At 55.3% G+C, this 56509-nt stretch carries 63 protein-coding genes, 1 other RNA gene, 2 pseudogenes and 1 riboswitch (1 of these 67 cut by a window edge); of the genes and pseudogenes, 20 read left to right on the top strand and 46 right to left on the bottom strand.

Annotated features, from left to right (window positions below; translation table 11 throughout):
* A protein-coding gene (locus WD823_RS14100) for a class I SAM-dependent methyltransferase (RefSeq protein ID WP_368430131.1) crosses the window boundary here: on the bottom strand, positions 1 to 205 show its 5' end (the start). 431 nt of this gene lie to the left of the window's left edge; the window shows 205 of its 636 coding nt (coding positions 1-205); the start codon lies at positions 203 to 205; its stop codon lies off the left edge, out of view.
* A 226-nt stretch (positions 206 to 431) separates the two neighbouring features.
* On the opposite strand from WD823_RS14100, the gene WD823_RS14095 reads away from it, so the two are divergent.
* Positions 432 to 1133, top strand: a complete 702-nt coding sequence (locus tag WD823_RS14095) for a DUF169 domain-containing protein (RefSeq protein WP_368430130.1) — start codon at positions 432 to 434, stop codon at positions 1131 to 1133.
* Between the two features lie 14 nt (positions 1134 to 1147).
* On the opposite strand, the gene fur is transcribed toward WD823_RS14095, so the two are convergent.
* A complete protein-coding gene (gene fur / locus WD823_RS14090; RefSeq protein WP_368430129.1) occupies positions 1148 to 1594 on the bottom strand; it encodes a ferric iron uptake transcriptional regulator in 447 nt (148 codons plus the stop codon).
* A gap of 13 nt (positions 1595 to 1607) precedes the next feature.
* Between fur and WD823_RS14085 the strand changes: the two genes are divergently transcribed.
* A complete protein-coding gene (locus tag WD823_RS14085; RefSeq protein ID WP_368430128.1) occupies positions 1608 to 2123 on the top strand; it encodes an outer membrane protein assembly factor BamE in 516 nt (171 codons plus the stop codon).
* On the opposite strand, the gene WD823_RS14080 is transcribed toward WD823_RS14085, so the two are convergent.
* From WD823_RS14080 to WD823_RS14070, 3 genes are read right to left on the bottom strand one after another with little or no spacing between them, the layout of a single operon-like run.
* Positions 2118 to 2435 (bottom strand): RnfH family protein, encoded by a 318-nt coding sequence (locus tag WD823_RS14080; RefSeq protein ID WP_368430127.1) that lies wholly within the window; start codon positions 2433 to 2435, stop codon positions 2118 to 2120. The genes WD823_RS14085 and WD823_RS14080 overlap by 6 nt on opposite strands.
* Entirely contained in the window at positions 2432 to 2872 is a 441-nt protein-coding gene (locus tag WD823_RS14075; protein WP_368430126.1) for a type II toxin-antitoxin system RatA family toxin, read from the bottom strand. Before WD823_RS14075 ends, WD823_RS14080 begins: the two co-directional genes overlap by 4 nt.
* Positions 2869 to 4287, bottom strand: coding sequence for a sodium-dependent transporter (locus WD823_RS14070; protein WP_368430125.1), 1419 nt, complete (start codon positions 4285 to 4287; stop codon positions 2869 to 2871). The genes WD823_RS14075 and WD823_RS14070 overlap by 4 nt, the downstream gene beginning before the upstream one ends.
* Positions 4288 to 4507: 220 nt before the next feature.
* On the opposite strand from WD823_RS14070, the gene smpB reads away from it, so the two are divergent.
* The 16 genes from smpB to folE2 all read left to right on the top strand — a co-directional run bounded on the left by smpB (position 4508) and on the right by folE2 (position 19064).
* On the top strand, positions 4508 to 4981 hold the full coding sequence (gene smpB / locus WD823_RS14065) for an SsrA-binding protein SmpB (protein WP_368430124.1): 474 nt from the start codon (positions 4508 to 4510) through the stop codon (positions 4979 to 4981).
* A gap of 41 nt (positions 4982 to 5022) precedes the next feature.
* Positions 5023 to 5366, top strand: a transfer-messenger RNA (tmRNA) gene (gene ssrA, locus WD823_RS14060).
* 409 nt (positions 5367 to 5775) lie between these two features.
* Positions 5776 to 6243 (top strand): LAGLIDADG family homing endonuclease, encoded by a 468-nt coding sequence (locus tag WD823_RS14055; protein ID WP_368430123.1) that lies wholly within the window; start codon positions 5776 to 5778, stop codon positions 6241 to 6243.
* Positions 6244 to 6779: 536 nt separating this feature from the next.
* Positions 6780 to 6953 (top strand): hypothetical protein, encoded by a 174-nt coding sequence (locus WD823_RS14050; RefSeq protein ID WP_368430122.1) that lies wholly within the window; start codon positions 6780 to 6782, stop codon positions 6951 to 6953.
* Positions 6954 to 7114: 161 nt separating this feature from the next.
* Positions 7115 to 7726 carry a hypothetical protein gene (locus WD823_RS14045; RefSeq protein WP_368430121.1) on the top strand — a complete coding sequence of 204 codons (612 nt, stop codon included), beginning with the start codon at positions 7115 to 7117 and terminating at the stop codon, positions 7724 to 7726.
* Between the two features lie 16 nt (positions 7727 to 7742).
* The gene (locus tag WD823_RS14040) at positions 7743 to 8579 is read left to right on the top strand and encodes a hypothetical protein (RefSeq protein WP_368430120.1); all 837 of its coding nucleotides are present in this window, start codon (positions 7743 to 7745) and stop codon (positions 8577 to 8579) included.
* Between the two features lie 18 nt (positions 8580 to 8597).
* The gene (locus WD823_RS14035; RefSeq protein ID WP_368430119.1) at positions 8598 to 9896 is read left to right on the top strand and encodes a site-specific DNA-methyltransferase; all 1299 of its coding nucleotides are present in this window, start codon (positions 8598 to 8600) and stop codon (positions 9894 to 9896) included.
* 6 nt (positions 9897 to 9902) lie between these two features.
* A complete protein-coding gene (locus tag WD823_RS14030; RefSeq protein WP_368430118.1) occupies positions 9903 to 10565 on the top strand; it encodes a site-specific DNA-methyltransferase in 663 nt (220 codons plus the stop codon).
* A complete protein-coding gene (locus WD823_RS14025) occupies positions 10565 to 10825 on the top strand; it encodes a DUF4258 domain-containing protein (RefSeq protein ID WP_368430117.1) in 261 nt (86 codons plus the stop codon). Before WD823_RS14030 ends, WD823_RS14025 begins: the two co-directional genes overlap by 1 nt.
* Entirely contained in the window at positions 10822 to 11031 is a 210-nt protein-coding gene (locus WD823_RS14020; RefSeq protein WP_368430116.1) for a DUF2283 domain-containing protein, read from the top strand. Before WD823_RS14025 ends, WD823_RS14020 begins: the two co-directional genes overlap by 4 nt.
* Before the next feature lie 173 nt (positions 11032 to 11204).
* Positions 11205 to 11420 carry a hypothetical protein gene (locus WD823_RS14015; protein ID WP_368430115.1) on the top strand — a complete coding sequence of 72 codons (216 nt, stop codon included), beginning with the start codon at positions 11205 to 11207 and terminating at the stop codon, positions 11418 to 11420.
* Between the two features lie 5 nt (positions 11421 to 11425).
* Positions 11426 to 14350, top strand: a complete 2925-nt coding sequence (locus WD823_RS14010) for a DEAD/DEAH box helicase family protein (protein ID WP_368430114.1) — start codon at positions 11426 to 11428, stop codon at positions 14348 to 14350.
* 801 nt (positions 14351 to 15151) lie between these two features.
* Positions 15152 to 15394: an exodeoxyribonuclease VII small subunit gene (locus tag WD823_RS14005; protein ID WP_368430113.1), complete on the top strand. Its 243-nt coding sequence runs from the start codon at positions 15152 to 15154 to the stop codon at positions 15392 to 15394.
* A 7-nt stretch (positions 15395 to 15401) separates the two neighbouring features.
* Positions 15402 to 16295 carry a polyprenyl synthetase family protein gene (locus WD823_RS14000; RefSeq protein WP_368430112.1) on the top strand — a complete coding sequence of 298 codons (894 nt, stop codon included), beginning with the start codon at positions 15402 to 15404 and terminating at the stop codon, positions 16293 to 16295.
* Complete coding sequence (dxs, locus tag WD823_RS13995; RefSeq protein WP_368430111.1) at positions 16292 to 18184, top strand: 1-deoxy-D-xylulose-5-phosphate synthase; 1893 nt, start codon at positions 16292 to 16294, stop codon at positions 18182 to 18184. The genes WD823_RS14000 and dxs overlap by 4 nt, the downstream gene beginning before the upstream one ends.
* A 61-nt stretch (positions 18185 to 18245) precedes the next feature.
* Positions 18246 to 19064, top strand: coding sequence for a GTP cyclohydrolase FolE2 (gene folE2, locus WD823_RS13990; protein WP_368430110.1), 819 nt, complete (start codon positions 18246 to 18248; stop codon positions 19062 to 19064).
* A 116-nt stretch (positions 19065 to 19180) separates the two neighbouring features.
* On the opposite strand, the gene WD823_RS13985 is transcribed toward folE2, so the two are convergent.
* The 16 genes and pseudogenes from WD823_RS13985 to petA all read right to left on the bottom strand — a co-directional run bounded on the left by WD823_RS13985 (position 19181) and on the right by petA (position 34281).
* Positions 19181 to 21361 (bottom strand): putative bifunctional diguanylate cyclase/phosphodiesterase, encoded by a 2181-nt coding sequence (locus WD823_RS13985; protein ID WP_368430109.1) that lies wholly within the window; start codon positions 21359 to 21361, stop codon positions 19181 to 19183.
* Positions 21362 to 21386: 25 nt separating this feature from the next.
* Positions 21387 to 22403 (bottom strand): ABC transporter substrate-binding protein, encoded by a 1017-nt coding sequence (locus WD823_RS13980; protein ID WP_368430108.1) that lies wholly within the window; start codon positions 22401 to 22403, stop codon positions 21387 to 21389.
* A 383-nt stretch (positions 22404 to 22786) separates the two neighbouring features.
* Complete coding sequence (locus WD823_RS13975; RefSeq protein WP_368430107.1) at positions 22787 to 23275, bottom strand: hypothetical protein; 489 nt, start codon at positions 23273 to 23275, stop codon at positions 22787 to 22789.
* Positions 23268 to 23861 (bottom strand): DNA-3-methyladenine glycosylase I, encoded by a 594-nt coding sequence (locus WD823_RS13970; protein ID WP_368430106.1) that lies wholly within the window; start codon positions 23859 to 23861, stop codon positions 23268 to 23270. Before WD823_RS13970 ends, WD823_RS13975 begins: the two co-directional genes overlap by 8 nt.
* Positions 23862 to 23928: 67 nt before the next feature.
* Positions 23929 to 24316: pseudogene (locus WD823_RS13965) on the bottom strand (DUF423 domain-containing protein).
* Positions 24317 to 24542: 226 nt separating this feature from the next.
* The gene (locus WD823_RS13960; protein WP_368430105.1) at positions 24543 to 25097 is read right to left on the bottom strand and encodes a hypothetical protein; all 555 of its coding nucleotides are present in this window, start codon (positions 25095 to 25097) and stop codon (positions 24543 to 24545) included.
* Positions 25098 to 25236: 139 nt separating this feature from the next.
* Positions 25237 to 25325, bottom strand: a riboswitch (cyclic di-GMP riboswitch).
* Positions 25326 to 25438: 113 nt separating this feature from the next.
* Positions 25439 to 25787: pseudogene (locus WD823_RS13955) on the bottom strand (DUF423 domain-containing protein).
* 443 nt (positions 25788 to 26230) lie between these two features.
* Positions 26231 to 27124 (bottom strand): diguanylate cyclase, encoded by an 894-nt coding sequence (locus WD823_RS13950; RefSeq protein ID WP_368430104.1) that lies wholly within the window; start codon positions 27122 to 27124, stop codon positions 26231 to 26233.
* 1015 nt (positions 27125 to 28139) lie between these two features.
* Positions 28140 to 28523, bottom strand: coding sequence for a DUF423 domain-containing protein (locus tag WD823_RS13945; RefSeq protein WP_368430103.1), 384 nt, complete (start codon positions 28521 to 28523; stop codon positions 28140 to 28142).
* A 46-nt stretch (positions 28524 to 28569) separates the two neighbouring features.
* A complete protein-coding gene (locus WD823_RS13940; protein WP_368430102.1) occupies positions 28570 to 29115 on the bottom strand; it encodes a hypothetical protein in 546 nt (181 codons plus the stop codon).
* A 917-nt stretch (positions 29116 to 30032) separates the two neighbouring features.
* A complete protein-coding gene (locus WD823_RS13935) occupies positions 30033 to 30527 on the bottom strand; it encodes an O-acetyl-ADP-ribose deacetylase (RefSeq protein WP_368430101.1) in 495 nt (164 codons plus the stop codon).
* Between the two features lie 3 nt (positions 30528 to 30530).
* A complete protein-coding gene (locus WD823_RS13930; protein WP_368430100.1) occupies positions 30531 to 30929 on the bottom strand; it encodes a stringent starvation protein B in 399 nt (132 codons plus the stop codon).
* Positions 30930 to 30972: 43 nt separating this feature from the next.
* Positions 30973 to 31581, bottom strand: coding sequence for a glutathione S-transferase N-terminal domain-containing protein (locus WD823_RS13925; RefSeq protein ID WP_368430139.1), 609 nt, complete (start codon positions 31579 to 31581; stop codon positions 30973 to 30975).
* 92 nt (positions 31582 to 31673) lie between these two features.
* A complete protein-coding gene (locus tag WD823_RS13920) occupies positions 31674 to 32450 on the bottom strand; it encodes a cytochrome c1 (protein WP_368430099.1) in 777 nt (258 codons plus the stop codon).
* The gene (locus WD823_RS13915) at positions 32447 to 33682 is read right to left on the bottom strand and encodes a cytochrome bc complex cytochrome b subunit (RefSeq protein ID WP_368430098.1); all 1236 of its coding nucleotides are present in this window, start codon (positions 33680 to 33682) and stop codon (positions 32447 to 32449) included. The genes WD823_RS13920 and WD823_RS13915 overlap by 4 nt, the downstream gene beginning before the upstream one ends.
* Positions 33682 to 34281, bottom strand: coding sequence for a ubiquinol-cytochrome c reductase iron-sulfur subunit (gene petA, locus WD823_RS13910; protein WP_368430097.1), 600 nt, complete (start codon positions 34279 to 34281; stop codon positions 33682 to 33684). The genes WD823_RS13915 and petA overlap by 1 nt, the downstream gene beginning before the upstream one ends.
* A 279-nt stretch (positions 34282 to 34560) precedes the next feature.
* Here petA and WD823_RS13905 point away from each other — a divergent pair, with 279 nt between their 5' ends.
* A complete protein-coding gene (locus tag WD823_RS13905) occupies positions 34561 to 35736 on the top strand; it encodes a Do family serine endopeptidase (RefSeq protein WP_368430096.1) in 1176 nt (391 codons plus the stop codon).
* 51 nt (positions 35737 to 35787) lie between these two features.
* Here the strand turns inward: WD823_RS13905 and tatC are convergent, their stop codons facing one another.
* The 23 genes from tatC to acs form a co-directional block, all read right to left on the bottom strand.
* Entirely contained in the window at positions 35788 to 36639 is an 852-nt protein-coding gene (gene tatC / locus WD823_RS13900; RefSeq protein WP_368430095.1) for a twin-arginine translocase subunit TatC, read from the bottom strand.
* Positions 36608 to 37042: a Sec-independent protein translocase protein TatB gene (tatB, locus tag WD823_RS13895; RefSeq protein WP_368430094.1), complete on the bottom strand. Its 435-nt coding sequence runs from the start codon at positions 37040 to 37042 to the stop codon at positions 36608 to 36610. The genes tatC and tatB overlap by 32 nt, the downstream gene beginning before the upstream one ends.
* A 30-nt stretch (positions 37043 to 37072) precedes the next feature.
* The gene (gene tatA / locus WD823_RS13890; protein WP_368430093.1) at positions 37073 to 37324 is read right to left on the bottom strand and encodes a Sec-independent protein translocase subunit TatA; all 252 of its coding nucleotides are present in this window, start codon (positions 37322 to 37324) and stop codon (positions 37073 to 37075) included.
* A gap of 77 nt (positions 37325 to 37401) precedes the next feature.
* The gene (locus WD823_RS13885) at positions 37402 to 37725 is read right to left on the bottom strand and encodes a phosphoribosyl-ATP diphosphatase (RefSeq protein WP_368430092.1); all 324 of its coding nucleotides are present in this window, start codon (positions 37723 to 37725) and stop codon (positions 37402 to 37404) included.
* 1 nt (position 37726) lies between these two features.
* Positions 37727 to 38119, bottom strand: a complete 393-nt coding sequence (gene hisI, locus WD823_RS13880) for a phosphoribosyl-AMP cyclohydrolase (protein ID WP_368430091.1) — start codon at positions 38117 to 38119, stop codon at positions 37727 to 37729.
* A 111-nt stretch (positions 38120 to 38230) separates the two neighbouring features.
* Positions 38231 to 38992, bottom strand: a complete 762-nt coding sequence (gene hisF, locus WD823_RS13875; protein WP_368430090.1) for an imidazole glycerol phosphate synthase subunit HisF — start codon at positions 38990 to 38992, stop codon at positions 38231 to 38233.
* Between the two features lie 99 nt (positions 38993 to 39091).
* Positions 39092 to 39835, bottom strand: coding sequence for a 1-(5-phosphoribosyl)-5-[(5-phosphoribosylamino)methylideneamino]imidazole-4-carboxamide isomerase (gene hisA / locus WD823_RS13870; protein WP_368430089.1), 744 nt, complete (start codon positions 39833 to 39835; stop codon positions 39092 to 39094).
* 67 nt (positions 39836 to 39902) lie between these two features.
* Entirely contained in the window at positions 39903 to 40628 is a 726-nt protein-coding gene (gene hisH / locus WD823_RS13865; protein WP_368430088.1) for an imidazole glycerol phosphate synthase subunit HisH, read from the bottom strand.
* 88 nt (positions 40629 to 40716) lie between these two features.
* A complete protein-coding gene (hisB, locus tag WD823_RS13860; RefSeq protein WP_368430138.1) occupies positions 40717 to 41322 on the bottom strand; it encodes an imidazoleglycerol-phosphate dehydratase HisB in 606 nt (201 codons plus the stop codon).
* Positions 41323 to 41370: 48 nt separating this feature from the next.
* Positions 41371 to 42453, bottom strand: coding sequence for a histidinol-phosphate transaminase (gene hisC, locus WD823_RS13855; protein WP_368430087.1), 1083 nt, complete (start codon positions 42451 to 42453; stop codon positions 41371 to 41373).
* A gap of 85 nt (positions 42454 to 42538) precedes the next feature.
* Positions 42539 to 43846: a histidinol dehydrogenase gene (gene hisD, locus WD823_RS13850; protein ID WP_368430086.1), complete on the bottom strand. Its 1308-nt coding sequence runs from the start codon at positions 43844 to 43846 to the stop codon at positions 42539 to 42541.
* 7 nt (positions 43847 to 43853) lie between these two features.
* Positions 43854 to 44498 carry an ATP phosphoribosyltransferase gene (gene hisG, locus WD823_RS13845; RefSeq protein ID WP_368430085.1) on the bottom strand — a complete coding sequence of 215 codons (645 nt, stop codon included), beginning with the start codon at positions 44496 to 44498 and terminating at the stop codon, positions 43854 to 43856.
* A 3-nt stretch (positions 44499 to 44501) separates the two neighbouring features.
* Positions 44502 to 45797, bottom strand: a complete 1296-nt coding sequence (murA, locus tag WD823_RS13840) for a UDP-N-acetylglucosamine 1-carboxyvinyltransferase (protein WP_368430084.1) — start codon at positions 45795 to 45797, stop codon at positions 44502 to 44504.
* 150 nt (positions 45798 to 45947) lie between these two features.
* Complete coding sequence (grxD, locus tag WD823_RS13835) at positions 45948 to 46262, bottom strand: Grx4 family monothiol glutaredoxin (protein WP_368430083.1); 315 nt, start codon at positions 46260 to 46262, stop codon at positions 45948 to 45950.
* Positions 46263 to 46314: 52 nt separating this feature from the next.
* Positions 46315 to 46536 (bottom strand): BolA family protein, encoded by a 222-nt coding sequence (locus WD823_RS13830; protein ID WP_368430137.1) that lies wholly within the window; start codon positions 46534 to 46536, stop codon positions 46315 to 46317.
* A 171-nt stretch (positions 46537 to 46707) separates the two neighbouring features.
* Complete coding sequence (locus WD823_RS13825) at positions 46708 to 47463, bottom strand: ABC transporter permease (protein WP_368430136.1); 756 nt, start codon at positions 47461 to 47463, stop codon at positions 46708 to 46710.
* 2 nt (positions 47464 to 47465) lie between these two features.
* Complete coding sequence (locus WD823_RS13820) at positions 47466 to 48386, bottom strand: ABC transporter ATP-binding protein (protein WP_368430082.1); 921 nt, start codon at positions 48384 to 48386, stop codon at positions 47466 to 47468.
* A gap of 14 nt (positions 48387 to 48400) precedes the next feature.
* Positions 48401 to 48703: a lipid asymmetry maintenance protein MlaB gene (locus tag WD823_RS13815; RefSeq protein ID WP_368430081.1), complete on the bottom strand. Its 303-nt coding sequence runs from the start codon at positions 48701 to 48703 to the stop codon at positions 48401 to 48403.
* A complete protein-coding gene (locus WD823_RS13810; protein WP_368430080.1) occupies positions 48700 to 49350 on the bottom strand; it encodes a phospholipid-binding protein MlaC in 651 nt (216 codons plus the stop codon). Before WD823_RS13810 ends, WD823_RS13815 begins: the two co-directional genes overlap by 4 nt.
* A 20-nt stretch (positions 49351 to 49370) precedes the next feature.
* Positions 49371 to 49847, bottom strand: coding sequence for an outer membrane lipid asymmetry maintenance protein MlaD (mlaD, locus tag WD823_RS13805; protein ID WP_368430079.1), 477 nt, complete (start codon positions 49845 to 49847; stop codon positions 49371 to 49373).
* A gap of 2 nt (positions 49848 to 49849) precedes the next feature.
* Positions 49850 to 50629, bottom strand: a complete 780-nt coding sequence (gene mlaE, locus WD823_RS13800) for a lipid asymmetry maintenance ABC transporter permease subunit MlaE (RefSeq protein ID WP_368430078.1) — start codon at positions 50627 to 50629, stop codon at positions 49850 to 49852.
* Complete coding sequence (locus tag WD823_RS13795; protein WP_368430135.1) at positions 50626 to 51426, bottom strand: ATP-binding cassette domain-containing protein; 801 nt, start codon at positions 51424 to 51426, stop codon at positions 50626 to 50628. Before WD823_RS13795 ends, mlaE begins: the two co-directional genes overlap by 4 nt.
* Positions 51427 to 51552: 126 nt before the next feature.
* Positions 51553 to 53496, bottom strand: a complete 1944-nt coding sequence (gene acs, locus WD823_RS13790; protein ID WP_368430077.1) for an acetate--CoA ligase — start codon at positions 53494 to 53496, stop codon at positions 51553 to 51555.
* Between the two features lie 373 nt (positions 53497 to 53869).
* On the opposite strand from acs, the gene WD823_RS13785 reads away from it, so the two are divergent.
* Positions 53870 to 54541, top strand: coding sequence for an esterase (locus WD823_RS13785; RefSeq protein ID WP_368430076.1), 672 nt, complete (start codon positions 53870 to 53872; stop codon positions 54539 to 54541).
* 81 nt (positions 54542 to 54622) lie between these two features.
* Here the strand turns inward: WD823_RS13785 and WD823_RS13780 are convergent, their stop codons facing one another.
* Together WD823_RS13780 and WD823_RS13775 are read right to left on the bottom strand one after the other, a co-directional pair.
* The gene (locus WD823_RS13780) at positions 54623 to 54979 is read right to left on the bottom strand and encodes a hypothetical protein (protein ID WP_368430075.1); all 357 of its coding nucleotides are present in this window, start codon (positions 54977 to 54979) and stop codon (positions 54623 to 54625) included.
* 91 nt (positions 54980 to 55070) lie between these two features.
* The coding region (locus WD823_RS13775; protein WP_368430074.1) for a VC_2705 family sodium/solute symporter at positions 55071 to 56509 on the bottom strand (1439 nt) is incomplete at its 5' end.

The raw sequence follows: 56509 nt of genomic DNA, 5'->3' as shown, positions 1-56509 counted from the left end.
CAAACGCCTTGAGGTCGCGTCCCGGCCCGCAGCCGAAATCGAGGATCGTGAACGGCGGTTCGCCCTCGATGTATTGCAACAGCGCCGCGACGTTCTGGCTGACATCGTGATCGTGCGTGCCTTCCCAGAAGTCCTCGGCGCTCTGGTCGTAGTGCCGCAGCGTAAGGTCGGTGATTTTCTCCAGGTCTTGCGGATTTAGTTTCATGTTGGATGTAGTCATCTTCCCGCCACCATAACGCATCTCACCCGTGTGGCTGGTCAACAATATAAACCGTCAAAGCGCAGTAATAAAAATCGAATGGCCCGTCGTTTGTAAGGTATTTCATTTTTGCCATGACCAGGTCACAGGCGCCGCCCTTTGCACAACTTAATCTTCGGGCTGTAATATCGTCCACGAACGAGATGCGATCGTCCCACACAAGGAACTGACCATGACCCCGGCGGAACAACACCACCGACTCAAAGAATTATTGCAGCTCGCTTACGACCCCGTGGGCGTCTCGGGCGCGAGCGATTCCGCGCCGGTCACCGTCGGCCTCGCGCCCGCGCCATCGGCGTGCAGCTTCTGGCGGCGCGCCGAAACGGTGCGCTTCACCGCGGATGCCCGGTCTCATGCGAATTGCAAGGTAGGCGCGCACGTCATGGGATTTTCTCTGGCGGACGAGGACATGCAGGCGCTGGGCGAGCTGGTGCAGACCATGACCGGCGTGTCCTACATCATGCCCGAGGAGGTGCCGGCGCTCCCGCGCCTGCCGGAGCACAAGTCCTGGCACTATACGCCGCTCGCCACGGCGCCTGCGTCACCGGAACTGGTATTAATGTGGGTCGACGGCCGGCAGGTGATGCTGATTCAGGAAGCCATGGGCAGCGCGCACTGGAAGTCCGGCAAAGGCCTGCGCACCACCGGGCGACCGGCCTGTGGCGCGCTCGCGCTCGCCTACCAGCACGCCGAGGCGGTGTTGTCGTTTGGCTGTGCCGGCATGCGCACATTCACGGCGATCCCCGATCATTACATGCTGCTCGTGGTGCCGGGCGAAGCGGTGGAAGGGTTGTGCCGCGGTCTTGAACAGACCGCCCGAGCCAATGCGGCCGTGCAGTGCCTATACGATAAACAAAAAACCTTGTTTGGCTGAGTTGCCGGGGAGAATTACTTCTTCGAGCACTTTCCGTGCTGCTTCATCCCCTCGCACATGCCATAGAGATACAGCGTGTGATCGTCAATATGAAATCCGGCTTTATCGGCGATTTTACGTTGGCGCTCCTCGATCGCCGTGTCGAAGAATTCGAACACCTTGCCGCACTCCAGGCACACCATGTGGTCATGATGGCTTCCCTGGTTGATCTCGAACACGGACCGCCCGCCTTCGAAATTATGCCGGATCACGAGACCCGCGGCCTCGAACTGGGTCAGCACGCGGTAGACCGTCGCCAATCCGACCTCTTCCCCCAGACTGAGCAGTTCCTTGTAAACTTCCTCCGCGGTCATGTGCGGATGGCCGGCCGCCTCCAGTATGTTCAAAATCTTCAGCCTGGGAAGGGTCGCCTTCAGCCCGGCTTTTTTAAGGTCGGCGCCGCCTGTTTGGGAATTTCGCATCGCTCTCTCACACTTGATCGGCTTTGAAGCCGAAAACGGATATACCGATCGATCCGTTTCAGGTTATGATTCCGCCAGTGTAAATCACCTACCGATGAATACCAAAACCATGCGCCGTGTACTCCTGTCTGCGGTTGTAGCCGCATTACTCTCCGGCTGCCTTAGCGTATACAAGGCAGAAATCCAGCAGGGTAATTCCGTCTCGCAAGAGATGATCGACAAATTGAGACCCGGCATGACACGCAGCCAGGTGCGTTTTATTTTGGGAACACCGCTCATTACCGATCCCTTTCACCAGGACCGTTGGGACTATTACTATTATATTCGGCGTCAAGGTGAAGATATCGCCGAAGTGCGGCGATTGACCGTGATTTTCAAAAATGATGTCCTCGTGGCCGTGGAGGGCGATGCACGGATAAAGTCCGACGATACGGCCGCAGGCGATGCCGGTGCGCCCTCCTCCAGTCAGCCCAGGCCGGCAGCGGAAGCCGCTACCACAACCGATACGAATCTCTGGCAGAAATTATAGTTTTTTTCTTCCCCCGGCCCTGTGCTTGGCACGCTCCGCCCGCTTCAGGCGCGCGGATTTCGGGTCAGCGATCAATGGACGATAGATCTCCACACGATCGTGCTCCTTCACCAAATCATGTGGATGCGCAATTTCTCCGTATACGCCGACTTGGACCCGCGACAGGTCTATCTCCGGAAACAGCTCGAGAATTCCTGAAAGGCGTATGGCCTCGTCAATGGTGGTGCCGGGAACTACCTCGACGCCAACGACTTGCCGGCGCAAGGGTGTGGCATACGCCACTTCAACACGCCATTTTTTCGGCGCGGTCATGCCGGCTGGCTGTACAGATCGGCGGCGCGTTGGTGAAACCGATCAACCAGCTGGTTCGCAATGTTGGAAAATACCGGCGTCAGCGCCAGGCCGACAATCCTGTTCGCGACCTCAAATTCAAGATCAAGCGTAATCTTGCTCGCGTTTTCCGCCAGCACCATGAACTGCCAAAAACCCTGGAGGTGACTGAAGGGGCCTTCGAGCAGTCGCATTTCCAGCATCTTGTCGCGCTGCATCAGATTGCGCGTGGAAAAAGTCTTGTGGATACCGCCGTAGGCGATATCGATGGCGGCGACCAGTTCATCGCCCTGGGCCGACACGACGCGCGCGCCGCCGCACCAGGGAAGAAATTTCGGATAGGAAGGAATGTCCGCCACCAGCTCGAACATCTGGCGCGCACTGTAAGGCACGATTGCCGAACGGTGAATCTTGGTCATGCAAGAAAATCGGAAAGATTGAACAGCATTATCAGCAGCATCAGCGGGACAGCAAGGCGCATCCACCACAGCCACGCGGGAAAGAGCCAGGACGGGCGGAGATGGAGCGCATCGCGAGTGATATCGGGCCTCATGATCCAGCCGGCGAAAATGGTGGCCATAATGCCGAAGAGCGGCAACAGCAACTGCGCGGTCATTACCTGCAGCACATCGAAAAAACCGAGTTTCTTCACGACGCCGAGATAGCTGAAGGAAAACGCCCAGTTGTTGAACGAAAGAATGGTAATTACGCCCAGCGCCCAGGCGCTGACACCGCACAGAATCGCCGATCTTTGAAGGCTCAGGCTGAAGCGTTCGCTGAGCCAGACCATCACGGGTTCGGCCAGCCAGATCGACGAGGTCCAGGCGGCCAGCGCCAGCAACGCCAGGAATGTCGTCAAAAATACGCGGCCATGGGGAACATGATCGAAAGCGAGCGGGAGAGACTGGAAAACGAGGTTTGGACCGGTGGACAACGCCACGTTTCCGGCGGTCAACACGGTAACGATGACGAGCGCAAGGACCACCGCGAAGAACGTATCAATTCCGATAACAATCAGCGACAACCGCGGAAGTTTCGATTCGACCGTAAGATACGCTCCGTACATCAACATCGCGCCGGTACCCAAGCCCAGACTGAAAAACGCCTGACTCATGGCCGCCAGGATGCCCGTCCCCGAGAGTTTGCTGAAATCCGGCTGGAACAACTCGTTGATGGCGGATGTGAAGACATCCATCGTTGCCGCATAAATCGTCAACGCCGCCAACAGCAACAGCATCATGGGCATGACATACCGCACCAGCGATTCAAGGCCATGACGCACGCCGCGGCTGGCGACGTACATCGTCATGACCATGAAAAGCGTATGCCAGAAAAGCTGCTTCTCGGGATCCTTCACCATTTGGGCAAACTGCGCATTCAATCCATCGGCCGTCAGGCCGGAAAACACGCCAAATCCCGCACGCAGGGTATAGGCGATGACCCAGCCGGCAATGACGCTCAAGTAGGAAAGAATCAGAAAAACTCCGACGATGCCCATTCCCCCCACGAATCGCCACAGCGGATGGGCGCGCGCGCGGCGCGCCAAAAACCGGAAAGTTTTGACGGGCGAGGCGCGTCCGCTGCGCCCCAAGGCGACTTCCGCCATCAACAGCGGGAGGCCGATGGCCAGCACGCACAGCAGGTAAACGATCAGAAACGCGCCGCCGCCGTGCTGGAGCATCAACTCGGGAAATTGCCAGAAATTGTTAAACCCGATGGTCGCGCCGCCGGCCGCCAGCACAAACATCAAGGGTGACGACCAGCGCTCGTGCAAGATCTGGCGGCTGCCAGAAAGGGAACTTCGGTGAACGGGATGTCTATGGGTTGAAATCATTGTTGGGTAATAGCCATGGTGGCACCGCGATCGTCTCGTATGGGACCGGAATGTGGCATACTCGATGCGAAGCGTCTACCGACCACAACATTCGGAAACTCCGATTGAAGCTTATCCCCTATTATTCCAAGCATAGGACACCGACGGAACGGAATGGGTTCGTGCTACCAGCCACGACGCCGAACCGCTCCCGCGCGCGGGATGAATTCCCACGTAATCCATGAGCAGCAAAAAAAGCGACTCGCACAGTCCCGCCATCGCCCAGAACCGCAAGGCCTGGCATGATTATTTTATCGAGGAAAAATTCGAGGCCGGCCTGGCGCTTACGGGATGGGAGGTAAAAAGCCTGCGCGCCGGACGCGCGCAGCTCAAGGAAGGTTATGTCGTGATCGAGCACAACGAGGCGTTTCTGGTGGGCACGCACTTCTCGCCACTCCCCTCGACCTCCACGCACGTGCAAGCGAATCCCGCGCGCACCCGCAAGCTGTTGCTGCACCGCGCGGAATTGAACAAACTGATTGGCGCCACCGAACGCAAGGGTTACACGCTGGTGCCGCTGCAACTTTACTGGAAACACGGCCGCGCCAAGCTGGAAATCGGACTCGCCAAGGGCAAACGGGCGCACGACAAACGTGCCGACATCAAGAAACGCGAGTCCGACCGCGAGATGCGGCGGGTGTTGAAATCGCGATAAGGCCGCCCCATAGAATTTGCGTTATAATCCGTTCTGTATCCGGGGGTGACCTGGTTTCGACGTGGGTCACGAAACCTCTGGAGCATGCCGAGGTGCCGAACTCCTCGTAAATCCAGCGGCAAACCTATAGTTGCCAACAACGACAACTACGCCCTAGCGGCTTAATCCCCGCTAGTCTTTCACCTACGTTTCGCCTGTGGGCCGGGATGAAAGATCGATGACACAGGATCGCGCCGGCTCGTGCCTGTTGAGCCAGCGTTAAATCCAAGCAGGCTCAGCTCTGCAGTGATCCTGTCTGCCGGAACACGTGGAGTCAAATCGTAGACAGACTACGCATGTAGAACCAGAGCTGTAGGGCTTGCGGACGCGGGTTCGATTAACACCATGGTCGCCTCTGCTCGCAAGAGCAGAGTGAAAACGGGGCTCATTCGGTGAACCCTGCGCTGTTTCGAAAGAAGCAGCATGGCAACGCCGAGGGGTAGAGAAGGGCCAACCTTCCCTGCCCTGTAGAGACTCATAGGTTTGCTGAAGGGCTAAAGCTTTAGGCTCGGAGCAGACACTAGGATTCGCGCAAGCGAATAACACGCCCCGCACCCCGCACCGAAGCGAATGTTCGCTGCTCATTTTATTGAACAGCGGTCGCACGCTTCGGTGCGGGGTGAAGGCATAGTCCAGGCCGCATCGAAAGATGTGGATCAACTGTCCCGCCACCTCCACCAGCAAGAAACCCCTGACCGGTTCCGGTCAGGGGTTTTATTTTGTATAGTGGATGAAATTACACTTCATCCGCAGGAATGGCGATATACAAAAAGGTCAAGAAACTCTCACCTGAAGAAGCCGCTTACATCGCCGGGCTGATTGACGGCGAAGGCACCATCGCGCTCACCCGAAAACACCGTGGCGAATATCGTCAACTCATGGTCAGCATCAGCAGCACCGAACCGCCGTTACTGAAATACGTAAAGAAAGCGATAGGTGCCGGACGCATTACCAATAAATGCACCCACCAAGCCAACCATACGCCCAGCGTCACCTACGCCATCAGCAACCGGCAAGCCCTCGCCTTACTCGAACAGGTCAGGCCTTATCTCAAGACATACAAAGCCAAGCGCGCGCATCTGATCCTGCGCAGCTATATCCGGCTGACTCCCCGAAATGGGAAGTACACGCTAGCGCTACTGAAAGAGCGCGATATTTTCATCGAGAAATTCCTACGTCTGAATCCACGACGGCAAATACTCGCTACAGAAAGCCCCGATTGAACGTCGGGGCCTGACCCCGCTACGCCCTGAAGCGTTTGTTTTCTTCTCTCGGGCGCGCAAGTCTTTTCGTGGGGGTGGTGGTGGCTTCGGTGATTGGATCGAACCGAGGACCGCGCGCCAAGGATGGCGCGTTTGCGGATTCAGGACCTCGCGGTGTGCGACGGCTTCGCCACCGGGAGCCGGGGTAAGAGGCCCCGCCCGCCCCGGCTGTCTCAGTCGGGCGGCTTCAAACCCATTCGGGGTTTTCCGCTGCGCCCTTGGGTAGAGCCAGCCGTTCCCCTCAAGGTGGTCGCGGTGCTCCCGATCCAAAGGACACACCGGGAGACTGCCTGCGCTGCGCTTCGCTTCGGTAGACTCCCTCACAGGTCTAACGCATCGTGGCTCGTGGCCTCGCCACCATGCAAATAGAATAAACTCTTGTTTGGCGAGACTTTCCAGAACAGAATGCTACGAAATCTGCGAAGTGTGAGGCACGGGCGGGCAATAAAAACTCCGGGATCGTCACCGGCACGGGGCCGAAAAAGGATTGATCCGGGGTGACGTTTATCAACATGAACTCGGAAACAACAAAGATCAAGAAGATCGCTGGCATGCCGAAGGATGAACGACGGCGTCTTCTGGATGCAGCGGCGGAGCGAGCCGCTTCCAATTACGATTCCGACAAAGAACTGACCACCTTCACCGAACTCGACGGCGTTGCACATGGTTAGCCCCAGGTGAACCGGTGGGGATTGCGATATATATCGAGTACAGATGAAACATTGTGTTTTAATGGCACGCTAAGGTTGTGCGGTTTAAGCAAAATCCTAGTGGGTTATTTTTTAACTAACCTGGGTTTTGCTGTTAAGGGTTGATTACGCAGGAGAAGAACATGACAGGTTCTGAAAGTGACAGCGAACTTCAGGCCATTCAGGCTGTTATTGCAGCCTTAACGCCTTTGAATAATGATGCCCGTAGCCGAGTAATCGACTACGTATTTAAACGACTTAACCTTTCTACCACACCGGCAAATGCAGTTATATCGCCGACCCAAATCGTGACACCCGTGCCCGGAGACTCTCAGAGCAGGCCAGCACTGCCACGGTATCACGATATACATTCTTTCACGCAAGCAAAACAACCTAAGTCTGCAAACGAGATGGCAGCAATTGTCGCATTTTATTTGTCTGAGCTAGCGCCGACTGAAGAAAGAAAAAATACGATCAACGCAACAGATATCCAGAAATACTTTAAGCAAGCCAGGTTCCGTCCGTTTCCAAGGGTGCACGGCCAGACTCTCGGAAATGCGGCCACAGCGGGATACCTGGATTCAGCATCTCGCGGCGAATACAAACTTAATCCTGTCGGCTATAACCTTGTGGCGTACACTCTTCCAGGCAAACCCGACGTAACCGCTGGAAGAAACAAACGAGGAGACGGAAAGAAAAAGCAAAAGAAGCCGGCGCGTACAGGTGCAGCCACAAAAAAAGACTCAAAACGTTAGCCCGGGGGTTATCGCGATGGCTGACCAGTCTCAGGATGAGTGGGACTCGCTAACCTCTTTGATCGAGGAATTCCGTGCAGCCCTACAACGATCCACAGCAATTCATGTAAGTGCTATGCCATTGCGAGATGGCGCCAAAAAAATAGTTCAGCAATATTTCCGGCATACGCGACCTCATCTGATTGCACTTAAGTGTCAGCCCGACAAAGTTTCTGTCTTAGATGATGAAATGCAATCACTGTTAAAACTTGCCAATGGGAAAAATCGGAAACAATCCTACAAAAAGGTATTAAAGACCATACGGGCTCTCCAACATGACGTTGGAGCCGAACGCGAAATTAATCTAGGCCAACGTGACGCAAGCTCGTCTATAAACGCATCCAGCATTTACTCTGTCATAGAACAACGGATTCTCGACACATTACAGCGCTTGGTACCTAGCGCTGCTTTGTCATACCAGCAAGCATTGGATGATTTGCAATCGACTAGCCGTGTCTCATTTCGCGGCGTGGCAAATGAGTTACGGGAATCTTTGAGGGAGGTTCTTGACCATCTTGCGCCTGATGCCGAGGTAATGAAGGCTGCCGGGTTCAAACTCGAAAAGGATAAAACGACGCCTACTCACAAGCAGAAGGTCAGACACATTCTTCGCTCTCGCGGTATATCGAAGACGGTTTCTAAGACTCCTGAAGATTCTGTCTCGCTTATTGAGGAGTCAATGGCGTCCCTTGCACGCTCTGCGTATGAGCGGAGTTCCATTTCTACCCATATTGCATCAGCACGCCGCGAAGTTCAGCAGGTAAAAATGTATATTGATAGTGTTTTGGCTGAATTGCTGGAAATTCACAAATAAATGTATCTTGGTGCTTGAATGAAAAAAAGCCTTCTTGAACAGTTGCCGCAGATTGTCGCGGAAGGAAAACGCCGGGCCGAGCAGATTCTGGAGGGGTTGGACGGGCGGTATCGGGTTCGGCTTCAGACGAACGAGATGGTGATTCCGTCGCGGGAGTCGAACTGGCAGGACTGTTTCAAGTCGGTCGAACAGCGCGAGCGGCAGGCACAGTTTCACCAGGGCAATCCCGGCGAGGTCGGCTGGCTGAACCGGCTGATTTACGGCGATAACCTTCTGACCATGCAAGCACTGCTGGCCGGGGACGAGGAAAACGGTGTTCCATCGCTGCGCGGGAAGGTTGACCTGATTTACATTGATCCGCCGTTTGACTCCAAGGCCGATTACCGGACGAAGGTCGTTCTGCCCGGCGCGGAGGTGGAGCAGAAGCCGACGGTGATCGAGCAGTTCGCGTATTCCGACACCTGGGCCGACGGCACGGCGTCGTATCTCGCCATGATTACCCCGCGTTTGATTCTCATACGTGAGCTTTTAGCAGACACGGGTTCGATCTACGTGCATCTGGACTGGCATGTCGGGCATTACATCAAGATCATTCTTGATGAGATATTCGGGAAGGAGAATTTTATAAATGAGATTATTTGGCATTATCCAGACAAACTGCCATCAGGCACAATCAGTCTGCCCAAGAACCACGATGTTATCTTCTTTTATGCCAAACTGAAGAACATAAAAAAATACAAATTACTGCGTGTTGATAGAGATAAGCCGCTGTCGTTAGCAAAAAAGGTCTGGAACAAAGAGCTTGGGAAATGGAAGGGGTATGAGAAGGATTCAAGCGGAAATCTTATCTACGAAGAAACAACCGTCAAGATAGAGGATGACGTTTGGCGCATCCCGGCTGCCCCAGCTGTTAGAGGCCCTGAAACTCTTAATTTCGGTACTCAAAAACCAACTGAGATAGTCCGGCGAATATTAGAAATGTCCTCTGATGAGGGCGATATGGTGGCAGATTTTTTTGGAGGTTCTGGCACTACAGCAGCAGTAGCAGAACAACTAAACCGCCGCTGGATTAGTTCCGACCTCGGCAAACCCGCCTGCATGGTGATGCGCAAGCGGCTGATCGACCAGAACGCCAAGCCGTTCCTGTATCAGTCCATCGGCGACTATCAAACTGAGCAGATGCGCAGCACCTTAGGCCGAACCTACCGCATCGGCGATCTGGCGCAGGTGGTGCTCGGGCTTTACGGCGCGCTGCCGTTACCGCCGGAACACAACCCGAACCGCAATCTCGGGCGGTTGTCGCAGGGCAAGACATAGGTATTCGTGGATTCGCCCAACAAGATGACGGGGCTGCCGACACTCAAGAAGGCGCAGGCGCTGCGCGACAGCCTCATGGGCGGTTGGGAGAAGGTCGTGGTGCTCGGCTGGAACTTCACGCCGAGTATCGGTATGGACATCACCGGCCTGAACGACGAGCGGCTGGAGGTGCTGGTAATCCCGCCCGATCTGCTCGACAAGCTCGCCAAGAAATCTGGCAAGAAGCTGCGGCCGGATGAGGTGCGGTTTTCCTCGCTGCAATATCTCACCATCAAGCCGATTGAGCGCAAGCGCGCGGGCGAGACCGAATCCTTGGCGGTGAAGCTCGACAACTACATCCTGCTTTCGCCGGATGCGTTGAACCTGGACGACGCCAACCGCGAAAAGTTGCAGGCGATCATCGCCCGCGATCCCATGAGTCTCATCGAATACTGGAGCGTGGACCCGGACTTCGACGGTGTGACCTTCCGCTCCGTATGGCAGGACTACCGCAGCAACACCGAGAATGACGATGATCCCTTGCGCGTGGTGCGCGAGGCGCGGCTCGATAACCTTCCCGCCAAGCCCGGGCCGCGGCAGGTGGCCGTGCGGGTGGTGGATGTGTTCGGGTTCGAGTCGGAGGTGGTGGAGACGGTTTCCGATAGTAACGGCAAGCCGGAGGGGGGATAATGAAATTCAGGCTGTCCAGGCATGCGCTGGAGGAATTAGGGCGGCGCGGTATTCCCCGTGATTTACTGGAAAAGGTGCTGCAAAACCCACAACAAGTTTTGCCCGAACGCGATGGAAAGAAGATTTACCAGTCGCAAGTGGAGTTCGACGGAGGCAAGCTATTCTTGTTGCGTGCTATTGTAAATGATGAAGCCGAGCCGGCCGTGGTCGTCACGGTTTATCGTACCAGCAAGATCGAGAAATATTGGAGGTCGCCATGAAGGTTGTTTACGATCCGGAAGTGGACGTGCTGCGCATCCTTTTTAGCAGCGCGCCGATTGAAGAAAGCGATGAAGACAAGCCCGGCGTGATCCTCGATTACGACAAGGGCGGCAATATCGTGGGCATGGAAATATTGGATGCCTCGAAGCGGATGGAAAATCCGCGCGCGATGGACTATGCCATTTCGAGTAATGCCGCACGGTAACGCGGGCCGGTTCATCGAAATCGCTCATTGTGTCCCTTGATGAGGAGGAAACAGACACGCGGAGAGCGTCTCGTCAAAACAGGTGCCAAGTGCGATCCCTCCCCCGGCCCTCTCTCGAACGGAGAGGGAATTCCGTGTTACTCCATTATTTCAAATGCCGGTAAGATATTGCCGTGAATAAGAACACGCGAAACGCGAAACAACCATCACGCAATGCGCCAGCCGGAAACTTTTGGCGTGCGATGAGCTTCGAAGAATTGGCAGTGGCGCAGGGCGTTACGCCTTTGACCGACGTTGATGCGCTTATCGGAATCTGGCCGAGCGAAGTGGGTGATGGTTTTGAGGCGGCGGTGCGCAGGCTCAGGCATCCTCGGGAACGAGCCGATTAGAAAGCATGAGCGTTAACGATCTGACCCTGGCCAAAAATCTGACCGTGCGGGTCAATGACCTGTGCGTCGGCTTGGAAACCGGGGAAGCGCCGATTCTGGAGATGGTCACGGGCGTAACCCGCGACCTGCTCGTGTGGTGGTTCAGTCTGAGTCACATAGATGCGCGGGAGTTCAATTACCATCCCGGCCAGCGGCAGGCGATCCTGAACGCCATCTATGCGCACGAAGTGCTGAAAGCACCCCTCCCCAAAGACCTCTATGCCGAGCTTGCCGCCGATGAATTGCTTGCGTCCGCTGGGTTGATCAAGGAACTGTCACTACCCAAGAACGCGCATCCGAAATACTGCATGAAGATGGCGACTGGCACCGGCAAGACGTGGGTGCTGCAAGCCCTGCTCATCTGGCAATACCTGAACGCCAAGCACCATGACGGACAAGACACGGGGACGACGTTCAGCACGAATTTTCTCATCGTCGCGCCGGGGCTCATCGTTTACGACCGGCTGCTGGTTGCGTTTCTCGGCAAGGAGCATGAAGGCAAGCGGAATTTCGAGACCTCCGATCTGGCGAAGTTTCAGAGTCTGTTCGTACCCGACACCTATCGGCAGGAAATCTTCAGCTTTGTGCAGGGCGCCGTTGCCACCAAGGAAGATATTGGCCGCAAGGTGACGGGCGGCGGACTGATCGCGATCACTAACTGGCATCTGCTCGCCGGTCTGGAAGAAGTGCTGAACGAAGAAACCATCGTGGACCCCGGCCAAGCCATCGAGCCGGATCAGGTTGTTGAGTCGGTGTTTCCTCTCCGTCCTGGCAGATCGGCCGGTAACGACCTCAATCAACTGGACCAGAAATATCTGAGCGGAAGCGAACTGCAATATCTGGCCGATCTGGAGAGCCTCGTCGTGTTCAACGACGAGGCGCATCGCATCCACGCGGTAAAAAAAGCCGGCGAGACTACCGAAGTCGAATGGCAGAAAAGCCTGACCTATATAGCTGAGGGTAAGGGCAAGCATTTCGTGCAGGTGGATTTCTCCGCCACGCCGTACAACCAGATCGGTTCCGGCATGAGCCTCACCAAGGCGATGTTCCCGCACATCGTGGTGGACTTCGACCTCAAGACCGCGATGAGAGCCGGGCTCGTTAAATCGCTGGTACTCGACAAGCGCAAGGAAATCGCCAGCCTGGAACTCGACTTCAAGGCGGAACGCGATGAGAAAGGCAAGGTCATCGGCTTATCCGACGGACAGCGCGTGATGCTGCGGGCGGGCCTAACCAAGTTGAAAAAGCTGGAAGAAGACTTTGCCCGGCTCGATCCGCTCCGACGCCCAAAGATGATGGTGATGTGCGAGGACACAGATGTTTCTCCACACGTGGAAGGATTCTTCCGTTCCGAAGGCTTGAGCAATGAGGAATTCCTGCGGGTGGATTCCGGCAAGAAAGACGAACTGAAGAAAGACGATTGGAACCGCGTGCGCGAGCGCTTGTTCGACGTGGACCGGCATCCGGAACCCCGTGTCATTATCTCTGTGCTAATGCTGCGCGAGGGATTCGACGTGAACAACATCTGCGTCATTGTACCGCTGCGCTCCACGCAGGCGCAGATTCTGCTGGAGCAAACCATCGGCCGCGGGCTGCGCTTGATGTGGCGCGAGGCCGAATACACCGATACAAAAATCGAAAACCGGCAACTTATCCGGCAAAGCAAGGAGCCGAATAGCCTGATAGATGTCCTGAGCATCATCGAGCATCCGGCCTTCATGGAGTTCTACGCCGAGCTGATGAAAGAAGGTCTCGTCGGCGAAACTACTGATGAGACGCCAGGTGGTGGTGCGACTGGAGATCTGATTTCCGTGGGGCTGCGGGAGGGGTACGAAGAATACGATATTGGCATTCCCTTCATTCTCGAAGAGGAAGAAGAGACGGTTTCGCGCAAGGACATTGCGCTGGAAAAACTGGCGTCATTCGAGGGGTTCACGCTCGCCCAACTAAAGAACCTCGTCGGGAAGGGTGACAAGTTCACGTCGCACGACGTGGAAACCGGAAAGATGTTCGGCGACTACCGCGTGGACGGCGGGATCATGACCGCGACCGGCTACAACGATTACATCGCGCGACTGGTCAACCGCGTGAGCCTGATGCTGACCGAGCCATTAACCGAGAGCAAACGCAGCTACGCCAACATGGCGAAGTTTCCCTATATGCAGATCGAGAAACCGAAACTCGCCGGGCTAGCGGATCGTTACATCCGGCAGCGTCTTTTCAGCGGTGAGTTTGCACCACTTGAGGATGAAAACTGGCGTATGTTGCTGCTCGACCCGGTAGCGACGCATGTCATCACCCAGCTTGCCCGGGCGATCATGGCGGCGGAAGAAACCCGCATCGAGGGCGAAACGGTAGTAAACCACCGTTACCTTTCAGAAGTGGCGAAACTTTCGATGCGTGAGTCGTTCTCGGTGGAAGTTGTCAAGTGCATCTACCCGAGACTGCCCTATCCTTCGCAGAGCGGGAACCTGGAGAAGAACTTCATCCTGTGGGCGGATGCGGACAGTACCGTTGACGCCTTCTGCAAGATCAACGAGCAGCGCCATCATTTCACACGGCTGCGTTACCTCAAGGACGACGGACTGCCCGCCTTTTACTCGCCTGACTTTGTCGTGCGTTCCAAGGACTGCATCTATCTCGTGGAGACCAAGGCCAAGGGTCAGATCAGTCACCCGAATGTGCAACGCAAAAAGATGGCGGCTGTGAACTGGTGCGCGAACATCAACCGCTTGCCTGCGGAAAAGCGTGGGAACCGGGAATGGCACTACGTGCTGTTGTCGGAAGCCACGTTCTACGAATGGCGGGACAAGAACGCGCGCATGGCGGAGATGTTGGATTTCGCGCGGTTGCGGGAGCAGACGGGTGCGGTTCAGACGAGCTTGTTGTAGACAAGACCCGTCGGCGTGCTCGGGGCTCAACGTGTGGTTTCGCCTGCCTGTGCGTGCCGACGGTAACACCCTGAAGCCACCACCACCTCAACGAAAAGACTTGCGCGCCCGAGAGAAGAAAACAACGCTTCAGGGGTCGCTCCCGGCGTCCCGCTGTTGCCCGCGCTGTACAGGGATGTACAAGTGTCGCGAGAAGCAGGAAGCTGGGGGCGACCGACATTAGTGGGTTGCTGCGCTGCGCAATCCTGCTCCGCTTGAACCGCCGGGGCTATCCTTCCGTGGCCAGCCCGCTCGTTAGGTCGGCCGTTCGGTGAACGGCCCATCGTCCTGCCTCGCCCCTGCACAGCACAGCCGCGCTTTACGGCTGGCGGGCGGGTTGCGAGGTTGGTCGGAGGCAGCGTCTACGTCCGGATCACGGCTCGCGCTGCTCACAAAATCGCCGGGAGCGACTTTGCAAAGCCCATCCTTGGGCTTTGCCCTTCGGGCCGCACTTTTCGGTGCGTCCAAAATCGTTCCCGACGATTTTGTGAACTGCCGCAGGCAGGCCCCGAGCGCGGAAGCGCTAGGGGTGAGGCCCAGGGACGGGCCGAGCAAAAAAGGTTCGAGCCTCGGTTAAGATGGTCCACCAACAAACCACAATGCCACCGCGAGGGTGGCATTGTTATTGATGGGGCTGACGTGAAAAACAACTCGCGTCGCGATTTTCTTGATTTTCCTGCCATGGTGATATCAACGATCATTTGACGCTTTCGATACCCTGCGATAGCTTAGCTTTTCGCTACCGTTCCAAATGGAGGATCCGTGGTAAAGAAATCCATCGCCACACCCAATTTCGAAGCGGCGCTGGCTGAGCTGGAAAAGATCGTGGAGAAAATGGAATCCGGCGAACAGACGCTGGAGGAATCCCTGAAATCATTTCAACGCGGGATCGAATTGACGCGCACCTGTCAACAGGGCTTGCGTGAGGCCGAGCAAAGGGTGGAGAAACTGATCCAGAAGAACAAGGAATTCGTGGCCGAACCGCTCCAGAGCGAAGACGAGTAACACCGAATTGCCCCCATTCATCGACCGGCTTCAGCGCTATCAGAAACGCGTAGAACTTGCGCTCGACGCGCGTTTGCCTCCGGCCCGACGAACACCCGCACGCCTGCATGAGGCCATGCGTTACGTCACGCTGGATGGCGGCAAGCGAGTGCGTGCCAGCCTTGTGTATGCCTCCGGTGAAGCCGTAGGGGCCGAGGACTCGGCGCTCGATACGCCTGCTTGCGCGGTGGAGCTGATTCACGCCTACTCACTCGTGCACGACGACTTGCCCAGCATGGACGACGACGCCTTGAGGCGTGGCAAGCCAACCTGCCATTTCGCTTTCGATGAAGCCACGGCATTATTGGCCGGAGATGCGCTTCAGTCACTGGCTTTCGAAATTCTGGCCGAAGATCGCGCGTTGACCGCGAGCGCAGAACGACGCGCGCAGATGATTACGCTGCTGGCGCAAGCTGCCGGATCGATCGGGATGGCCGGTGGGCAAGCCATTGATCTCGCCTCGGCCGGAAAGGTCGTGACGATTGAACAACTCGATGAAATGTATGCGCGCAAAACCGGAGCCTTGATTCGCGCGTCGGTTCTCTTGGGTGCGTATGCCCAGGCCGGGTTTGGGGCAGACATTCAACAAGCACTTGAAGAATACAGCCGCGCCGTGGGACTGGCGTTTCAGATTACCGATGATATTTTGGACGTGGAAGGCAATGCAGAAACACTCGGGAAAAATCCCGGTGTTGACATGGCACGCAGCAAACCCACTTATCCGCAATTGTTGGGTCTTTCCGAGGCCAAGGTGCAGGCCAAAAGACTGCACACACAGGCACTCGAAAGCCTTGCGCCTTTGGGCGATAATGGCCGCACCCTGGCAGAGTTGGCCGGATTTATCATCGAACGCCGCCTATGACCAAAGAACCGCCGCACGACCGCCGTTTCCTCGAGACGATCAACTGTCCCGACGATTTGCGACAGCTTGAGGAAAGTGATCTTCCGGTGCTGGCCCGGGAGATGCGGGCGTTTCTGATTGACAGCGTGTCCCGCACCGGCGGCCATCTGGCCGCGGGACTGGGCGCGGTGGAACTCACCATCGCGCTGCATTACGTTTTCAACACCCCGGAAGACAGATTGGTGTGGGATGTCGGCCACCAAACCTATCCGCACAAGATTCTGACCGGACGCCGCGATCAGATGCACACTTTGCGGCAGACGGGCGGTATTTCCGGATTTCCACGCCGAGAGGAGAGCGAGTTCGACACTTTCGGCGTGGGTCATTCCAGCACGTCCGTCAGTGCCGCCCTCGGCATGGCCGTGGCCGCGGCCCGCACCGGTTCCGAGCGCCAGGTCATCGCCGTGATCGGCGACGGGGCGTTGTCCGGTGGACAGGCGTTCGAAGCGCTGAACAATGCCGGCAACATCGACGCCAACCTGCTGGTTATCCTCAACGACAACGATATGTCCATCTCGCCGAACGTGGGGGCAATGTCGAGCTACCTCGCGCGCATTCTCTCAGGCAAGGTTTATACCCACATGCGCGAGGGTTCGAAAACCGTGCTTTCCACCATTCCCCCAATGTGGGAGTTCGCCAAGCGGGTGGAAGAACACATGAAAGGGATGGTGATGCCCAGCACATTGTTCGAGGAACTGGGCTTCAATTATTTCGGACCGGTGGACGGGCATAACCTGCATGCCCTCATCCGCATGCTCACAAACCTCCGTCAACTCACGGGCCCGCGCTTTTTGCACATAGCCACGCGCAAGGGCAAGGGATACGAACCGGCCGAGGGCGATCCCTGCGTGTATCACGGTGTCACCCCGTTCGATCCGGCCACCGGAAAAATGGAAAAAAAACCTGCCGGCGTTACTTACACGCAGGTCTTCGGCGAGTGGTTATGCGACATGGCCGAGCGCGATGTGCGGCTGATCGGCATTACCCCGGCGATGCGCGAGGGGTCGGGGCTGGTCAAATTTTCTCAGCGTTTTCCGAACCGGTATTTCGACGTCGGTATCGCCGAACAGCACGCGCTCACCTTCGCGGCGGGATTGGCGTGTGACGGGATGAAACCGGTGGTAGCCATTTACTCGACATTCCTGCAGCGCGGTTACGATCAACTCATCCATGACATCTGCATTCAAAACCTTCCGGTGCTTTTTGCCATCGATCGCGCGGGCCTTGTCGGCGCGGACGGTGCCACACACGCCGGCAGTTTCGATTTTTCCTATCTGCGCTGTCTGCCGAACATGAAAATCATGGCGCCGGCGGATGAGAACGAATGCCGGCAGATGCTGTATACGGGTTTTATGCAAGACGGTCCTGTCGCGGTACGTTATCCGCGTGGTTCCGGACCGGGCGTCGCGGTCGATCCCGATATGCAGGCGATTCCTCTCGGAAAAGGCGAGATTCGGCGCAAAGGCAAACGCTTGGCCCTATTGGCGTTCGGTAGCATGCTGGCACCATCCCTGGATGCCGGTGAAGCTTTCGATGCGACGGTGGTGAATATGCGCTGGGTGAAACCATTGGACCAGGATTTAGTCAGAGAACTCGTGAACAGTCATGAACTCCTCATTACCATCGAGGAAAATGCAGTCGCCGGAGGCGCCGGAAGCGCTGTGGGCGAATTTGTTCTCGCACAAGGACTCACCACGAATGTGATCAATCTTGGGCTCCCTGATCAGTTCATCGAACACGGTGATCACAAGTCACAACTCGCGAAGTGCGGTTTGGATGCGAGCGGCATTCGCCGTGCCATCCTGCGATACGCACCGACCAGTAGGCAAACGAAGCGGGAGTTCGCTTAAACTTGACTGAAGGTATCAACTACCCCATTATTGCCGCTCTTCTGATTATCGGTAACGTGTGATGGCGATAAAACTCAAAAGCAAATCCGAACCGGTCGAGATTGCCGACGTGCAAAACAGTCCGGATTTGCGTCACCTCCCGATCGAGAAAGTCGGAATCAAGGACATTCGCCACCCGGTGGTGGTCCGGGACCGATCTCAGGGAATACAGCACACGATTGCGACGTTCAACATGTACGTGGAACTGCCGCACAACTTCAAGGGCACACACATGTCCCGGTTCGTGGAGATTCTGAACAGCCACGATATGGAAATATCGGTGGAATCCTTCAAGGACATGCTCGCGGAAATGGCCCGGCGCCTGGACGCGGATACGGGACACATCGAGATGAGTTTCCCGTACTTTATCAATAAATCCGCCCCGGTTTCCGGGGTGCAGAGCCTGATGGATTACCAGGTAACGTTCACCGGCGAGATCCGGGAGGGTCAGGACATCATGACCATCAAGGTGGTGGTTCCGGTGACCAGCTTGTGTCCCTGCTCCAAGGAGATTTCCCGATTCGGCGCGCACAATCAGCGTTCGCACGTAACCCTGACCGTGCGCACCAACACTTTCGTGTGGGTGGAAGATCTTATCGATCTCGTTGAAAAGCAGGCGAGTTGCGAACTCTACGGATTATTGAAGCGTCCGGACGAGAAATATGTAACCGAACGTGCCTACGACAATCCCAAGTTCGTCGAAGACATGGTGCGCGACGTGGCCGCGATATTGAACAAGGATGAACGCATTGACGCCTACGTGGTGGAATCCGAAAACTTCGAGTCCATTCACAACCACTCCGCGTACGCGATGATCAAAAGGGACAAATTCCTCGACTAGAACCTATCTCAAAAACAGTAGGGTGCGCCCTGCGCACCGATCTACGGTTTAAACGAAGCCATTGGTGCGTGGGACGCACCCTACGAAAACCGAAACAGGGTATTTTGAGATAGGTTCTAGTCTGTTTTTCGAGTCTTCTCAGCTGTTTTTCTCTGATCGGACACGACACTCAGGTTGACCGGCAGCCGCTCGGAAGGTACCCCCACGTAAAATCCCTGGATGTAATCGATTCCGGATTTCTTCAGCATGGCGACCGTTTTTTCATCGCCCACGAATTCCGCAATGGTTTTCTTGCCAAGATTTCGCGCGATTTGAATGATGGCCAGCACCATGGTGAGATCGATGGAATTACGCGCCATGTTCTTCACAAAAGTCCCGTCGATCTTGATGAAATCCACCGGCAAATTCTTCAGGTAACTGAAAGAGCTGAAGCCGGTCCCGAAATCATCCAATGCAAACCGACAGCCGGTTTCCACCAGCCCTTGGATGAAACGCTTAGCCTTTTCCAGATTGCGCATCGCAGATTGCTCGGTTATCTCGAAAATTACATCCTCAGGCGGTATGCGGTTGTGATCGATCTGGTCACGGATCAGCTGCAGGACGGACAAATCCTCGAGAGACTGACCGGAAAGATTGATAGAAAAAACAATATTGCGCCCGACCGCACGGAATTCGGCCAACGCCTTCAATGCATTGATAACGACCCAACGATCGATGTCCGCCATGAGGCCGAAGCGTTGCGCCACGGGGAGAAAGATCGAGGGCAGAACCAAATCGCCATCTGGCCCGGGCATGCGCAGAAGCACTTCATAACATTCCTTTTCAGGATTGACGACATCGACAATCGGCTGGTAGACCAGCCGGAAATGATCCTTTTCGACAATCTGTTTGATATGCTGGAACCAGCCAATATCCGTGGCCATTACTTTTTTACTCTCGCCGCTCTCTTCATACAACTGAAAACGATTACGTCCGTGCGACTTGGCGGCAAAGCAGGCCATATCGGCGTGGCTCAATATCTCCTCTGCTGTATGCGCCTCGGGTTTGATCATGGCGATTCCAATACTGCAATTGATGCTAAATGTTTTATCACCCTCTACAAGTCGCAGATCGCGTATGATCTGATTGATCGCATCCGCCAAATCGACGGCGCCTTCCCGGGAAACGCTGCGTGCCAATATGGTGAATTCGTCACCGCCGAATCTCGACACCACGTCATTCTCGCGCACGCGGGATTTCAGCATTTCGGCAACACGAACCAGCAGCTTGTCGCCCGCGGCGTGTCCCATCGTGTCATTAACGTATTTGAACTGATCGAGATCGATGAAAAATACCGCGCTCTCGACGGCATCGTGCGAGACATGCTTTATTTCATTTTCCAGTTCACGCATGAAGGAGACTCGGTTAACGAGTCCCGTCAATGGATCGCTTTCCGCCATTTTGCGCAGAATTTCATCGCGTTTTTTGAGTGCCACGATGGTGGAGTTCAAGGCATCGCTGATGACGGCGATTTCCTTGTCTTTGGCGCGTTTTACACTGATTCCGATTTCACCCCGGGCGAGCTGCGCCAGCGGTGCCTGCAGGTCGGTTAGCGGCATCAGCGCCCGTCGAATCAACCGGCTCCCGAAAAATAGCGCGACCAACAGCAATAAAGCGATAACCAGACTGCCGGCGGCGATACTGCGGATGAGTTGTTCCTTGTAATAACCCGAATCAATGCTGAGGTCCAGGTATCCGATGATTTTTACATTCTCAGTATTCTCGTTGGAAAAGCTGAAGGTCAGCAGGCCATCCGAACGTATGGACTTGACGCGAATCGGCGCGACAAATCGCATATAAGCACTGCCAAAAATCGAGCGATCTACCAGATGTTTTCTTTCCGCGATCGAGGGATGTTTCAATTGCTCCAATTTCTCCGGTGTGAGCGGCGGAAACTGACTGCCATCCTTTACCCCAAATTCACCAAGGACTTTAGTGCCGGTAATATCGTAATAACGAACATAAGCGATTTCCGGAAAATTCCTGATCCGTTTTTCGATATTGATGATGTCCTGCTCCCCCTTCGATGCATACAGAGGCGTGCCCAAATCGTCGAGTTCCGCCAGCCATCGGGTTGCCTGCTTTTCGAGGTTGTCATCGATTAGCTTGCTGGACGTCCACCATAAACCGATATTTACAATGAGATACACCAGGACGGCGCCCATCATCTGCAATGCCAACAGCCGGTTGATGAGACTGCTTCCTCTCAACCAGGGGAACAGACGTTGCACTATTAACTCATCGCCCTGAGGAACCATGATTGATTTCCAGAGCTTTCTCAAATCAATGGCCACGCTTGGTTTCCTCGGAAAATCCGGTTAGAGGCAAGTTAAAGCGTCTTGCCATCACAGAATTGAACTTGATTTTGATTTTCGTCAGCGGAGCGATCGGGATGCCGGGGCTAGTGTGAACTTGCTTGACCCGAGTGACCACTTGTTCGGCAATGTCTGCATAATAACTTTCTGCACTGAGCAGTCCGCCCAGACCAAGCAGTTCGTAATTAAAGACAGCGACCTGTTTACCCTCCTTGGCGCTGTAGTTCATCATGTCGCGGATAACGTCGCGACTTAGAACTCGGTTATCCGGAACCAGCCACAGCCCCTGTATTTTCGGTGTGATCCTCTTGAAGGCATAGAGGGTCTCTTTGTCCGAGCGCACTTCAATGTGGATAAGTTCCAGATTTTCATCTTTTGCGGCATTGCGAGCCTCCGTCATCAGGCCGCGCAAGTTCTTTCCCGTAATTACACCAATTTGCTTCAAATCCGGATACATTAACTTCCAGACATGAAACAGCTGCTTAACGGGCGGAGTCGCCGCTACACCTCGCATTGAGTTTGAAACCAAGCCGGCATCCTCGTAGTTAAACACCTGGCAAAAAATCACTTTCTTGTTTGTGAGCTTTTGTGCCAGCTTTGCGGCATCAAATCCTACGGCCACTACCGCTGTAACATCGGAAGATTGGATTTTATTTAGTATGGAACGATTCGCGATACTGACGCTGCTGAGTTCATAGGTTTCAGTTCGTTCTTTGTAGATTTTTTTTATCTCTCGCTCGACTTCAACAAATGCCGGCGCCATGCCACTTAGAATAATAGCTATACTGCCTTGCTGTTTCTTTGTAGATGTTTCCGGCTTCTGGGGCGCCACGGTGCTGCATGCCGAGGTGAAAACAAACAATACGGAAAGCAGCGTCACGATCCGGTTAACTTTCAGTGAGCAGAAAATATCCGGGCAATGGCGAGCCGGAAGACCACCGGTCGCATCAGGGACAGCGGTTACTCGATTTAGGGTATCCTGCATGAACCACCCGTGAGATACTCCATTGCTGTAACAAGAGAAGATCGCTAACGCATTTAGCTATTTTTGCATTATTCATGCCAAAACCACGGAAGAACGGACGGAATCCCCCGGCGTTTAACTCAGCACAGTCCCAATAGCCGGTTGATAATAAAGATATTTTTTAGGACACGATTGAACTACATTTGATAGGTGATTTCTCAAATTCGCGAATGTTTTCTCCCCACTCGCAAATCGCTGAAATCGAGGCTTATATTCTGGATTCGCGTTATTTTACGAATAATTAATTTTTCCGGATGGAGGTGTTATTTGCACAGAGAATCTTGACGCAGGAAGGATGAGCCATTAAAAACAATTTCGAAAAATCCGAAACAGTAATGAACAAATTATAAGAAATCGCTTAAATCCGCGCGGCGCCACTCGGCACGGACGACCCTCCATTTGCCGTCTTCTTGCAAAAAAGTAATTTCAAAACGATGCAAACTGGCGCGAATGTTTTCCAGCTCCTGAGAATTTGCAATAGGAGTACCCGCCATGGCAACAAATACTATTGCCTGCATTTGTTTTGGCTCTGAAGCTGTAATCGATTGAATCCGTGTCAGGAGGTGAATAGACTCGTTACGCAGAAAATAATACCGCAATATGGATTCGACGGCTTTCTTGTCCTGGCCTTGACTGTCGGAATATTTCTCGGAAATAGTGTCTCGAAGCACTTTTGTTTCTTTCTTTTCCGCCGCCGCCTCGCCAAGCGCGATCAAGGCGCGCACTTGCGCTTCCGGTGTTTCGGAATCCCGACTGCAAGAAACGAATAGAGATGCGGCCGTGAGTCCAGCAGCAATACTAAGCGTGTAATTCAAAAGATTGAATTTATTCATGCTTATCATGGTACTTTCTGCCTGCTATCTGGCGATACCGGAAGCAATCTAGGGTGTGATCATTCACCATTCCCACTGCCTGCATGAAGGCATAGCAGATTGTCGAGCCGACAAATTTGAATCCGCGCTTTTTAAGTTCGGCGCTCATGGCATCCGACTGACCTGATTTTGCAGGCACGTCTTTTTGATACCGCCAGCGGTTGCTCACGGGTTGGCCCCCGACAAATTGCCAAATATAACGGTCGAAACTGCCGAATTCTTTCTGTATCTCGAGGAATGCCCTGGCGTTTAATATCGAGGCGCGGATCTTCAACCGGTTGCGAACAATACCCGCATTCTTCAGGAGCAGGCGCGCCTTGCCGGATTTATAGCGCGCGATCCTGGCCGCATCGAAATTGTCGTAGGCCTTGCGGTAATTCTCACGCTTATTGAGAACCGTCGACCAACTCAGGCCCGCTTGAGCCCCCTCCAGGATCAGAAACTCGAATAACCGGCGATCGCTGTGAACCGGTACTCCCCATTCACGGTCATGATATTCCTGGTATGACGGATTCGTGTTTTCGGCCCAAGCGCATCGGCGTATCATGGTATCGTTTCCGGTCAAAAAGATAATTGAGCGCCCACCAAAATCAGAAACATACTGGCCTATGCAATCAGCAAGCCTTGATGATCGCAACCACAAAAAGAATCCACGCGGCAATAAACGCCACTCCACCGAAAGGCGTGATCATTCCCAGCCAGCGCATACCGCCCACGCTCAACATATAAAGACTCCCGGAGAACAGAATAATTCCCGCCAGCATCAGCCACCCAGCCCATTTCAAATAAACCGAGTCAACTATGTGCAGCCCCACGATCCCAACCGTCAGCAGCCCGAGCGCATGAAACAGACAGATGGTATTGCACCCCGGTCTGGTACACCACCAGCATCTCCACCGTCATCCGCGCCTTCAACCCATGCGCCCCGAAGGCACCGAGCAACACCGCGAATGCCGCATTAATGGCGCCCAGTATCAGAATTAATTTCGATGACGGTGGCATTCAGTTATTAAACTGGATAATAAAGATATTCCGTGAATCCAGCCTACTGGATAGGTCAAATGGTGAAAGTCACGAGAATTATCATACTTGCCTGAGCGTGGTGTAAATAGGTTTAAATCCGGCATATTCACCGGTGCTTCCCGCTTTAAGACCAAATTTCGGTTTCGCTCAACAGCAGGAGGCGGGAGAAATAATTTGAAACCAAGAAAATTATTATCAACAGGTGTTAATTTAAGTCTGTCAGTTTGATTTTTAGTTGAAAAAACACCAATGGTACGGACTTCGGGTCCACCTTCGGCACAAACGTCATGTTTACCGAAACGTTCTTGGTTCCCAGGGAAAAAGCGGGCAGAACGCCGATGAATGGCTTTTCATCCCTGAAATCCTTCCTGGTCATGACAAAACCCACTGCGCCAGCTTCAACATGCAGATGATTAAATTGATATCGCCGCATTATACCTCCGCCGGCATAGTACGAAGGATTCCGATTAGAATCCTTGAAACCGGACACTGTTACAAAGGGAATCCAATTTTCGTCGATCGGCGCCAGATCGTATTGAAGTCCTGCACCCCAGTTTTTCTCGTTGAAATTTTTATTGGCTGAATTGAAGTGAATTGCCTTCCCATTCACGAGGAGGCTTAATTGATCGGCGCCGGCGGTACGGCCTGAAAACCCAAGGAAACCCGCGATCAAAATATAAATCAGTATCCCGCTTAGAAATTTACGCTGTCCACGCAGGACGTAGGAACAAGCATTACTCTCTTTGAGTGCGTTTTGCATCGCCGTATCCCTCCAGGGGAATATCGGCGCAAAGCTTTCGGCACAACATACTGCGGATGGGCGGAACGGCGAGCGATGCAATGCATCGTGCAAGCCTAGGGAAGTAACTTATTATCATCGCTTTTCATTACCATTGCGTTCCGGCGATCCCGCTGTCATAGGGCTTGCGCCCCTTAGACCGGTGACTTTGCGCCCCCAACCTTTCAGCCGGAGTTGCCTTTATCAGAACCTCTAACCCATGACAGAATAGCTGACTGTCATGCAAACAATTAAGCTGCAACATACGTGCCAGTGGAGGACATGCGGGGAAAACCCCTATTATTGGGCTAAATATCAATAAATCAGCGAAGCGAAGAAATAATTAAGCAGAAACTTTCAGGATGGCGATGACGAACAGCGCTCAAACCAGGATAAAAAGCTATTCCGCCGATAGGGGTCACCATCCCCAGCCAGCGCAGCCCGCTGACGCTGAGCACCTAGAAACTGCCGGAAAAGAGCACAATCCCCGCCAGCATCAGCCACCCGGTCCATTTCAGATAAACCGAGTCAACTATGTGCACCCCCACGATCCCGACCGCCAGCAGCCCGAGCGCGTGAAACAAGTGATAATGCACCCCTGGACTGATACACCGCCAGCATCTCCGCCGATATTTTCGTCTGCAGCCCAGGCGCCCCGAACGCGCCGAGCATGACCACCAGCGCCGCATTAATGCCACCGAGGATGATTAAGAGTTTCGCGGTGGGAAACACTACAGGATCGAGATTTGGTTTAACGCCCATTTGAAACGCGCGTGGCGCATGCCGCAGCAGGCGTTGCTCTGGAGGTGGTTTTTAGCGTTACTTCGAGGCAGCCACTGGCTGAAGTGTAAACACACGCGCGAATTTTGCCGCAGCCGCGATATCGCCGCGTTTTAGCGCGTCGTGTACATCGTCAAGCTTGTACGCGGCTTCCACCGACAGGTGCGGAGACCATTGGTCTCATCTTCGAGAAGCTCAGCATCCACCTTGGCAACGTACCCGGCTTCGTGCACATATTCAACTCTATGGCGCTTACTCCTATCGGATGACGACCCGCTGCCGCGGAGTTGCCCAACGCGTCCCGACACTGTTTTATCTCCGGTCAACTCGGCATCTCAGCGCTTGGAGACGAGCCCCCGGCCCTGACTCGGCGTTGCCAATCGGGTCCGCGATTCCGCCGACGTGGAATAGAAGCTGACGCCGTTGCGCCCGCCCTGCTTGACCCGGTACATGGCGGCGTCCGCCAGCCGGAGGAGGGCCTGTGGATCGTTACCGTCGTCGGGATAAGTGCTGACGCCGATGCTGGCCCCGATGGGGTGCGTGCCTCGCCGGCTCACGACCGGCTGCGACAACACGTCCAACAGCTTGCACCCTACGGTATAACCGCTCGATATATCCTCAAGATCGGCCAACAGAACGCAGAATTCGTCGCCGCCGATGCGGGCGACCATGTCCGTCTCGCGCACCACCTGTTTCATGCGGGCGCCAATCGTCTTCAGCAACTCGTCGCCGACCACGTGCCCATAGGTGTCGTTGACGGCCTTGAAGTTATCGAGATCGATATACAACACCGCCACTCGCAGCCCACGACGGCGCGCGCGTGCCATCGCCTCCCGGCAAAACCGTTCGAACTCTCCCCGGTTCGGCAGGCCGGTCAACGGGTCATGGGTCGCGAGGAATTTCAGGCGTTCCTCGTTGGCCTTGTGCGGGGAGATGTCGTTGAAAACCCCTACGTAGTGGTCGATCGTACCGCGGCGCTGGTCGTACACGGCGCTCAGGCTCAGGCGCGTCGGATACACTTCATCGTTCTTGCGCACGTTCCAGACCTCGCCCTCCCAGCGGCCCGTGGAGCGCACGTCCTCCCACACGGCGTAAATCGTCGGGCCGGGAATTTTCACCGACTGCGGCCGCGCAAACATCTGGCCGACTACCTCCTCGGGCGTGTAACCCGTGATGGTCGTGAACGCGTGATTGACCGTCACGATGCGCCGCTTGCTGTCCAGAATCATGATGCCGTCGGCGGTGGTGCGCGAACGCGTCGGCCAGCAGGCGGTAGTTGTCCTCGGTCCGGCGCGCCTGGCCCAGGATGCGCGCGGACAGGTAAACGCCGAGCACGATCAGGAGCGAGATGGTTGCGGACACGGCCCACGCCAGCGTGGACCTGATCCGGCGCACCGCCTCGCCCAGCGTGGCGGTAAAGGCGTCCTCCAGCGGCTTTACGCCCGCGTCGACGGCGTGCACCTGAACGAGAATTGCCTCGATCCGTTTTGCAGACGGAGCATTAGAGGAAAGAACGGCGTGCAGATCGCCGCCTAGCTGCTTGAGCTGGGCAATGTACGTGTCGCCCTCCCCCCATATCGACACGGAACGCTTGAAGTAGGAATATTCCGCACAGCAACGGTAGAGGCGGATCATGCCGGGAATATCATCGGGGTGATTGTCGCCTCCCAGCAACCCGGAATAGGCCTTGGTGTAATCGAAGTCGGGCTTGTCCATTTCGAGCCGCGCCCGCTGATCGCTCACCAGAATCGAAAGCGCCCGCTGGTAACGTTCGAAATGCGTCGGCTCACGGGTACGGGCGTAGAGCGTGAGCGAGTACACCGCGTCGCGTTGCGCCTTCGACCACAGACCCTCGCCGGCCACGTAGGCGCGCGCGGCCGACAACACCTCCATCGCGCCCAGCGCCAGCAGCAAGGAGATAATAATGATGCTGAGAAAGAGGCTGAAGACGGGAACGAACCGTCTTGCAAAACCAACTCGCCCGGTAGTGTTTAAAACATCCTGCATGGCGATCCCTCGCACAGCCAACCGAATCAGCGGAACAAATACCGCCTGGTCCATCAGGCGTCGGTGATTATTGAATCTTCAATACAATTTTAGGCCGGAAATCCGTTGGCGGGCAGGAATAAACTGACATATGGTTAGTGTGGAATTATCGGCGGCAGGCAACAAGTATCCATGCAGCAAAATTGCGGTCGGAGGGAACTATTGTTGTTTTTTGCGCTAACGATTTGCCGAAAAGCATCAGACCGATTTCGCAATCGCGATTACAAACACAATCCACGCAGCAATAAACGCCAGCCCGCCGAACGGCGTCACCATCCCCAGCCAGCGCAACCCGCTCACGCTCAGCACATACAGACTGCCGGAAAAAAGAATAATACCGGCCAGCATCAGCCAGCCGGCCCATTTCAGATAAACCGAGTCAACTATGTGCAGCGCCACGATCCCGACCGCCAGCTGCCCGAGCGCGTGAAACAGATGGTAATGCACCCCGGTCTGGTACACCGCCAGCATCTCCGCCGTCATCCGCGCCTTCAACCCATGCGCCCCGAACGCGCCGAGCATGACCACCAGCGCGGCATTGATGCCGCCGAGGATGAGAAATAGTTTTGCGGTAGAAAACATTTTCTTAAAAAATCTGAGATACGTCGTTAATAGAGAATTGCTACAATTATCTCATCCCCTTTAGCTTCACAGTCAGATCTTGTGCTCTGCGCCCAAGGTCATAAGCCTCATCAGCTAATACCCGCAGAATTTCAGGTGTAACAATTTCTGAAGCCGGCTTATTTTGCTGCTGCTTGAGATCAGAGAATCGATAACGCACAAACACTGCTTTACCACTCATATCCTCATTTAAACCGAATACACCATGCGCGAAATCATGCCTGCGGTCTTTCTTATGCTGAATGTCAGCAGCTAGCTGCTTAATGTCTTGACGCAATGCAGCGTCCGGAATCCATTTCTTGCTTTCTGCTAATGTCCGCAATGCACGGCACAAAGGTTGCAGATCGGATCCGAATAACAATGCAAAGCCGGCGTCTCGTTCTATTTTGAAACCGACGCGAATAATGACACCTAGTTGAAATGCAACATAGCTCCACTGTGTTATGAGTTCTCCGATCCCTGTCTTAATTTCATCAGGTACGTTCTCTGCCGAAAATCCGGATTTCCGGATTGGTGCTTTTCTGGCAGGACGAGAAGGCTTGGAAAGATTCATTGCTTGTCCATGATGAATCTAAGTGGTAAGGCTTTGCTACGATCTGATTAAATGATCTGCTATGAATTATTGTTCGCAAACCCACTCTACAATTTCACATATTTTTTGATTTCGGAATTTTCCATGCACACCTGCACAAACTGAATCATTGTGTCCGTAGATTCCTCCTATCGAAAACCTTCCATAATAACCACTATTTTCATCAACGATCACAGGCGGATCACTGGCACTGGTTCCACAAGCGCTTTGATCTTTATAAAGTCCTTTCCCGCCATACTCTAATAAATACCCCTGCAGAATAAATTGTCATCGTAGATACCCGAACACCGCCCAAACTTTCCATTACCGTTAAAAATGGAGTCAGAGGCAGTTTCATCACAGTTTAAGCAGCCAAGATAAACGTCGTGATTCGTGCCACCAAATATCATTATTTTTGATTCTGACGCCACCGCACCGTTGGTGATCAGCATTAAAAAAATTATAAGCGTCCTCAACATCGGTTATCCGGGTCTGGCCTCGTTTTTAATCTTGGTTGTATTGTCATTGTTGTGCTTCTCGCAGTCGGTGTAAAGCCGAACGACAGGTAGGTTTGCTGCCACCCCGTATGGCGCGCCCGAGCCTCGCAGCCGGTCCCGGAGTTCTCGCGCACCCCGTGTCGAGCCCGGAGCGCGTTGTTTGCGCCCGGCGAGTTGGGGTGTGCGCCGGGACCGGCGAGAAGCGCAGGGAAGTTGTCGCGCCATCCGGGGGACGTGCTTTCTTTGGTGACTTTCTTTGCACGAGCAAAGAAAGTCACCCAGGGTGCAGGGGCGGAGCAACCCGCAATTAGCTTTTCACCGTCGGCGAAGCCGACACAACAAATTGTTCGGTGGGTTACGGCAAGAATCTCCTAACCCACCCTACACGTAATAAAAATAAATTCAGGTTTTCGCCAAAATTTCCTCATATAGCTTTTTATCGCCGGAACTGAAACAGCAACAAATAATCTCATCAAATTTATTCTCATACTCCCTCATGACCATGACCGCAATCTCCGCAGCCTTTGCTTTCGGATACCCATACACCCCCGTACTGATCCCCGGAAACGCAATAGACTTCACGCCGTGCCGCAAGGCCAATTCAAGGGAATTCCGGTAACAGTTCGCCAGAAGCGTTGGCTCGTGGGATTTGCCACCGTGCCAGACGGGGCCAACGGTATGAATGATCCACTTTGCGGGGAGCTTGTAGCCGGGTGTGATTTTCGCTTCCCCGGTGGGACAACCGCCAAGTGTACGGCATTTTGCGAGCAGCTCCGGACCGGCAGCACGATGAATCGCACCATCGACGCCCCCGCCGCCCAGCAAGGTTTCATTTGCCGCATTGACGATGGCATCTATCTTCAGCGTCGTGATATCGGACTGGATCGCCCGGACCATAAATTATTTGACGACCCGGAGGTTCGGTCCCTTGCCCGGCGGTTTACCATCAGGAGGCGTGCCATCCGGAGAGGGATCATGATTGCCATCGGGCGGGTTTTCCGGAAACGTAAGGCCTTGGCCGTTTTCCTGTGCATAGATCGCCAGCACGGCGGTGTAGGGAATTTCGATTTTATGGCTCCTTACGCCGAAACGTGCAGAAAACCGCAAGGTATCGATCGAAAACTCAAAATGACTCACCGCCCGTGGATGGACGTTAAGCACAATTTTTCCATCGTCGACATGGGTAAACGGGACCTTGACTCCCGCGGCCTTGGCGTCCGCCACGACGTGGGGGGTGTAACCGCTTTCAACCGCCCAGTCATGAACCGCGCGAAGAAGATAAAGCTTTAGTGGTGTCATGCGCGCAAAGTCACGCCTGAATCGCAAAACAAACCCGATGTGTTCACCGCGTACGGGAACGCATTGCTTTTTCCGCTTCGGTGAGTGATAGCTTGAAGGATTTGCGCGCAAACAGGCGTTCTGCGTATTCGAGAATTGGCCTGGCCTGCCGGGGAAGTTCGACATTCCAATGATCCAGACGCCAGAGTATCGGCGCCAGTGAACAATCAACGAGGGAAAATTCCTCGCCCATGGCGAATTGCTGTTCTTTGAAGATCGGTGAGATGACCGTGAGTCCGTCACGCAGGGCGTGGCGCGCGCGAGTGGCTGATTTTTTGTCGCCTGCGGAGAGGTCGTGAACCAGGCTATACCAATCGCGATCGAAGCGCGCCAGCATAAGGCGGGCGCGGGCGCGCGAAACGGGATCGACCGGCATTAACGGTGGATGCGGGAGACGTTCGTCGAGATATTCATTAATGATATTTGATTCGTACAATACGAGATCGCGGTCCACCATGGTAGGGACCTGGTTATAGGGATTGTGCTCGCCCAATTCACGCGGCTTTTTGTTCACGTCCACTTCGACAATCTGACACTCGATGTCCTTTTCGAAGAGTACGATGCGTGTACGATGACTGTAGGGATCCGTTGTTCCCGAATAAAGCGTCATGATGGGTTTGCGCGCTGCGGGCGTGGTCATCGTGTTTCTCCGTTATGCCATGTCATCCGGGTTGGTTCCTACCGTACACCGGGAACATCTTCGATTCAGTGAATGTCCTTCCAGTATTCCTTCTTGAGCAAATAAGCAAAGACCAGAAATACGACGAGAAATATCAAGACGTAAATGCCAATCCGGTAACGGACCAATTTCGCCGGTTCGCCGAGATAGACCAGAAAATGGGTAAGATTAAGCATGGCTTTGTCGTATTCTTTCGCAGTCATGCTTCCGGGTTTTTCCAGCTCCAATCGGTCGAAAACTTCGGTTTCAATTTCTTTTTCGATTCTATTTCCATCAATTACGACATGACTTTTTCTCTTTACCGTCTTGTAAACCGCGCGCTGATCGCCCTGCCATTCATAGAGGACATGCGGCATGGCCACATTCGGAAAAACGACATTATTCCAACCGGAAGGAGATTTGTTGTCTCGGTAAAAGCTTCGCAGATAAGTATAAACCCATTCCGGACTGCGTGAGCGGGTGATTAATGAAAGATCGGGTGGTACCACGCCAAACCACAACTTGGCATCGTCTTTCGGCATCACGGCCTTCATCAAGTCGCCCACTTTATCAGCGGCAAACAGCAGGTTTTCCTTGATCAGTTCCTCACTGATGCCAAGATCCTGTCCCATGCGGTTGTAACGCATGTAAGACGCGCTGTGGCAGGACAAACAGAAATTTACGAATATTCTGGCGCCACGCTGCAAAGAATCCTTGTCATTCAGATCGATGTTGACGGGGTCGAGTTTGACGCTCTCACCGCCGCTGGCCTGAGCGTATCCCGGAAGACTCAGTAAGAATAAAATCAACGCCAGCGTTTTCATTTCCACGTCACTCTTTCCGGTACCGGCTTCGTCTTGTCATATTTGGTATACCACGGCATCAGCAGGAAAAAGGCGAAATACAATACGGTACCGATTTGCGCGATGACGAGATTTGGACCCGCGGCCGGCCTCGTCCCGAGATAACCCAGGACAAGAAAAACAACGGCAAATAACATGAGCGCGGTCTTATACATCCAGCCACGGTAGCGGATGGATTTGACTGGCGAGCGATCCAGCCATGGCAGAAAGAAAAACACCGCGATTGAAAGCCCCATGAAAACAACGCCCCAGAGCTTTGCTTCAATGCCGAAGAAGGCAAATGTGTTTGCCCGCAGAATCGAATAAAACGGAGTAAAGTACCACAACGGCACGATTTCTGGCGGTGTCTGCAGGATGTTGGCCGGCACGAAATTGTCCCGCTCAAGAAACCATCCACCGAGCTCCGGGGAAAAAAACACCACGGCGGCAAAAATCATTAGAAAAACCGCAACACCGACAATGTCCTTCACCGTGTAATACGGATGAAACGGGATTCCATCGAGCGGGAAGCCGTCCGGACCTTTCTTTATCTTGATTTCAACCCCGTCCGGATTGTTCGATCCGACCTGGTGCAGCGCCACGATATGCATGAACACCAGAGCCACAAGAATAAGGGGAATCGCGATCACGTGAAATGCGAAGAAACGATTCAGCGTCGCATCCGACACCACGAAATCGCCGCGGATCCATTCAGCAAGCGTGGGGCCGATCAGCGGGATCGCGTCGAAGAGCGAGATGATGACCTGGGCACCCCAGTAGGACATATTGCCCCACGGCAGCAGGTAACCCATAAAGGATTCGGCCATAAGCGCGACATAGATCACCATGCCGAGGAGCCAGACCAATTCGCGCGGTTTGCGGTGCGATCCATACAATAAGCCGCGGAACATGTGAAGATAAACCACGATGAAGAAAAACGAGGCACCGACAGAATGCATGTAGCGGATCAGCCAACCCCAGTTCACATCACGCATGATGTACTCAACCGAAGCAAAGGCAAGATTCGTGTCAGGCTTGTAGTGCATGGTGAGAAAAATCCCGGTAACAATCTGCAGCACCAGCATCAGCAATGACAGCGAACCGAAGTAATACCAGAAATTGAAATTCTTTGGGGCGTAGTACTTCGCCAGATGCTCGTTCCATACCTTTGTCAGCGGAAAACGATCATCTATCCACGTAAGGAGCTTTTCCATCAGGCGGCTCCCGTCGCATCGGCACCGATGATAATGCGTGTGTCGCTCAGGAAAGTATACGGGGGCACCTTGAGGTTGGTGGGCGCAGGAACGTTTTTGTAAACCCGGCCGGCAAGGTCAAACTTGGAGCCATGGCAGGGACAGAAGAATCCGCCGGGCCAATCGTCTCCCAGCCCCGAAACGTCGCCCGCCTGTAATCGCTGTGCGGGCGAACACCCCAAGTGGGTACAAATACCGACCAAAACCAAGAACTCGGGTTTGATGGACCGTGTGGCGTTCTGAGCGTAGCTCGGCTGCTGCTCAATCACGGAGGATTCCGGATCGGCAAGTTCATTTATGACTTCGGACAGTGACTTAAGCATTTCGGGTGTGCGCTTCAGGATCCATACCGGATTGCCGCGCCATTCCACGGTGAGCAGCTGACCGGGCTCGATCTTGCTGATGTCCACCTCAACCGGGGCGCCAGCGGCCTTGGCGCGCGCGCTGGGGAGCATGCTCATAACGAAAGGGGATGCCGCGAACGCGGCGCCAACAATACCCAATCCGCTGGTAACCGCCAGTAACCGCCGGCGACGCGGATTGACAACCTCTTCACTCATGTAACCCCCTCGGTAGTGATGGTGCGGTGATAAAAAAAATCACGCACACTGGCGTAATTTTCTGAGGAAAATCAGTCGATTAAATTATAATCAGCCTGCATTGTCCTGAAAAACGGCGCCTAGGATTATATATCGGTTCGCCTGAGTCAAGCGATAGGCCAAGTCGCGGAAAACTATTTTCATGCTATTCATACGCATCGACCAGCCATGATAATCCGATGTAATTCTCGAGTATTCGATAGAATCAGCCGGTGAAATAGGCCAAATATCCTGACGTATATGCCACTGCAAAAAAATTTATCCTATATTGCCCAGGCTGTTGTTCTCGGATTGGCCATTGCGTTCATCGTGACGTATCTCTGGCCGGAAATCGCCAGGCATGAAACACCGGCCGTGGATGTTCGCCAGACTCCGGACCCCTTGCCGGCGATACATCCCGCGTCCGGTCCGTATTCCTATTCCGCCGCCGTGGACAGGGCTTCCCCCGCCGTCGTCAACATCAACACGGCCAAGGTCGTCACCGTACGGACACATCCGTTTTTCGACGATCCGATCTTTCGCCAGTTCTTCGGCAACCCCAAGGATTTGATCACACCTCGCAAACGCATTGAGACCAGTCTTGGCTCTGGCGTCATCATGAGCGACAAAGGTTTCATTCTGACCAATCACCACGTGATCAAAAGCGCGGACGCCATTCAGGTTTCATTGCAGGACGGCCGGATGGCGGAAGCCAAAGTGGTGGGGAGCGATCCGGAGACAGATATTGCGGTATTGAAAATCAACCTGAAAAAACTCCCCGTCATCACGCTGGGCCGTTCTGACGGCCTGCGTGTCGGGGATGTAGTGCTGGCGATTGGCAATCCCTTCGGTGTGGGCCAAACCGTGACAATGGGGATTGTCAGTGCCACAGGCCGGAACAAGCTCGGTATCAGCACGTTTGAGAATTTCATCCAAACCGATGCCGCGATCAATCCCGGAAATTCGGGTGGCGCGCTGATCGATGCGGAAGGCAACCTGGTCGGCATCAATACCGCGATTTTCTCGCGCAGCGGGGGAAACCAGGGAATCGGATTTGCGATCCCGACCAGTATTGCGGAAAGCATCATGCAAGAAATTCTGCAACACGGGCGGCCCCTGCGTGGCTGGCTGGGGGTTGAGGCTCAGGCGATAACTCCGCAAATCGCCAAAGCCCTCGAGCTTGAAAAAAACGAAGGCGTGGTAGTGGTGGGTGTGATGCGCGACGGACCGGCGCATCGCGCCGGAATCCAGCCGGGAGATGTAATCATTTCGATCGATGGTAAAAAAATCACGGAAGCCCGACAGGCATTGCTCGCCATTTCCAGCCGTAAACCCGGCAGCCGGGTGAAGATCGAGGTACTGCGTAATGGCGAACAGGTAAGGCTCGAAGCGGTTGCCATCGAGCGCCCGCCGAAGGAAACGGTGCCTAATCCATAACTGCTTGTTCCGGGGCGGCTCCGGCATCGACAAACTAAATCCGGCGGAATGCTACTTTTTCCTCCTGCGGCGCTTGGTCCTTTTGGGATAAGAGGCACCAAGTTTCTTCATCTCTTCCTCGATCTCATTGTCTGTCAGATTATCCTCGCCGCTGTTTTCCGCCGCGTTGGCGGCACGTTTAATGCGACGGGCGAAAAACAGCCCGACCTCGAAGAGCAGGATCATCGGCACGGCCAGAAAAAACTGCGAAAAAATATCCGGGGGGGTGATCACCGCCGCCACGATGAATGCCCATAGAATCACGTAGGGCCGCTTTTTCGAAAGCGTGTGCGGATCGACCACACCCATGCGGGAGAGCAGTATCACCGCCACCGGCACTTCAAACGATATACCGAAGGCAAAGAACATGGAAAAAACAAAATCCAGATATGACCGTATGTCGGTCATCATGGTCACGCCCGGAGGCAACGCGTGCACGAAAAAACCGAAAGCCATGGGAAACACGACAAAATAGGCGAAGGCCATGCCACCGTAGAAAAGCAGGGTACTGGAAACAAGCAATGGCATAACCAGTTGTTGTTCGTGGCGGTACAATCCGGGAGCGACAAATGCCCAGAGCTGATACAGCAAGAAAGGTATCGTGATGACTACGGCGACGGCTAGCGTGAGCTTGATAGGCGTCAGAAATGGCGAGGCCACTTCGGTGGCAATCATTCCCGCACCGACCGGAAGCACGCCGATAAGCGGCTTGGCCACCAGCGTGTACACATCGCTGGTAAACGGCAACAGAGCACCAAATACCACGCCGACAGCGATCACCGAGTAGAGCAAACGGTCGCGCAGCTCAAGGAGATGCGAAATAAGGCTGCCTTCAGCGCCGCCTGGACTTTCGTTTTCGGCCATGTTTCGTTCCAGATGGAGATTTGTTTTCCGATCGGGTGCGTGCGCGCTTCGCCAGCGGAGCAGATGCCGCTGTTCCGGAAACCGCTTTTGCCGCCGGTTCCCTAGAATATGTCGTGGGGTCTGATTCAGAGGCTAATTTTGAAAAATCCCTGACAAGTTCGCCCGAAGCATTTTCCATCAGATGACGAGTATCGCTCAGCTCTTGCTTGAGCTTGCGCAATTCAATCAGTTCTTCGTGCTGAATTTCCCGGTCAAGATCCTGCTTTACGTCGGTGATGAAGCGCCTGAGCTTGCCCATCCACCGACCGGCCGTTCGCGCCACTTCCGGCAATCGCTTGGGGCCCAAAATGATCAGGGCGATCAAGCCGATCGCCACCAATTCCGAGAAACCGATGTCGAACATCGCGCTTGTTTACGGAGGGAGTAAAGACTATCAGTTCTTGTTTTTTACTTTTGAGGTAACTTCGGCATCGATCGTCCGTTCGGATCCGTTGGCTATCTTTTTAGCCTCGGGATTCTCGTCCGATTCCGACTCGGGCTTTTCTCCGTCTTCCTTCATCGACGTTTTGAAGCTCTTGATAGCGCCACCCAAATCGCTGCCAAGATTGCGCAGTTTCTTGGTGCCGAATATCAGCAGAACGATGACTAATACGACAAGCCAGTGCCAAATGCTGAATGTACCCATGATTTATCTCCAGAATAATTTCGTTCGCGCTGATCTATAATTGCGCATTTACAGCCGTAAGTTGGATGGCATGCCTTTTACCGGCGCTTCAGACGTTCCGCTTTCTCATCCAGACCCGAGACGCCGAACCGGCGCTCCAACTCCAAAAGAATATCATCCGGCTTAAGGTCCGTTTGTGCAAGCATAATTAGCGTGTGAAACCATAGATCCGCGGTTTCATGAATGATCCTGGCCCGGTCACCGCTCTTTGCCGCAAGCACGGTTTCCGTCGCCTCTTCACCGACCTTCTTGAGTATCGCGTCAAGTCCCTTGACGTACAGACCCGCAACATATGAATTTTGCGGATCGCCCGATTTGCGTGCCTCCAGTAAAGCGGACAATTTGTTCAACACATCGGACATGTCATTTATTGCCGTAAATTTCCCGTTCAGGCTTTAGCACCGGATCATCCGTTACCCATCGGTCACCCTGCAAGTGTTGATAAAAACAGCGTTCGCGTCCGGTATGGCATGCAATGCCGCCCTTTTGTTCAACGAGAAACAACACGGCGTCGTTATCGCAATCGAGACGAATATCCTTCACCACTTGAACATGGCCCGACTCCTCTCCCTTGCGCCAGAGTTTCCGGCGCGAACGCGACCAATACACGGCCTGTCCTTCCTTTACCGTCGCGGCCAGGGCTTCACGGTTGACCCACGCAAGCGTAAGCACCTTCCCGGTTCCCGCCTCCTGGGCAATCGCCGGTACCAGGCCATCGCCGTTCCATTTCACCGCATCGAGCCAAGAATTGTTCATTTAATATAAAACTCACTCGCGTGACAGCGTGGGAATTTAAATAACGAATGAATAATTTGAATAATCAGAGAATGATCTTAACGCCTTTGCGCCCCTACGGCAAAAACACGCTTACAGCCTCACTTCAATCCCCGCCTCGGCCATTCGTTGTTTGGCCTGTACAACGGTGTATTCTCCAAAGTGAAATATGCTCGCGGCCAGCACGGCGTCGGCGTGACCGGCGAGAATGCCTTCGACGAGGTGATCAAGATTCCCCACTCCACCCGAGGCGATCACCGGGATGCTCACCGCATCCGACACGGCACGCGTCAGCTCGAGATCAAATCCATCCTTCGTGCCATCACGGTCCATGCTGGTCAACAGGATTTCGCCCGCGCCGAATTCGGTCATCTTTCTGGCCCACGCCACGGCATCCAAACCGGTAGGACGGCGTCCGCCGTGGGTGTAAACCTCCCATCGTCCCGGGCCGATCTGCTTGGCGTCAATGGCTACGACGATGCACTGCGATCCGAAATGTTCTGTCGCCTCTTTGACGACCTCAGGTCTGGCGACCGCTGCCGTATTGAATGCCACCTTGTCGGCTCCCGCATTCAGCATGCGGCGCACATCTTCCACTTTGCGGATGCCTCCTCCCACGGTAAGAGGAATGAATACCTCGGCGGCCATCGCTTCCACGATGTGAATCATGGTATCGCGATGGTCCGAGCTGGCCGTGATGTCCAGAAATGTCACCTCGTCGGCGCCCTGTTCATCGTAGCGACGCGCGATTTCCACCGGGTCACCGGCATCACGGATATCGATAAAACGCACGCCCTTCACTACGCGACCGTTGTCCACGTCAAGACAGGGAATAATGCGTTTGGCCAGTCCCATGAGAAAAATTGAATGGACAGGATTTACAAGATTAACAGGATTGGAAAATTAAAAATAAAAGATTTCCAGTTTTAATCCTGTAAATCCTGTTAATCCTGTCTATTTCGTTTTTGTCAGCTCGTCCGCGAGCTTCTGGGCCGCGGCGAAATCAAGCGTCCCTTCGTATATGGCGCGGCCGGTGATCGCGCCGATAATGCCCGAGTCGACAACTTCACAAAGTTTTCGTATGTCTCCAAGATCGGTTATCCCTCCCGAGGCGATGACCGGGATCGAGATGGCACTGGCAAGCTTGACGGTCGCTTCGATGTTAATTCCGCTCAGCATGCCGTCACGGCCAATGTCGGTATAGACAATCGCTTCAACACCTTCTTTTTGATATTTCTTCGCCAGGTCGATGACATCATGTCCGGAAAGCTTGGACCATCCGTCGATGGCCACTTTACCGTCCTTGGCATCGAGCCCCACGATGATGTGCCCGGGAAATTCCGCGCACACGTCGCTGACAAAATGCGGGGCGTTTACCGCCTTGGTACCGAGAATCACGTACTGCACACCCATGTCGATATAGGACTGGATCGTATCCTCATCACGTATCCCTCCACCCACCTGGATCGGGAGATCGGAAAACGTCTCGCGAATTGACTGGATGGCGACCGCATTAACCGGTTTGCCGGCATGGGCGCCGTTCAGATCGACGATATGCAACCGGCGCGCCCCGACATCCACCCAACGTTTGGCCATCGCGAGGGGATCATCGGAAAAGATCGTCGCTTCTTGCATGCGACCCTGGCGCAGACGCACGCACTTGCCGTCCTTGATATCAATCGCAGGAATGAGTAACACCGGTTGGCTCCAGATATTTCCTGATTTTCAGTATGGATTCGCGCGAAATGAGAGGTGGGATTTTGGTTTAATGGCTCCCGTCCCATGACATGAAATTATCCAGCAACCGCAATCCATTGCGCTGGCTTTTTTCAGGATGGAACTGGACGGCAAATAGATTGGCGCGGGCCGCGGCCGAGGTAAACCTCACCGCATATTCCGTTTCTCCGGCGATCTGATGAGAATCGGTCGAATCGGCATAATAACTGTGCACGAAATAAAATCTCGTATCCTGCGGAATTCCCTTCCATAGCGGGTGCGGCATGGTCTGGCGGACCTGATTCCAGCCCATGTGAGGTACTTTCAGCGGCTGTCCGGTTGACCTGTCTGTCATTTTATCAGAAGGAAAGCGCTTTACGGTGCCCGACAAGAGACTCAAGCATGGGGTTCCCCCGCCTTCTTCGCTAAAATCATACAGCGCCTCTAGCCCGAGGCAAATGCCCAGAAAAGGTTTGGTTTTCATCGCGTCAAGCAACGCTGCACGCAGGCTATCGGATTCCAACGCGGCCATACAGCCACCGATGGCTCCCTGACCGGGGAATACCACGCGGTCGGCACTGTTGATTATCTTCGAGTCAGACGTGAGTTCCACGCGCACCCTTTTAGGGGCGATGTGTTCGATGGCCTTGCACACCAAGAGCAGGCGAGTCATACGAAGTTTACGCCACCACTCAGGCCACACCACGTGCTCGATAGCCTTGGATACCGAACGCAGATTGCCCATACCGTAGTCAATGACCGCGACTGTATTCATAAATTATAGATAACAGCGGCGAACCAAAAGAAATAGCTGGGTATGCTCGACATAATAACGGCGAAAAGTGCGTTTCTCCGGCGTAAGCTTACAATAACCCCTTGGTGGAAGGAATGCTATCGGGCACGCGCGGATCGATCTCAAGCGCCATACGCAGGGCCCGACCGAATGCCTTGAAGATGGTCTCGATATTGTGATGTGCGTTTTTACCGCGCAGGCAATCCACGTGCAGCGTTGTCAGGGAATGATTGGAGAATCCCTGGAAAAATTCGTGCACCAGATCCACATCGAACTCGCCCACGCGTGCACGCGGAAAATCAACGTGGTATTCAAGTCCGGGGCGCCCGGAAAAATCGATGACCACGCGCGAAAGCGCCTCGTCGAGCGGAATATAGGCGTGGCCGTAACGGCGAATGCCCTTTCTGTCGCCCACCGACTTGGCAATCGCCTGACCGAGTGCAATTCCAATGTCTTCCACGGTGTGATGCGCGTCGATGTGCAGATCGCCCTTGGCTTCCAATTCAATGTCGATCACTCCGTGCCGCGCCACTTGCTCCAGCATGTGCTCGAGAAACGGCAAACCGGTGTTAAATCGAGACTTGCCGGTGCCGTCCAGGTCCACGGAAACGCTGATCCGGGTTTCCTTGGTATGACGCTTCACTTCCGCGTGCCGGCGTGCTGGCGGGCGGTTGATCTTGGTTTTTGTTCGTTTAGTGTTTTTCACACGCAAACCTTAGACGAATCACAGCGCCGCCTCAAGCGCCTCCAGAAAAGCGCTGGTCTCCGCCGGCGTGCCGATTGTCACGCGCAGGCAACCTTGCAGCATGCCGCCAGCGGCATTCAAATTCTTGATCAGCACGCCGCGCGCGCGAAGGCTTTCGAATACTTCGTCTGCGTCGCGATTTAAGGTCCGAAACAGGAGGAAATTGGTCTGGCTGGGCCAGACCTGAAGGCCGTTTAACCGGGTAAGCGACTCATACAGCTTCTCCCGGTCTTCGCGGATCTGCTCCACCTGTTGATCAAGAAGTTCAAGATGCGACAACGCGAAGTCCGCGCTGGCTTGCGCCAGCGATCCATTATTGTAGGGGAGGCGCACCTTATTGAATTCTTCGAGCCACGGCGCTGGACCGATGAGCATGCCCAGCCGCAATCCGGCCAGCCCCTGTTTGGACAAGGTGCGCATAACCAGCAGATTGTCATACTGCCCCAGCCGGTCGATGAAAGAGGCACGGGCGAAGGCGTAATAGGCCTCATCCAGCACCACCAGCCCCGGCGACGCCTCGATCACACGCTCGATCCCGTCCCGCGTAAACAGGTTGCACGTCGGGTTGTTCGGGTACGCGAAAAAAATCGCCGCCGGCTGATGTGTCGCGATGGCTTCGAGCATGGCCGTCACGTCCAGCGAATAATCCGGCCGCAGCGGCACGCCGACAAACTTCAGGCCGAGCACGGTTGCAATCATTTCGTACATGACAAACGTCGGGGTCGGCGCCAGGACGACCGCGCCCGGCATCGACAAGGACATCAGCACGATTTGAATCAGTTCATCCGAGCCATTGCCAAGCAAGATATCCAGATTGTCCGGGATCTGCCAGGCGGCACGGATGCGCGATCTGACGGCGTTGGCTCCGGGATCGGGATACCGGTTCAATTCGACGTCATGCAGTACCTTCAACCAAGCCCGCCTGATGTCTTCCGGCCAGGTATAGGGATTTTCCATGGCATCCAGTTTGATTAGCCCGATGGCGTCCGGCACGTGATAGGCCTTCAATGCCCGGATTTCAGGCCGGACCAATTTCGAGACTTTTTCGTTAATCGTGCTCATAGATCGAAGCAGCGAGTGACAAGTTGCAAGTAGCAAGCAGCAAGTAGCACCGGCTCCGTTTGCTTTTCTTTCCACTTGCTACTTGCTACTTTTTTATTCTGTATTCCGCCGAGCGCGCATGCGCGGTTAAACCCTCTGCACGTGCAAGAATGGCGGCGGTGCAGCCGAGGCGCGAAGCGCCGTCGGGCGAACACTGGATGAGACTGGTACGCTTCTGAAAATCGTACACGCCGAGAGGCGAGGAGAACCGCGCCGTGCCGGACGTCGGCAGCACGTGGTTTGGGCCGGCACAGTAATCTCCGATGGCTTCGGGGGTATGACGTCCCAGAAAAATGGCGCCGGCGTGCCGCACGCGTTCCGCCACCGCTGCCGCTTCATCCAGGAAAAGTTCCAGATGCTCCGGCGCGATCCGGTTGACAAGCGTGATGGCCTCTTCGAGATTACCGGCGGTAATCAGCGCTCCGCACCGCTCAAGTGAGGCTTTGATTATCTCGCGACGTTCCTGGCCGGGGAGCAGTTTTTCAATCGCGTCGTATACACGCCGGGTGAAAGCCTCGTCGAGACTGATCAAAATCGCCTGTGCGTCCTCGTCATGCTCGGCCTGGGAAAACAGGTCCATCGCAACCCATTCGGGGTCGGTATTGCCGTCGCATAGCACCACGATTTCTGACGGCCCGGCGATCATGTCAATATCCACGACACCAAATACCAGTCGTTTGGCCGTGGCGACATAAGCGTTTCCCGGTCCGACGATCTTATCCACCTTGGGTACGGTAACAGTGCCGTAGGCCAGCGCCGCCACGGCCTGGGCGCCACCGATGGCAAAAATGCGGTTCACCCCAGCCAGTTCGGCAGCCGCCAGCACCAAGTCGTTCAGTTCACCGTCGGGGGTCGGTACCGCCATGATGAGTTCCGCAACGCCCGCCACCTTCGCGGGAACCGCGTTCATGAGCACGGAGGACGGATAAGCCGCCTTCCCGCCCGGTACGTACAAGCCCACGCGTTCCAGTGCCGTGACCTGCTGACCGAGCATGGTGCCGTCGGATTCGGTATAACGCCACGATTCGATTTTTTGCTTTTCATGATAACGGCGAATACGCTCGGCGGCCAGTTTCAACGCCGCACGCGTTTCAGCACCGATGGATTTTGTCGCCTGGGACAGCCTAGACAGCGGAATCTCAAGTGTGTCGGCAGAAATAATATCACGCCGGTCAAATCGCCGCGTGTATTCCATCAGTGCCTCGTCGCCGCGGGCGCGCACGTTTTCGATGATCTCGCGCGCGGTGACTTCGACTTGGGGATCTACTCGCTGGTAACGATCGAGCAATCGGCTGATATCGTCTACAAAACCGGCATCGCGCGAATTTAGCAAGCGCATGTTAAGTGAACTCATGGGGTAATCAGGCGATCGCCTGCTCCAGCTGTCCGATGAGGTCTTTCAGCGCCTGGTGTTTCATTTTCATCGAGGCCTTGTTGGCGACAAGCCAGGCACTGATATCGGCGATATGTTCGACCTCCACGAGGCCGTTGGCCTTCAAGGTATTCCCCGTGTCCACCAGATCCACGATCCGGTCGGAAAGGCCTACCAGAGGCGCGAGCTCCATGGATCCGTAAAGCTTGATGATATCGGTTTGGATACCTTTGGCCGCGAAATGCCGCTGGGTGGATTTCACATATTTGGTCGCGATGCGAAGCCGTGTCCAGTTGCGCGGGTCATCGCCTGAAGCCAGGCTGGCCGGTTCGGCAACCATGAGGCGGCATCGTGCGATGTTGAGGTCCATCAGCTCATACAACCCGTCGCCGTCGTATTCCATGAGGACATCCTTGCCGGCGATGCCGAGATCGGCGGCGCCAAACTGGACATAGGTGGGAACATCCGCCGCCCGGATGACGGTGAGTTTAACTCCCGGTCGGTTCGTATCGAAAATCAGTTTGCGGCTCTTGAGTGGATCCTCATCCGGCCGGATACCCGCGCGCGCAAGCAGCGGCAGACCCTCATCGAGGATCCGCCCCTTGGACAGGGCAATATTGAGCGTGGTGGTCATGGTTCATGCCGTCTGCTTCCGGGCGTGTTTCGCAACAAACGCTCCCGGTACGCGTCGGATACGCGCACCCAGTTGCGCGAGTTTTTCTTCAATACATTCGTACCCGCGGTCTATGTGATAAATGCGGTCCACGATGGTTTCCGAATCGGCCACCAGTCCCGCGAGCGCGAGGCTGGCCGAGGCGCGCAAATCGGTCGCCATGACCGGCGCACCCTTGAGTTTTTTCACGCCTTTCACAATGGCGGTGTTGCCTTCCATTTCAATATTCGCCCCCATGCGCTGCAATTCGTAGACATGCATGAAACGGTTTTCAAAAATGGTTTCCGTAACCCGGCCGCTGCCCGCGGCAATGGAATTCAGGGCGATAAACTGAGCCTGCATGTCCGTCGGAAAAGCCGGATAGGGCGCCGTCCTGACATTGACGCCTTGTGCGCGTTTGTTTTTCATATCCAGGCTGACCCAGTTAGCTCCGGTTTCAATGGTGGCTCCGGCCTCGCGCAATTTATCAAGCACAGCCTGCAACAAATCAGGGCGGGAATGACGCAGCCGTACCGCCCCTCCCGTCATCGCGGCGGCGACCAGAAACGTTCCGGTTTCGATGCGATCGGGAATCACATCGTGAGCCGCGCCGTGAAGCCGCTCAACGCCTTCAATGGTAATCTCATCGGTGCCGGCACCGCGGATCTTCGCGCCCATGGCAATCAAGCAAGTGGCCAGGTCAACGACTTCGGGTTCGCGCGCCGCGTTCTCGATTATTGTCGTTCCCTCCGCGAGGGTGGCGGCCATCATGATGTTTTCCGTCCCGGTCACCGAAACGATGTCCATGAAGATACGAGCGCCCTTCAATCGTTTCGCCCGCGCGCGGATATACCCGGCTTCGAGCACGACCTCGGCTCCCATGGCCTGGAGACCTTTGATATGCAAATTCACCGGACGCGAACCGATGGCGCAACCGCCGGGGAGCGACACTTCGGCCTCGCCGAAACGTGCCACTAGGGGTCCCAGCACTAGTATCGAGGCGCGCATGGTCTTCACGAGCTCGTACGGCGCGCGCAAGGAACTGACGTGACTCGAATCCGCCTCGATCACCATTTTTTCATCCACGACGAGTCGCACGCCCATGCGCCCCAACAGCTCCATGGTTGTGGTGATGTCCTGCAAATGCGGCACGTTGCCGATACGCACGGGCTCATCCGTCAGCAGTGATGCCACCAGCACGGGCAACGCGGCATTCTTCGCGCCCGAGATTCTAATCTCACCACGCAAAGGGATCCCGCCCGTTACAATCAGCTTGTCCATGTGATAAATATTTTTCTTACGAAGTCAAAATCAAACTAAAAGATAATCAGAAAAGGTTTAAATCACGATACTGAAGAATGACTGTGAGCTCCGATACTTGAATAATAAAAAAAGCCGCCCTTTGCGGCCCGCCCAATCGATGGCGGCGTATCAACCCATCGCCCGGGTAACCAGTTTCTGGAGTTCGCCTTTCTGAAACATCTCTATCATGATATCACAGCCACCGACCAATTCGCCGTCGATATAAAGCTGTGGAAATGTCGGCCAGCTGGAGTATTCCTTGAGGCCCTGGCGGATTTCAGAATCCAGCAAAATGTCGTAACTCGCGTATTTTGCGCCACAGGAACTCAGCAATTGCGAGGCTTTGGCCGAAAACCCGCATTGCGGGAATTGCGGTGTGCCCTTCATGTAAAGCACAATTTTATCATTGACGAGTTGCTGCCGTATTTTTTCCTGAACGTTCATGCCAATCCTCATATTACTGATAATTAATTGTCAAACCGGTTACGCACCGGAGTTATTCATCCGGGGCCAGAGTGCGCAGTGACAGGGCATGGATCTCGTTCCCCAGCTTCGCGCCCAGCGTGCGATAAACGATCTGGTGCCGCTGCACCATCCCCTTGCCGGCAAACTCCCGCGTAACAACCACCGGTTCGAAGTGATGGCGATCGCCGGTGACCGACACGCGCGCGCCCGGAAAACCGTATTCGATCATCTGTTTGATATCTTCCGGCCGCATCAATTCAGTGGCTCTTAACTAATTATGCGGTCAGATGCAGTTATTGCAAGGAACCGTTTAGCGGGAATTTGCCACAAGCGCCGAACCGGCATCAGATCATCCGGCCCAAAAACTGTCTCTACCCCGCTCCTTGGATCGGTATCGCAAACCTCCCGGAAAACAGCACAACTCTCAATCACGCAATTTATATCCGGCCTTGAGCATCAGCAAGGTAACAACTGTAAACGCTGCAAGTGCGAGACCAACAATGAGCAGGCTCGTGGAGGGAGGCACGTCCGACACTCCGAAGAATCCATAACGGAATCCGTCAATCATGTAGAAAAACGGATTGAACCGTGAAAGTGTCTGCCAGAATTCCGGCAGCGAGTGAATGGAATAAAACACGCCCGAGAGAAACGAAAGCGGTATGATGATGAAATTCTGAAAACCGGCGAGTTGATCGAATTTCTCCGCCCAGATCCCGGCGATTACACCCATCGCGCCAAGGACAGCGCTGCTCAAAAAAGCGAAGAGCAGGATAAACCACGGATGTTGCACAGGCAGGGCAACAAACAGGCTGCCCACGATGTACACGCCCGCCCCCACCAGCATGCCGCGCAGGGAGGCGGAGAGAACGTATGCCAGAAGAAATTCCAGATGAGAGAGCGGGGGAAGCAAAATAAATACCAGGTTTCCGGTGACCTTGGACTGGATGAGGCTCGAAGAGCTGTTGGCAAATGAATTCTGGATCAGGGACATCATGATAAGACCGGGAATCAAGAAAGCCGTGTAGCCCACGCCGGAAAATACCTGCACCCGTCCCTCGAATACATGACCGAAAACGAGCAAATAAAGCAATGAGGTCACGATCGGCGCAATCAGCGTTTGCAGCAATACATTTCCGAAACGCAGAACTTCTTTGTAGAACAGGGTTTGCAGGCCCACCAGATTCATTTGCGCTTTCTCGCCGTCAGTTCTACGAATACATCCTCCAGGTCCGCCCCTTCCATGCTGAGGTCCGTGATGACGGCTCCGCGCGACCGTAAGGCATCGAGTGCCGCCATGACGGAATCTGTATCCTTGTCGAGCTGCAATTCAATAAAGTTGCCTTCCTGACGGAGCACCTTCGATGCCAGGAAATCCGGTAACGGTCCGAGCGACTCCCCCGTCGTGATACCCACCCGCCGGGTACGACCGATGCCGCGCATAAGCAACACCCGTGTGGTATCGAGCGCCACGATCTCGCCAAGATTCAAGATAGCGATTCGCCCGCAGAGGGCTTCGGCTTCCTCCAGATAATGCGTGGTCAGAACGATGGTATGCCCTTCGCGATGCAGCCGGCGGATGAACGTCCACAGGGATTTGCGCAGTTCCACGTCCACGCCTGCCGTCGGCTCATCCAGCACCACCACTTCGGGCTTGTGGACCAGCGCCTGGGCAATCATCACCCGCCGTTTCATGCCACCGGAAAGCGCGCGCATGTTCGCCTCGGCCTTATCGGTCAGCATGAGCACGCTCATCAGTTCTTCAATCCAGGCGTCATTCGAGCGCAAGCCGAAATAACCCGACTGGATGCGCAGGACATCGCGCACATTAAAGAAGGGGTCGAAAGTCAGCTCTTGCGGCACCACGCCGATGTGCCGCCGGGTATGCCGGTAGGCGGTTACCACGTCTTGTCCCAGCACCGTTACCGTGCCGCGATCGAATCGGGTCAGTCCCGCCACGATATTGATCAGGGTGGATTTACCAGCGCCATTCGGGCCGAGCAACCCAAAAAATTCACCCTGCTCAACCGTCAGATCGATATTTTTGAGAGCTTGAACGTTTTGATAATGCTTGTGCAATCCGGCGATCGCGATCGCAGCGCCCACGCGGGGTTTCCTCTTCAATCCAGCTGAAATACCTGCTCAAGGCCGTTGACGCGGATGAGATCGCGCATTTGCCCGGGAATATTGGTGAATCCGATTTCACGATTCGCGGTTCGTGCCAGTTGCAGCCATTCGATCATGAGTGCGAGTCCGGCGCTATCGACAAGCGTCACCGCCTGCATGTCGATCGTGACACGGCCGTTTCCGCTATGCAGCCATTTTTCTGTTTGACCCGAGAACTGCGGGACGGTCTGAAACGTTACCTGACCGGAGACGGCGAATACTCCATCGTCACGCGCCGTGATTCCATTCTCGGTCACTTTGTCGCGCTCTTCTTGGGCGATTCCGGCGCTGGCGATTTGCCGACGGTGGCCGTCTTGTTGTCCCGCGCCAGACTCGCGATAACTTTATCAATACCTTCCTTCTGCACCCGCTGTGCATAGGTTGATTGGTAGGTAGTCACCAGGCTGGCCCCCTCGATGGTCATGTCATACACCTTCCAGCCGGAATCGGTCTGATAAAAACTGTAGTTGATGGATATCGGAGGGCCGCCGTCGCGTCGGTGGACTTCGGATCTCACCGTCGCGGTCCGGTCGCCTTGGGTCATCCTGAACGGCTGATATACGATTCGCTCGTCATTGTATTTCAACAATGCCGTGGCATACGTCCGCACCAGCAAATCGCGAAACTCGCTCGTGAAACGCTTGCGCTGATCTTCGCTCGCCTCGCGCCAATAGCGGCCGAGCACCGTGCGCGACATCGCGCGAAAATCGAAATACGGCAGGACATGTTCGTCAACCATCGCGAAGAGCTTACCGCTGTCCTTGGCGTAGTCGTCCTTGTTTTCCTTGACCAGTGCAATGATTTTGTCCGTGGTGGCACGGGCAATCTGGTCCGGAGGCGATCCGGAGGCGTGAACAGGCGATGTCAGCGCCAATAACAGCAAGGCAAAAACAAATCTGCTCATGGATGCTCCTCGACGATGATTTATTGGGATGGCGTGTTCTCGCTGGCCTTATTGAAAATAACCTGCCCGACCAGTTTCTCCAGCACCAGCGCGGATTGGGTTCTCAGAAAGACATCGCCATCCTTTAGATAGGCTTCTTCCCCGCCAGGTTCAATGCCGATGTACTGGTCCCCCAAGAGACCCGAGGTCAGGATCGCGGCACTGCTGTCCCGGGGGATATTACTGTAGCGCCCATCGACGTCCATGGTGACCTTGGCCTGATATTTGTTGCTGTCAAACTCGATTGCCGACACGCGTCCAATACGCACGCCGGCCATGGTCACGGCCGCTTTGACCTTGAGACCGCCCACGTTGTCAAAGCGCGCGTTGATTTTATATCCATCCATGACATCGGCCGTGGTAAGGTTGCCGACCTTGAATGCGAGCATGGCAAGCGCCAGGATTCCCGCCGCGACGAACAGACCCACCCACACTTCCAAACTTTTTCGATTCAACATATTTAGATGTCCCCCAAGGTCAAGGCGGTGAGGATGAAATCCAGTCCCAGAACGGCCAGGGAAGAATATACCACCGTGCGGTTGGTCGCGCTTGCCACGCCTTCCGAGGTCGGCACGGCATCATACCCTTCGAACACGGCAATCCAGGTCACCACCACGCCAAAAACCGCGCTCTTGATAACACCATTCAGAATATCGTCACGGTAGTCGACTCCGTTTTGCATTTGCGACCAGAAGGCACCGGCATCCACGCCGAGGAGACCGACGCCGATGAGATGTCCACCCAATACGCCGATGGCGGAAAACAGCGCCGCCAGCAGCGGCATGGCGATAATCCCTCCGAGAAAACGCGGCGCGATGACGCGGATTATCGGATTGACCGCCATCATTTCCATGCCGGCCAGCTGTTCCGTGGCTTTCATGAGGCCGATCTCCGCGGTCAACGCCGAACCCGCACGGCCGGCAAACAGCAGGGCCGTGACCACGGGCCCGAGTTCGCGGACCAGTGACAACGCCACCAGCAACCCCAGCGAGTTCGCCGAGCCGAACTTTACCAGCGTGTTATAACCCTGCAGCCCGAGCACCATGCCCACGAACAAGCCCGATACCAGGATGATCAACAGCGTGAGCACGCCCACGGCGTAGACTTGTTGCACCACCAGGTAAAAGCGCCGGAGCAGCTCCCACGAACCGGCGAGAACTTCGTACAGAAACAGGGAAGCCCGGCCCAGACGTTCGACTGAATTGATGACAATGCTTCCCAGAATACGCAGGGTATTCATGCGGCGCTTTTCATCAGGTCTTCGAGGTAATCCCCCGCGGGATATTGATACGGCACCGGCCCATCGGGCAGCCCGTCCATGAATTGACGTACGTGATCGGATTCCGAGTGTTGCACATCGGCCGGCGTGCCCTCGCCGATGATACGGCCGTCGCCCACGAGATAGGCGTAGTCGGAAATCGAGCAGGTTTCAGCCACGTCGTGAGACACGACGATGGAGGTGATCCCGAGACTCTGATTCAGTTCCCGGATGAGTTTGGCGATCACACCCTTGGAGATGGGATCAAGTCCCGTAAACGGCTCGTCGTACATGATCATCATCGGTTCCAGGGCGATCGCCCGGGCCAGAGCCACGCGTCGCGCCATACCGCCCGAAAGCTCGGAGGGCATGAGATCGCGCGCGCCGCGAAGCCCGACGGTCTCGAGTTTCATGAGCACCACCTTGCGCAGGAGGGATTCCGCGAGCTTGGTGTGTTCGCGAATGGGGAACGCAACGTTTTCAAACACCGAGAGATCGGTCAGCAAGGCGCCGGTCTGAAACAGCATGCCCATGCGCTTGCGGAGCTCGAAGAGTTCCTTGGTGCTCAGGTCCGGTACCGACTGACCGTCGACGGTGATGGTGCCGCGGTCCGGCTTGATGCGCCCCCCGACAAGATTCAGCAGCGTGGTTTTTCCGCAGCCGCTGCCGCCCATGATGGCGGTCACCTTTCCGCGCTGAATCGGTAGCGTGATTCCCGTCAAGATCGGCCGGTCGGCGCGAGAAAAATGCACATCCTTGATGTCCACCAGGATGTCCATCTCCGGCGTGCTGTGACGTGGCTGGTTCAATTTATTCCTTTTCGAACGTATCTCAGTCTCCGCGCGTCACGGCCATTCTAGCGCATCGACACATCATTGCCAGACCGCCATCGCGCCGGCGACTTGCTATTTGACCGCCCGATTCTTGAGCAGATCATCGACCACCGAAGGGTCGGCCAGCGTGGTAGTGTCGCCCAGATTGGAGAGATCGTTGGCCGCGATTTTACGCAGAATGCGGCGCATGATCTTGCCCGAACGGGTCTTCGGCAATCCGGGGGCCCACTGTATGAAGTCAGGTGTGGCATGCGCTCCGATCTCCTTGCGCACTTGCTGCTGCAAATCTTTGCGCAGTTCTTCGGAAGGGTTCACGCCTACTTTGAGCGTTACGTAGCAGTATATGCCCTGGCCTTTAATATCGTGCGGGAATCCCACGACCGCGGCCTCGGCCACGTTATGATGCAGTACCAATGCGCTTTCCACCTCGGCGGTGCCGAGGCGGTGTCCCGAAACATTTAGTACATCGTCCACCCGCCCCGTAATCCAGTAGTAACCGTCCTGGTCACGGCGTGCCCCGTCGCCGGTGAAATACTTGCCGGGATAGGTTTTGAAATAGGTATCCACGAAGCGCTGATGGTCGCCGTAGACCGTGCGCATCATCCCCGGCCACGGTTGCAATATCACCAGGTTGCCGCTGCACGCGCCCTCGAGCAGCTTGCCGTCATTGTCCATGATCGCGGGCAGCACGCCGAAGAACGGGCGCGTGGCCGATCCCGGCTTCAAACGGGTGACGCCGGGGAGCGGCGTGATCAGGATGCCACCGGTCTCGGTCTGCCACCATGTGTCCACGATCGGAACTCGGCCGTCGCCGACCGTGTGGTAATACCATTCCCAGGCTTCGGGATTGATCGGCTCGCCCACGGTACCGAGCAGCCGCAACGAACGACGGGATGTTTTCTTGACCGGCGCTTCGCCCTCGCGCATGAGCGCCCGGATGGCGGTCGGCGCGGTATAGAAAATATTGACCTTGTGCTTGTCCACGACTTCCCAGAAGCGCGAGGCATTAGGGTAGTTCGGGACCCCTTCGAACATGAGCGTGATCGCCCCGTTGGCCAACGGGCCGTAGACAATATAGGAATGTCCGGTCACCCAGCCGACATCGGCGGTGCACCAGAAGATGTCGCCATCGTGATAATCGAAAATATATTTATGGGTCATCGCGACAAAAACGAGATACCCCCCGGTGGTATGCAACACCCCCTTGGGCTTGCCGGTGGAGCCGGAGGTATAGAGAATAAAGAGCGGGTCCTCGGCGTCCATTTCCTCGGGCGGGCAATCCTTCGAGGCCTTGCTCATCTGCTCGTGGTACCACACGTCACGCTTGCCCTCCCACGCGATGTTGGCGCCGGTGTGCCTGACGACCACCACGGTGTGAACGTTCGGGCATTGCTTCAGCGCCTCGTCGGTGTTGGCCTTGAGCGGGATTTTCTTGCTGCCGCGCACGCCCTCGTCCGCCGTGACCACCACCCGGCAGTCGGAATCGAGAATACGGTCCTTGATGGATTCGGGCGAGAAGCCGCCAAACACGACGGAGTGCACTGCGCCGATGCGCGCGCAGGCGAGCATCGCCACCGCGGTTTCCGGGATCATGGGCATGTAAATGCAGATCCGGTCACCCTTTTTCACACCCCGGCTTTTCAATACATTGGCGAAGCGGCAAACCTCGGCGTGCAATTCGCGGTAAGTAATCTTTTTATCGGTCTTGGGATCGTCGCCTTCCCAGATGATCGCGGTCTGGTTGCCGCGCTTTTCGAGATGCCGATCGAGACAATTAAAAGATGCGTTGAGTTTCCCGCCTTCGAACCACTTGATATACAGGTTCTTGGCGTCAAAGCTCCAGTCGCTGACCCGGCTCCAGGGCTTGGACCAGGTGACAAAGGACTTGGCCTGCTCGGCCCAAAACGCTGCGGGATCCTGCACCGAACGCTGGTACATTTCCTGGTACTTGTTCTCGTCTACCCAGGCGCGTTTGGCGACATCGGCGGGAACATCGTAGACTTTCTCGTCGGACATGGTTCGCTCCTCTTTATTTTTACATTCGGCTGATACCGATTGTGCACAGGCACGTGCAACGACTCAAGCCACCCGCCGTTCCCCTTGCCGGTCCTCGAATCGGCCCGGCCCCGAGACCGCCTGCACATTACTATCGAGCAGAAACAACCCATGAAATCATGCATCTGGAGTCAAACCCCCGCGCCCGGTTAATGCTTTTTTCGCTGTCCGGATACGCGGCTCAAAACGCCATGTTTCCCGCTAACGGCCGTCAGCATGGGATTGATCACGGGAATGGCCCGGTACCGCCAGTCTGGTAGACCTCATGAGGGAGTGATACAAGAGAGGCCACCGCGCATCCGGCGTTGGCCAACTTGGAGCCACACGGGAATTCATGCATAACCAGACAACACGCGTCGGCCGGCTCGCTAATTTGTCTTCCCACCTGTGGGAAGGATTGCGCGACTATTTTGGCACGCTCGGCCGCCGACGAGAGCCAGCGGTGAACGATCGAGCCGGATTGAGACGTTTTCTCGAGACACGCGCGAGTTACGTGGCGCAAACTTCGCTGTACGGATACCTGCGAACGCGTGCCGGCATGATCTACCCGCAATTGTTCGACAACGATGAGTTTGTGCAATCCATCAACATCGCCAAATGGCAGATCTGGCTGGCCTGCCTGTCGGATCTGTCCATCTATGCCGGGGGGCTGTTGGCGCGGGGTTCACCGGCATCGGCACCAAAAGTTGGCACGCTGCTGCAAGAACTGGTGACGGCGATCCTGGACGACACGGGCATCCCCGCGGATGCCGGCGGCGAGTTTGCCGCCTACGCCCAGCGCGTGCGCGCGCGACTGGCAGGCTGCGAGTGGGACCGGATCACAGACGATGAGACACCGTTTTCAGAAAGCCCGACGGCGCTCATCCGCTGGGCGCCCGTTGTCGAGAACCTCAAGGAACTCGATGAGGAGATCGTGCGGAATTCGGTCCGCTTTCGCTGGCAGGAAATACGCCGGGATCTGCGCCGCCATCTCGACGCCGAGGCGGTTCTGCGAGCGACCGGCTGATTCAATGCGCGCTCGCGGACCGGTAATTGCCCCACCGTCCGTGCACCTGGAAGCCTGTATCCAGCAGGTTTTTTTAGCTGGCTAATTCAAAATCAACCCAATCAGATAGGCGACGCCCCGGCCGAATTCGCTTTCCAGCGGAAACGACAACATGCCCATGACCGAGTAGCCGAGCAGCCAGGGCATCAGGTAGAAGCGCACCATGAAGAAGAACCAGGCCACGTACAGCGGTATCAAGGGCGGTATCAGGAACGACGGCGTGATCGGGCCGAACAGCTTCAACAGCGGATTCGTCACCTTGATGAAGAACTGGCTGAAGAAGAACGTGCTTTCCTCCGGGAGAAACAGCCGCATGCCGAAACGCGCGATGAGCGTCCACATGATCATGCCGAGAATGTAATCGAGTACGACCGCCCAGAGCGGGATTGCCACCGTCATCGTGAAACTCCGAGTATCAGCGACGTTGCTGCCGAGGTAAAAAAAGCCGGGGCAGTTGCCCGCCCCGGCTCTGAATGATACTAAACCGCTATTAGTGTTGCGAGGCCAGGATCGTCTTGCCGCTCGGGATGCGGACTTCGTCGACCATGTCCTGCGTCTCCTTGTCGGGCGCCTCGGTCATTAATGTTACCGCGACCATGGCGACCACACTGGCGGCCGCGCCGACCATGCCGAAGCGCAGATCGTCCATGCCCCACCACGGCACCATGCCGCCCCACTTCACCATGTACAGGTACCACGTACCGGCAGCAAGGCCGACCAGCATGCCGGCGATCGCCCCCGGCCGGTTCGCGCGCTTCCACCATACACCGAGCACCAACGGGAAGAATAGACCGGACATGGCGAAGTCGAACGCCCACGCCACGGCACCGAGGATACCGGTGAGCTTGAAGCTCGCCACGACCGCCCCCAATGCGCCAATGGCTAGGAGTAGGACGCGGGCCACGATCAGGCGTTTCTTGGTCTCCGCCTTTGGGTCGATGATCTTGTAGTACAGATCGTGCGAGAGCGCGTTGGCAATTGCGAGCAGCAGGCCGTCGGCCGTCGACATCGCTGCCGCCATCCCGCCGGCCGCCACGAGGCCGGAGATCACATAGGGCAGACCCGCAATCTCGGGTGTCGCCAGCACGACAATATCACCGCGTATGAAGAACTCATTGATCTGCAGGAGACCGTCGCCGTTGAAGTCCTTAATCGCCAACATCCCGATGGCCGCCCAGTTCTTGATCCATGCGAGCTGGCTCACCTCCTCAACCGACTTGCCGATGATGCTCGTCATCAGATTCGGATCCAGCAACTGCAGCTTGGTGAAGGTCGCGAGCGCCGGCGCCGAGAAGTAGAGCAGGAAGATGAAGAACAGCGACCAGGCGACCGAGGTACGCGCGGCCCGCACCGTTGGCGTGGTAAAGTAGCGCATCAGGATGTGCGGCAACGATGCGGTGCCGATCATCATGCACGCCACCAGCGTGATGAAGCGCCAGGCCGCGATGGGCCCTTCTCCTGGTGCCGCGTGCAGCGTCGTCAGGGCCGCGAGCCCCGGGAACTGTCCAGCGAAATCCCCAGGTTTTAGGATACCCACTTGATGCACGACCTCGAGTTCCATGATTCTCTGGACCGCAGCACCATATTCGACGTGTGGGAAAATGCCGAAACCCTGCTTCGTCGACATCCAGAAGATCGGGATAAGGTAGGCAATGATCAGCACGATGTATTGCGCCACCTGCGTCCAGGTCACCGCACGCATGCCGCCCAGCATCGAGCAGAGCAGAATACCCACCAGGCCGAACCATACGCCCACTTCGAACGGTATATGCAGCGCCCGCGCGGCAATGGTGCCGGTGGCGTTGATCTGTGCCGTCACGTAAGTGAACGAAGCGACGACCAGTACGAGTACAGCACACAGGCGCGTTACGTTACCGCCGTAGCGCGTGCCGATGAAGTCCGGCACGGTATAGCAGCCGAACTTGCGCA

It is taken from the genome of Sulfuricaulis sp., assembly GCF_040901545.1.
In the GTDB taxonomy this organism is placed as follows: domain Bacteria; phylum Pseudomonadota; class Gammaproteobacteria; order Acidiferrobacterales; family Sulfurifustaceae; genus Sulfuricaulis.
The sequence above is the reverse complement of the archived record's forward strand: the minus strand, read 5'-3'. Positions and strand labels throughout refer to the sequence as shown.

What these genes read in the sequence shown, in the direction of transcription:
- mlaD (WP_368430079.1), bottom strand. Translation starts at nt 49,847, where the DNA reads ATGTTGAATCGAAAAAGTTTGGAAGTGTGGGTGGGTCTGTTCGTCGCG.
- hisD (WP_368430086.1), bottom strand. Translation starts at nt 43,846, where the DNA reads ATGAGTTCACTTAACATGCGCTTGCTAAATTCGCGCGATGCCGGTTTT.
- WD823_RS14045 (WP_368430121.1), top strand. Translation starts at nt 7,115, where the DNA reads ATGACAGGTTCTGAAAGTGACAGCGAACTTCAGGCCATTCAGGCTGTT.
- WD823_RS13975 (WP_368430107.1), bottom strand. Translation starts at nt 23,275, where the DNA reads ATGAATAAATTCAATCTTTTGAATTACACGCTTAGTATTGCTGCTGGA.
- smpB (WP_368430124.1), top strand. Translation starts at nt 4,508, where the DNA reads ATGAGCAGCAAAAAAAGCGACTCGCACAGTCCCGCCATCGCCCAGAAC.
- tatC (WP_368430095.1), bottom strand. Translation starts at nt 36,639, where the DNA reads ATGGCCGAAAACGAAAGTCCAGGCGGCGCTGAAGGCAGCCTTATTTCG.
- petA (WP_368430097.1), bottom strand. Translation starts at nt 34,281, where the DNA reads ATGAGTGAAGAGGTTGTCAATCCGCGTCGCCGGCGGTTACTGGCGGTT.
- fur (WP_368430129.1), bottom strand. Translation starts at nt 1,594, where the DNA reads ATGCGAAATTCCCAAACAGGCGGCGCCGACCTTAAAAAAGCCGGGCTG.
- hisI (WP_368430091.1), bottom strand. Translation starts at nt 38,119, where the DNA reads ATGAACAATTCTTGGCTCGATGCGGTGAAATGGAACGGCGATGGCCTG.
- WD823_RS13940 (WP_368430102.1), bottom strand. Translation starts at nt 29,115, where the DNA reads ATGAATCTTTCCAAGCCTTCTCGTCCTGCCAGAAAAGCACCAATCCGG.
- WD823_RS14055 (WP_368430123.1), top strand. Translation starts at nt 5,776, where the DNA reads ATGGCGATATACAAAAAGGTCAAGAAACTCTCACCTGAAGAAGCCGCT.
- tatB (WP_368430094.1), bottom strand. Translation starts at nt 37,042, where the DNA reads ATGTTCGACATCGGTTTCTCGGAATTGGTGGCGATCGGCTTGATCGCC.
- WD823_RS13795 (WP_368430135.1), bottom strand. Translation starts at nt 51,426, where the DNA reads ATGGACATCCTGGTGGACATCAAGGATGTGCATTTTTCTCGCGCCGAC.
- WD823_RS13970 (WP_368430106.1), bottom strand. Translation starts at nt 23,861, where the DNA reads ATGATACGCCGATGCGCTTGGGCCGAAAACACGAATCCGTCATACCAG.
- WD823_RS13830 (WP_368430137.1), bottom strand. Translation starts at nt 46,536, where the DNA reads ATGCGGCCGGAAGATATCAAACAGATGATCGAATACGGTTTTCCGGGC.
- hisG (WP_368430085.1), bottom strand. Translation starts at nt 44,498, where the DNA reads ATGACCACCACGCTCAATATTGCCCTGTCCAAGGGGCGGATCCTCGAT.
- WD823_RS14075 (WP_368430126.1), bottom strand. Translation starts at nt 2,872, where the DNA reads ATGACCAAGATTCACCGTTCGGCAATCGTGCCTTACAGTGCGCGCCAG.
- WD823_RS14035 (WP_368430119.1), top strand. Translation starts at nt 8,598, where the DNA reads ATGAAAAAAAGCCTTCTTGAACAGTTGCCGCAGATTGTCGCGGAAGGA.
- WD823_RS14095 (WP_368430130.1), top strand. Translation starts at nt 432, where the DNA reads ATGACCCCGGCGGAACAACACCACCGACTCAAAGAATTATTGCAGCTC.
- grxD (WP_368430083.1), bottom strand. Translation starts at nt 46,262, where the DNA reads ATGAACGTTCAGGAAAAAATACGGCAGCAACTCGTCAATGATAAAATT.
- WD823_RS13780 (WP_368430075.1), bottom strand. Translation starts at nt 54,979, where the DNA reads ATGACGGTGGCAATCCCGCTCTGGGCGGTCGTACTCGATTACATTCTC.
- WD823_RS13920 (WP_368430099.1), bottom strand. Translation starts at nt 32,450, where the DNA reads ATGAAAACGCTGGCGTTGATTTTATTCTTACTGAGTCTTCCGGGATAC.
- mlaE (WP_368430078.1), bottom strand. Translation starts at nt 50,629, where the DNA reads ATGAATACCCTGCGTATTCTGGGAAGCATTGTCATCAATTCAGTCGAA.
- WD823_RS13945 (WP_368430103.1), bottom strand. Translation starts at nt 28,523, where the DNA reads ATGTTTTCTACCGCAAAACTATTTCTCATCCTCGGCGGCATCAATGCC.
- WD823_RS14040 (WP_368430120.1), top strand. Translation starts at nt 7,743, where the DNA reads ATGGCTGACCAGTCTCAGGATGAGTGGGACTCGCTAACCTCTTTGATC.
- WD823_RS13785 (WP_368430076.1), top strand. Translation starts at nt 53,870, where the DNA reads ATGCATAACCAGACAACACGCGTCGGCCGGCTCGCTAATTTGTCTTCC.
- WD823_RS13960 (WP_368430105.1), bottom strand. Translation starts at nt 25,097, where the DNA reads ATGCAAAACGCACTCAAAGAGAGTAATGCTTGTTCCTACGTCCTGCGT.
- WD823_RS13985 (WP_368430109.1), bottom strand. Translation starts at nt 21,361, where the DNA reads ATGGTTCCTCAGGGCGATGAGTTAATAGTGCAACGTCTGTTCCCCTGG.
- WD823_RS13810 (WP_368430080.1), bottom strand. Translation starts at nt 49,350, where the DNA reads ATGAGCAGATTTGTTTTTGCCTTGCTGTTATTGGCGCTGACATCGCCT.
- WD823_RS13950 (WP_368430104.1), bottom strand. Translation starts at nt 27,124, where the DNA reads ATGATTCTGGACAGCAAGCGGCGCATCGTGACGGTCAATCACGCGTTC.
- WD823_RS14010 (WP_368430114.1), top strand. Translation starts at nt 11,426, where the DNA reads ATGAGCGTTAACGATCTGACCCTGGCCAAAAATCTGACCGTGCGGGTC.
- WD823_RS14025 (WP_368430117.1), top strand. Translation starts at nt 10,565, where the DNA reads ATGAAATTCAGGCTGTCCAGGCATGCGCTGGAGGAATTAGGGCGGCGC.
- tatA (WP_368430093.1), bottom strand. Translation starts at nt 37,324, where the DNA reads ATGGGTACATTCAGCATTTGGCACTGGCTTGTCGTATTAGTCATCGTT.
- hisC (WP_368430087.1), bottom strand. Translation starts at nt 42,453, where the DNA reads ATGAGCACGATTAACGAAAAAGTCTCGAAATTGGTCCGGCCTGAAATC.
- WD823_RS14070 (WP_368430125.1), bottom strand. Translation starts at nt 4,287, where the DNA reads ATGATTTCAACCCATAGACATCCCGTTCACCGAAGTTCCCTTTCTGGC.
- WD823_RS14080 (WP_368430127.1), bottom strand. Translation starts at nt 2,435, where the DNA reads ATGACCGCGCCGAAAAAATGGCGTGTTGAAGTGGCGTATGCCACACCC.
- WD823_RS13935 (WP_368430101.1), bottom strand. Translation starts at nt 30,527, where the DNA reads ATGGTCCGGGCGATCCAGTCCGATATCACGACGCTGAAGATAGATGCC.
- WD823_RS13980 (WP_368430108.1), bottom strand. Translation starts at nt 22,403, where the DNA reads ATGCAGGATACCCTAAATCGAGTAACCGCTGTCCCTGATGCGACCGGT.
- acs (WP_368430077.1), bottom strand. Translation starts at nt 53,496, where the DNA reads ATGTCCGACGAGAAAGTCTACGATGTTCCCGCCGATGTCGCCAAACGC.
- murA (WP_368430084.1), bottom strand. Translation starts at nt 45,797, where the DNA reads ATGGACAAGCTGATTGTAACGGGCGGGATCCCTTTGCGTGGTGAGATT.
- folE2 (WP_368430110.1), top strand. Translation starts at nt 18,246, where the DNA reads ATGGCGATAAAACTCAAAAGCAAATCCGAACCGGTCGAGATTGCCGAC.
- WD823_RS13930 (WP_368430100.1), bottom strand. Translation starts at nt 30,929, where the DNA reads ATGACACCACTAAAGCTTTATCTTCTTCGCGCGGTTCATGACTGGGCG.
- WD823_RS14020 (WP_368430116.1), top strand. Translation starts at nt 10,822, where the DNA reads ATGAAGGTTGTTTACGATCCGGAAGTGGACGTGCTGCGCATCCTTTTT.
- hisF (WP_368430090.1), bottom strand. Translation starts at nt 38,992, where the DNA reads ATGGGACTGGCCAAACGCATTATTCCCTGTCTTGACGTGGACAACGGT.
- hisH (WP_368430088.1), bottom strand. Translation starts at nt 40,628, where the DNA reads ATGAATACAGTCGCGGTCATTGACTACGGTATGGGCAATCTGCGTTCG.
- WD823_RS13905 (WP_368430096.1), top strand. Translation starts at nt 34,561, where the DNA reads ATGCCACTGCAAAAAAATTTATCCTATATTGCCCAGGCTGTTGTTCTC.
- WD823_RS13885 (WP_368430092.1), bottom strand. Translation starts at nt 37,725, where the DNA reads ATGTCCGATGTGTTGAACAAATTGTCCGCTTTACTGGAGGCACGCAAA.
- dxs (WP_368430111.1), top strand. Translation starts at nt 16,292, where the DNA reads ATGACCAAAGAACCGCCGCACGACCGCCGTTTCCTCGAGACGATCAAC.
- WD823_RS13915 (WP_368430098.1), bottom strand. Translation starts at nt 33,682, where the DNA reads ATGGAAAAGCTCCTTACGTGGATAGATGATCGTTTTCCGCTGACAAAG.